A 56458-nucleotide genomic window follows, 5' to 3' on the forward strand; every position below is an offset into this window, starting at 1 on the left:
GTGAACGTCTCCACCCACACCGGCTCAGCCCGCAGCACCCCACCCATACAGCAGAAATGCCCTGTCTCCGCCCTTCTGCAACAAGCTTTAGGGCCGGCCACCTCCACGTCGGCACCCCGTCCCTCGAAGTCTCCGAGGCGCGCCGGCCATGACGGGGGCAGGCCCCGGTCCCGTGGGCACGCCCGCCCCGCCCTGCCGGGGGTCGCACCGCCCGGGGATCCCCCCTCCCCCGGGCGGCGTCGGTGCAACGTCAGCACGGCCTCGGGGCGGCCGCGCCACGGCGTCAGCGCGGCGGGCGCCGGTGGTGGTCGCCGCGCAGCACGAGCGCGGGCGTGTCGGGATCGTAGGCGCCACAGGCGGTGGCTGCCCAGGCGGACCACTGCTGCGGCACCGCGTAGTACGGCACCAGGAGCGGGCCGCCGCCTCGGTCGGCGGCCCCGGCCGGGAGCAGCGCGGGCAGCACGTCCGGGTCCTGGCCCGCCAGGATGGCCCTGCGGCAGGAGCGGCAGGCCGGACGGCGGTCCGCGGCGGCCTCCCGGGCGCCGTGGGTGGGGCGCTGGCGCTGCTTCCTCCCGGGCCGGTCGGGCGCGGCGGCGGGGACGGCCGGGCCGTGCAGCGGGTTGTAGAAGCAGCGGACGGCCGGCGGCCCGGCGCGCCGGCCGGCCAGCAGGGCGTGCGCGGCGGCGAGCCGCTCGACGGCCTGTTCGGCCAGCACGACGGCGGCCGCGAGGTCGGGGAGGTCGGTGTGCGGGTCCTCGGCCTGCTCCAGCAGCCGCCCGGCGGCCTCGAAGGTTTCCAGCGCCCACAGGTACGCGGCGCGGGCGGCGGACTGCGCCGCTCCGGTGGACTCCTCGGCGGGGAGCCGCAGTTCGGCGGCCCGGAAGAGCTCGCCGGCGGCGGTCACCCGCTGCGCGGCGATCCGGGCGAGCCGCTCGCGCAGCACCTCCCACTCGCCCAGCACCAGCTCCCGCCGCTCCCGCTCGGCCCGCTGCCGCTCGGCCCGTCCCCTCCCGGGACGGCGCCCGGCCTGCTCCGGCGGGACGGACAGCAGCCTGACGAACCACCAGCGGCGAAACACCACGCCTCCGACACCACGATTCCGACACCCTGATCAGGACAACGGGATCATTCTGCGCCCGGCCCACCGCGCTCTGGAACACCGGGCCCGCCCGGTGACCCCATCGCCCTGGGCTGACCGACCCGCCACCCGGTGGGCCCCGTCGCCGGGACGGGTGCCCCCTGGGCCTCCTCACCGAATCTTCAGGCACCCCCGGGCAGGCTGGCGCCAAACCCCACCCCGGGAGTCACCCTCATGACCTTCACCACGCCCCGGAACCGCACCGCGCTCGTGCTGTCCCTGGCCGTCCTGGGCGCCGTCGCCCTCGCCGGATGCGGTCCCGACGGACCGGCCGGAGCCGCCCCGCACGGGAGCCACGACTCCGTACCCCGCGCGCTCGGCGCCTTCTACGGGCAGAAGCCGGCCTGGAGCGCCTGCGGCGACCGGGAATGCGCCTCCCTGACCGTGCCGATGGACTACGCCCACCCCGACGACGGCAGGACCTTCACCCTCCCCCTCGCCCGGGCCCGCGCCAAGGACCCCGGCACGCGGATCGGATCCCTCCTGATCAATCCGGGCGGCCCGGGCGCCTCCGGGGTGGCCATGCTGGAGGGCGGCGCGGCGGACTCCTTCGGCACACCCGTCCGCGCCCGGTTCGACATCGTGGGCTTCGACCCGCGCGGAGTCGCCGGAAGCACCCCGGCCATCGACTGCACCGAGGGCGGCACCACCCCGGACACCGGCGGCAGGGCCGACGGCGAAGGCCGCGAGGACACCGGCGGGCTCTACCCCCGGACCGACGAGGAGCGCAAGGCGGCGCTCGCCGACGCCGACCGCACCGCCCGGGCCTGCCAGGCCCGCAGCGGCGCCGTCCTGCCGCACGTCGGGACCTCGGACGCCGCCCGTGACATGGACGTCCTGCGGGCCGTGCTCGGCGACGAGAAGCTCACCTTCCTCGGCTTCTCCTACGGGACCAGCCTGGGCACCGCCTACGCGGAGCTCTTCCCGCAGCGCGTGCGGGCCCTGGTCCTCGACGGCGCCGTCGACCCGTCCAAGGACTGGTACCAGCGCTCCGTGGAGCAGTCGGCGGCCTTCCGCGCCGCCGTGGACGAGTACGCCCGGCGCTGCGCCGAGATCGCCAAGGACACCTGCCCGGCCGCGACGCCCGACGCGATCCGCCGGCTCATCGACGACCTCTACGAGCGGGCCGCCCGGCGCCCGCTGCCCGTCACCGGCACGGCCGACCGCGTCGACCTGCGCACCCTGCACAGCGTGATCACCCTGTCGATGTACACCCCCGAGGACCAGTGGGCGGACCTGTCCGAGGCCTTGAAGGCCGCCCACGGCGGCGACGCCGGCAAGCTCGCGGCGCTCGCCGACGGGGGCCAGGGCGAGCCCGCGGGCCCGGGCGCCTCGGCAGGCGCGGGCAAGGGCGGAGACACCGGCAACGGCACCGGCACCTGGAAGCCCCCGCTACGCGGCTCCCGGCCGACCGGCCCCGAGCACGACGACTCCGACGACGCCTTCACCGCCGTCAACTGCCTCGAAGTGACCCACCCGAGCGACCCGCAGGCCTACTGGGAGGCCCTCGACAAGGCCTACCGGGAAGCCGGCGTCTTCGGGCCCTCCGGCCTGATCGACGAACTGGTGTGCCGCACGTGGCCCGCCACGGCCCGCGCACCCCACACCGTCGACGCCAAGGGCGCTCCCCCCGTCCTCGTCGTCGGCACCACCGGCGACCCCGCCACGCCCTACGCCGACGCCCAGGGCCTCGCCCGCCAGTTCCCCGCCGGCATGCTCCTGACCTACCGCGGCCCGGGTCACACCGCCTACGGGCGCAGCAACGCCTGCGTCGCCGACGCCGTGGACGCCTACCTCACCGACCTCCGCCCGGTCCCCACCGGCACGACCTGCTGAACCCCACCGAAGCCGCCCGGCCCCGCCGGGGACCCGTCACGGGAGGGTCTGCTCGGACCAGATGACCTTGCCGCCCGCCTCGTAGCGGGTGCCCCAGCGGTGGGCCAGCTGGGCGACCAGGAAGATGCCCCGGCCGCCCTCATCGGTGGTGGCGGCCCAGCGCAGGTGGGGGGCGGTGCTGCTGCCGTCGGAGACCTCGCAGACCAACTCCGTGCCGTCCCGCAGCAGCCGGACCCGGACGGGCGGCGCGCCGTAGCGGATGGCGTTGGTGATCAGCTCGCTGAGGATCAGCTCGGCACCGAAGGCGATCTCCTCCAGCCCCCAGGCGTCGAGCTGCTCGACGCAGGCCGAGCGGACCCGCGAGACCGCCGCCGGGTCGATCGGGACGTCCCACTCGGCCACCTGGTCCGGTGCGAGCCGGGCGGTGCCGGCGACCAGCAGGGCGACGTCGTCCGCCGGGTGCGGCGCCAGCACCGCCCGGGTCACGGTTTCGCAGAGCTCGTCCGGGGAGCGGTCCGCGCCGCCGGTCAGGGCGGATCGCAGCCGCTCCAGGCCCTGGTCGAGGTCGTGGCCGCGGTCCGCGATCAGGCCGTCCGTGAAGAGCACCAGCCGGGAGCCCTCCGCGATGGGCAGCTCGACGGTCTCGAAGGGGTGGCCGCCGACGCCGAGCGGCGGGGAGGCCGGGACCTCCGGGTACTCCACCGTGCCGTCGGGGCCGACCAGGGCGGGCCCGAGGTGCCCGGCCCGGGCGAGGGTGCAGATCCCGGACGTCGGATCGTAGACCGCGTACAGGCAGGTGGAGCCGGTGATCGCGGTGGCGCCGGCCTCCTCGTCCAGCTGGGAGACCAGCTCGTCGAGGCGGCCCAGCACCTCGTCCGGGGGGAGGTCGAGGGCCGAGAAGTTCCGGATCGCGGTGCGCAACCGGCCCATGGCCACCGCCGCGGCGATGCCGTGACCGACCACGTCGCCGACCACCAGGGCGGTCCGCAGGCCCGGCAGGGCGATCACGTCGAACCAGTCGCCGCCGACGCCGGCGTGGGCCGGCAGGTAGCGGTAGGCCAGGTCGAGGGCGGTGCGCGGGGGCAGGTGGCGCGGCAGCAGGCTGTGCTGCAGGGCCACCGCCGTGCCGTGCTCGCGGGTGTAGCGGCGGGCGTTGTCGATGGAGACGGCGGCCCGGGCCGCCAGCTCCTCGGCGAGCAGCAGGTCGTCGGGGACGAAGGGCGGGCTGTCGGCGGTGCGGCGGAACTCCGCCAGGCCCAGGGCGTCGGCGCGCACCAGCAGCGGCACGGCGATCACCGAGGGCTCGCCGGCGGAGTCCAGGACGGCGCGGCCGCTCTCCAGGCAGCGCGCCTGCGCGCTGCCCTCCGCGAGGGTGACGCTCCCGCCCGCCGGTGCGCCGTCGGGCACGCCGCGCAGGGCGGCGCGCCGCAGCTCCGGTTCGGCGCCGGCCGGTTCCTCGCCGCGGGTGACGGCCTCCAGGAGGTCGACCGCGACGGTGTCGGCGAACCGTCCGACGGCCACCTCGGCGAGCTCCTCCGAGGTGCGGGTCATGTCCAGGGTCCGGCCGATCCGCATGCCCGCTTCGTAGAGCAGCCGCTGCCGCTGCCCGGCGGCGGCCACCCGGTCGGTGAGCTGGTGCAGTTCGGTGGAGTCCCGCAGCGTCACCACGCTGCCGGGCTGTCCGCCGTACGGGGCGGTCGGGCGCTTGTTGACCGCCAGCGAGCGGTCGCCGGCCTGGTGGACCCCGTCGGTGACCTCCTCGGCGGAGGCGAGCAGCGCGACGGTCTCCGGGTCGAGCCCCAGCTCGGCGACCGGCTGGTGTTCGGCGTCGGGCGGGAGGTCGAGCAGTCGGCGCGCCTCGTCGTTGGCCAGCAGCAGCCGGCCGTCCCCGCTGATGATCAGAACCCCTTCCCGCACGGCGTGCAGCACGGCGTCGTGGTGCTCGTACATCCGGGCCAGCTCGGTCGGGCCCAGCCCGCGGGTCTGGCGCAGCAGCCGGCGCGAGGCCAGCACGGTGGCGACCGCGGACAGCGCCACGGCGGCCGCGGCCCCGCCGAGCAGCACCGGCAGGCTGGCACCGACCACCGAGTTGACCCTGCCGACGGTGATGTTGACCGCCACCACGGCCTCCGGCCTGCCGTCCGGGCCGAAGACCGGCACGGCGGTGGCGATCGAGCGGTAGTCGGGCTGGTCGAGGTCGAAGGTGACGGTCTGCCCGGCGAGCAGCTTGGGGAGGACGTCCCGCGCGACCGACGGCGGCGGCGAGTAGGGCTTGCCGACGTAGTCCGGGTACGGAGAGGTCAGTTGGACGAAGGAGGTGTTGAAGACGACGATCGAGTCCACGCCGGTCGCCCGGCGCACCGCCTCGGCCTGCGGCTGCAGGACGGCCGAGGGGTCGGGGCCGTCGATCGCCTGGACCAGGCCCGGCGCGTGGGCGAAGGACTCGGCGACCCCGCGGGTCACCTGCCGGGCGCTGCCGACGGTGCTGGAGCGGGCCTGGAGCACCATCGCGATGACGGCGGTCGCCACCAGGAGCAGCACGATCACCAACTCCACCGCCAGGACCCGGCCGGCCAGGCTGCGCATGGTCAGCAGCGAGCGCAGCCCACCGGCCTCCCGTAGCCCCGGCGCTCCGGGATCGAGGGGCGACGAGGACGGGCGCCTGCGTCTGAGCACACCCCATCTTTAACGTTCGCGCCCACGCGCGCGCAAGCAGCGCGCACCACAGATCCCGAGGTCAGGACGGGCCGAACGGTGCCGCCCCCGGCCGGAGGCCGGGGGCGGCGGGGTGAACGCGGTCTGCTCGCTTCTCAGCCCTCGATCCGGTGCTGGGTCCAGAAGGAGGTCAGGTCCACCGTGGTGGCGGCCTGGGCCGCGGCCTTGAACTCCGCGGTGGTGGAGACGCCGTACCAGTGCGCCTGCGCGTAGCTCCGCAGCAGCGTGGTCATCGCGCTGTCGCCGATGGTCCGCCGCAGGTCGTGCAGGGCGCACTTGCCGTAGCCGTAGATGACCGTGGAGTAGCGGGAGGAGTTGGCGTCCCAGTACGCCATGGAGTCGGTGATCTTCTCCGCCGAGGAGGCCCAGGAGACGCTGTTCCAGCAGCCGTTGCCGGTCTTGCCGAGGGCGAGGTCGGTGGCGTAGTCGGTGAAGGCCTCGTCCAGCCAGGGGGCGTTGTACTCGTCGTCGCCCACGATGCCGTACCACCACTGGTGGGCGATCTCGTGGGTGAGCGCGGTGGTGCTGACCAGGTCGAGCACGAAGCCCGGGTACTCCATGCCGCCGAACCAGAAGTTGTTGTCGATCACCGCGTCCAGTTCGCCGTACGGGTAGGCCCCGAAGCGCTGGGCGTGGGCGTCGACGGCCGAGGTCGCGGTGGAGAGCATCGACTTGGCGTCCGTGCTGCTGATCCCCGCCACCGAGTAGACGTTGACCTTCACCCCGGCCGCGGAGGTGCCGGAGATCTTGGTGAACGGCCCGGCGCCCCAGGCGAAGTCGCGCACCTTGCTCGCGGTCGCCTTGGTGACGGTCCGGCCGGCCGCGCCGGGGGTGTCGACCGAGGTGCCGGTCGCGGGCACCAGCAGGCCGCTCGGGTGGTCCAGGGTGACGGTGAAGTCCGCCGCCACCGAGTAGAAGGACTCGCCGTTGTTGGTGTACGGGTCGAGGTGCCAGCCGGCCCCGTCGCGTATCGCCAGCACGGGCAGCGCGTTGCCGAGGAAGTTGTACGCGCCGTCGTGGCCGAAGCGGTCGGCGCCGCTGGGGACGGTGATGGCGAGGTCGAAGCCGACCGTGCCGCTCTGCCCCTGGGCGAGCGGCGCCGGCAGGGTGACCTTGAGCGCGGTGCAGTTCACCGTGAGCGGGGAGGGCGTGCCGCCGGTCACGTTGGTCACCGTGATCGGGGTGCTGGGGCAGCTGCCGTGCCAGTTGTCCCACAGCCGCAGGTAGACCTCGTTCAGCGGGCCCGGCGAGGCGTTGCTGAAGGTCACGCTCTCGTGCCCGGTCCAACTGCCGCCGGAGGCGTCGCTGGTGAGGTTGACGGTGTACCCGGGCGCGGCCGGGGTGCGGGTCGGGTCCCCGGGCTGGGGCGGGGTGGTGCCGCCGCCGGAGACGTCCAGGGTGATGTCGTCCAGCACGAAGCTGGTCTGCAGGCTGGAGTCCTCCACGCCGGTGAAGGAGAGCGTTCCGCTCTGGCCGGCGAGGGCGGAGACGTCGAGGGTCTTGTGCACGTACCCCGCCTGGGCGTCCAGGTTGGAGTAGGTGGCCAGGGTGGTGGAGCCCAGCTTGACGGTCAGTTTGTCGTACTGGGTACTGGTGGTCGTCTCGGCGGTGTCGACGTGCAGCCAGAACCCGAGCGTCGCGGTGCCGCACCCGGTGGGGAGGGTGAGGGACTGCGAGAGCGCGTCGGTGTGGGTCGAGCCGTAGCCGTCGAGCCAGGCGTAGGAGCTGCCGGAGTGCGCGCTCTGGCCGCTGTCGGCGGTGATCGCACCGCTCGGCGCCGTCCAGGGCGAACTTCCGGACTCGAAACCGCCGTTGGAGACGACCTGGGCGGGTGTGCAGTCCGCGGCGCTCGCCACATTGGGGGTGGCGAGCGCCGTGAGGCCGGCTGCCGCGAACAGGGCGGCACCGGTCAGGGCATGCAGGATTCTTCTCATCGGAACCTCTCGTGGGGAGCGGGCCGGAAGCAGCAGCGTGACAGCAAACCCGCACCTTTGAAAAGGTCATGACACTAAAGCGGCACCCCGCCGGGCCCGCGCCGACACCCGCGCCGACACCCGCACGGGCATCAGCGCGGGCATCAGCGCGGGTCGACCAGCTCCTGGGCGAAGACCGTGCCGAGCGGCTCCGGACCGATGTACTGCTGGCAGTTGCACGGCCGCGCCTCGTACTGCAGCGGGCGGCGGTCGGCGTCCCAGGCCGTCGGGGCCTCGACCTCCTCGTGGCACCGGCCCTGCTTGTCGTGCTTGGCCAGGTGGTGCGTGCAGCCGCAGATCGGCTCGGGCGGGCGGTTCGCCGCCTCCAGCGCCGCGTGCTGCCGCTCGGTGGCGGCGAGCAGCTCCATCTTCCGCTCGTGCCGCACCTTCAGCGCCTGCCTGGCGTCCTTGACGATCCATCCGCTGCCGTACAGGACGACCGGCAACACCCACCACATGCTGAGGACGTGGTCCACTGAAACTCCCCCCGATCGGGCCGACACCGGCCACCACACCGACCGCTGATCATACTGCTGACCAGCACGTACCGACCCCGCCGGGGCGAGGCCGCGGCGGCCGGACGACCGGCTCGGCCTGCGGCCGGCTCAGCGGATGACCGGGAGCACCGTCGCCGCGCCGCGCCCGGTCGCCGCCTCGATGAAGGCCACCGGGTCGGCGACTTCCGCCAACAGGGCGCTGGTCGCCCGCAGCGCCCCGTCGGCGGGCGGCGGGCCGCCGACGGCCGCGATCAGGTCGAGCAGATGGACCGTCGCCTCCATCAGTGCCACCTCGCCCAGCGCGCCGACCGTCACGCTGCCGAGCAACGGGTGCGCCACCACGGTCCCCGGCGCCAGGTCGCCCGTCGCGGCCAGGCCCGCAGGGCCCTCGACCCCGAACCGCGCGATCAGCTCCGCCGGGCCGGCCTCCTCGGCGGTCCGCCTCGCCGTCTCGGCGATCTCTCCGGCGGCCGTGTGCGCCAGGCCGCCGGGCCGGTTGTAGGCACGCAGGACCGCGGCGCCCGTGGCCAGCTCGGCCGGCCCCACCAGGACGGCTGCGCGCAGCCCGGTGAACATCTCCGGCACCGGCGCCGCGTGCGCGTACAGGTCGCGGACGGTCCACCCGGGCAGCCGGGTCGGCCGCTCCCAGTCCGCGGCGTCCAGCGCCGCGCCGCGCTCCGCCCAGGAGCTCCAGGCCTCGGCCAACAGGGCCCGCACCGGGTCGTTCTGACTGCGCATCGGTCCTCCTCGGGACGGTCACCAGCGGGACGGGCCCACGCTACCCGCCGCCCCGAAAACCACTTGCCGTCCCCGCGCGCGGGCCGCCAGGATCGCCCCCATGACCGACTCCCCCGCCCGCCCGCTGCCCGTGACCGCCGCCGCCCGCCCGGCCCCGGTCCAGCAGCGGCCCGGCCGCCCCCGGAGGCCCGACGCCGCACGCGCGTGAGGGCCGCGCTGGTCGCGGGGCTGCTCGCCGGGTACGGCGTCGCCGTCCCGGTGGGGGCCGTCGGGGCCTACGTCGTCGCGCTCACCGCGCGGACCTCGCTGCGCACCGGCGCCTGCGCCGCCCTCGGCGTGGCCGCCGCGGACGGGCTGTACGCGCTGGTCGCGGCGGCCGGCGGCGGCGGGCTCGCGCCCCTGCTCGAACCGGTCGCCGGACCGCTGCGGATCGGCTCCGCCCTGGTACTGCTCGCCCTGGCCGCCCACACCGCCCACACCGCGCTGCGCCGCCGGGCCGGGGCCGCCGCGCCGCCCGAGCAGACCCCTCCCGCCCCCGGCCGGGCCTTCCTCACCCTGCTCGGGATCACCCTGCTGAACCCGCTCACCGTGCTCTACTTCGCCGCCCTCGTGCTCGGCGGCGGGGGCCAGGACGCCGCGACCTCCGGCACCCTCGCCCGGGCGGTGTTCGTCGCCGCCGCGTTCGCCGCCTCCGCCAGTTGGCAGCTGCTGCTCGCCTCGGGCGGCGCGCTGCTGGGCCGTGCACTGACCGGCCCGCGCGGGCGACTACTCACCGCACTCGGCTCCTCGGCCCTGGTCGCCTGGCTCGCGGTCCGGCTGTTGGTCGCCTGACCAGCGCAGGCGCCGCCGTGACGGATCGGTGGCGGCGCACCCGTTTATGCCCGATTTCTACCTTGTATCCTGGTCTTGTATCCGCTGAGTGACATCCGTCGGGAACACCCGTCGAGAACACCCCCCTGCCAGGCAGCGATCCGGAGGAGTGCGGACATGGTTGAGCGGGACGGCACCGAGAAGCGGGGGCGGCTGAGCCGGCCGCAGGTGCTGGAGGCCGCCGTGGCGCTCGTCGACCGCGAGGGCCTGGGCGCGCTGACCATGCGCAGGCTGGCCACCGAGCTGGGCGTCGAGTCGATGGCCCTGTACCGCTACACCCCGGGCAAGGAGGCCCTGCTCGACGGCCTGACCGAGGCCTACTTCACCGAGGTCAACGCCCGGCTGCGGACCAGCGCCGCGAGCGGCCCGCGGCGGCCCGAGCGGCACCACCCCGAACGGCGCCGGCCCGAACCGCAGCAGCCCGAGTGGCGGCAGGAACTGCGCCGAATCGCCCGGGCGTTCGCCGAAGTCGCGCACGCCCACCCCGAGATCCTGCCGCTGGTCGCGACCCGCCCGCTGACCGTCCCGGTGACGCGGCGGCCGGCGCCGGTGCTCGAACTCACCGAGCACATCCTCGCGGTGCTCGGCCGGGCCGGCTTCGACGACCCGACGGCGCTGACCGTCTACCGCGCCTTCGTCGCCTGGAACCTCGGCTGCCTGCTGGTCGACAAGCGCCAGGTGGTCGACAACCCGGAGGAACCGGACCCGGCCCTGCGGCTGGGCCTGCACCGGCTGTCGGCGGCCGAGTACCCGCGGCTGCGCGCCCTGGTGCCCCGCTTCGCCGACTTCGACGACGACGACGAGATGCTCCGCGGCCTCGACAGCCTGCTGGACGGGATGCCGCAGCCTCCCCTTGACGCCTTCTACGGCGGCGACGCATCCTGAGGATACGAGGTACACGTCGGACATATCCTCTGATAACGGCGCCGCGGAGCGAGCCGCCAGAGACCGCTCCGGTCACGCTCCGTCGGCGCCCGGGAAGAAGTCCCCATGTCCGCCGTTCCGAACGAACCATCCCACGACGACGTCCTGCGACTCCGCGTCACCGCCAAGGACCCGGAGACCCTGCGCGCACTGCTGCACGAAACCCGCTCCGACACCGGCGGACGACCGCACGTCGAGGCGGACGGCAGCATCGGCATCGACGTCTACGCCACGGCCGCCCAGGTGCCCGCCCTCGAACGCGAGGACGTGACGGTCACCCGGATCGGCAACGCCAGCGAGGCCGGGCGCGCCGCCCAGGCCGAGGTCGGCGACGGCGACCTGTTCGCCGCCGACGACGCCGTCCCGCACGGCCTGGCCGCCAAGCTCGCCCGCTGACCCGGGAGGCCCGTCATGCCGTACCTGAACATCACTTCGGTCGAATCCGCCGTGACCAGCCTGGCCACCGCCCACCCCGGCCTCACCCAGCTCATCACCCTGCCCGACACCACGTACGAGGGCCGCACCTCCCACGCGCTGAGGATCAGCACGCCCGCGGTGGCCCCCAAGGACTGCGTGATGATGATCGGCGGCGTGCACGCCCGCGAATGGGGCAGCTGCGAGGTGCTCATCCACTTCGCCGCCGACCTCCTGGAGGCCTTCCAGGACGGCACCGGCCTCGGCTACGGCGGCACCACGTTCACCGCCGACCAGGTCGAGTCGCTGCTCCGCCGACTGGACGTGGTCGTCTACCCGCTGGTCAACCCCGACGGCCGGAACTACAGCCAGACCGTCGCGCCGATGTGGCGCAAGAACCGCAACCCGGCCAACGCCGGCGGCAATCCGCACCCCGCCTGCGTCGGGGTCGACCTCAACCGCAACTACGACTTCCTCTTCGACTTCGCCACCGCCTTCGACCCCAACGCCAACCCCCAGGTGTCGGCCGACCCGTGCCACCCGATGCTCTACTGCGGGCCGAGCGCGTTCTCCGAACCGGAGACCCGCAACGTCCGCTGGCTGCTGGACCAGCACCCGCGGACCAGGTGGTTCGTGGACGTCCACAGCTACGCGCAGGACATGCTCTACAACTGGGGCGACGACGACAACCAGTCGGTCGACCCGAACATGAACTTCCTCAACCACCAGTACGACGGCAGGCGCGGACTGCCGGGCGACCTCGCGTACGCCGAGTACATCCCCAAGGGCGACGAGGACACCGCCCGGCTGCTCGCCGAGGCCTTCTGCCAGGCCGTCGAGGGCGTGCGCGGCGTGCCGTACAAGCCGATGACCGGCTTCCACCTCTACCCGACCAGCGGGACCAGCGACGACTACGTCTACGCCCGCCACTACACCGACCCCCACCGGGGCAAGGTGCTCGGCTTCACCGTCGAGTGGGGCAACGACGCGGCCCACTCGCCCAACCCGTTCCACCCGCCGTGGGCGGAGATGGAGCGGATCGTCCTCGACGTGGACGCCGGGCTGGTCCAGTTCTGCCTGTCCGCCGCCTGACCCACCCCCGAACCACAGTGCCCGACAGCAGGGCGCCCGCCACGGGTCCTCGTGGCGGGCGCCCTGGGGTGTGCGCTCAGGCGGCCCGGTGGAAGAAGAACGGGTCGATGGACGGCGGGACTCTGGTGATGGTGTCCGTGCTGAGCAGTTGGTGGGTGGTGAAGTCGGCGTTGCGCTGGTACGTCACGCCGACCGGGAAGTTGGCCAGGTCGGGGGTGTTGTTGCCGGAGAAGATCCCGTAGAAGTCCCTTCCGACGGTGATCATCCGCAGGTAGTCGCCGAGGTACGGCAGGTTGAACCCGGCGGGCGGGACGTCACCCGGAGCCTGGTGCAGCACGAGACGCTCCTGGGTCTGGAACAGGTCGTCGGTCAGCTCCAGCACGGTCGACCACTGGTTGTGGACCAGTTGCTGGTAGACCAACCCGACCAGGCCGTCGGAGTTGACCGCCAGCGCCGGGTTCTTGCCGTTGACGACGTCCGGGTGCGCCACGGCCCAGCTCGCTCCCCGGTCCGCCGAGTGCCGCACGTGCAGGACGTAGTCGGTGGGGGCGTTGCCTCCCTGGTTGTCGCACCAGGCGATCCATGCGCTGTTGGCATCCGTCTGGTCCACCGCGATCGCCAGGTCCGCACCGGTGCGCTCCTGGCCCAGCGACGGCACCTGCACGTTGAACCGCACCTTCCGGCCGGCCACCACCCGCAGGCCGACCTCGCCGTCGGCCGGGTCCAGCAGGTCCTCGAAGGGGTTCGGTCCGATCCCGCCCTTGTCGTCGCGGGTCACCACGACGTCGAAGGTGACGACGCGGGTCGGGCTGAAGGCGGTCCAGCGCTGGTACGCGGTGTAGACCGTCCCGTCCGGGTGGACCGCGATCCGGATCGGCGGGCCGTCGTGGACCGTGTCCCGGCGCCGGTCGAGCCGGACGGTCGTGAAGTCGGCCTGCCCGGTGGCCGTGCGGCCGTCGCTCGCCACGTCCACGGTGGCGGGCCGGGGCTCCTCGGAGGAGTCGTTGTTGCCGACGTAGACCCGGTCGGCGCCGGTCCCGTTCGCCGCGACGGTGGTGGCGACGACCCAGGGCTGGTCCTCGTCGCTCCGGTCGACGATCTCGTCCATCGGACCGGGCGCGCTGACGTCCGGCATCCGCAGGATCTGCAGGTCGCTGGTCTCACCGTTCAGGATGCCGGTGTAGAGCCGGCCGCCCTGTCCGCCGAAGCCGACGCTGATGTCCCCGGTGCCGCGGCCCCCGTTGCCGGGGACGACGCTGTTCAGCACCCAGGTGTCCCCACCGTCGGTGGAGACGTAGATCGGGGCGAACGGGCCGCCCATCGGATCGGGGGTGAAGGCGCTCGCGACCATCTCCTGAGGGTTCTCCGGGTTGACCGCGAGGCTGGGCTCACTGTCCAGGCTGCGGTCGCCGCTCAGCGCCTTGGGAGTGATGTTGACGACCTTGATGGTGGGCATGTCAGCTCACCTCCGTACCTGACAGCACGGCGAGCTTCTGCACCGGCTGGACGTCGTCGTGGTGGAGCAGCCGGAACGGCGCGTACGCGGCCAGGTGGCTGCCCTCCGTCGAGTGGAGGAGCCACACCGCCTCCTGCCCGGCGTTCGGGTTGGGCACCTGGCGCCAGCGGATGTCCGTACTGCTCGGGTAGACGAACGCGGCCGGTCCGGGCTCGACGGCACCGCGCTCGACGATCGAGACGTTGACGCCGGCGCGCCACCAGTGCGGGGCGTGCTCGGAGAAGTCGGCCAGTCCGAGGTCCTCCAACCCGGTCACCGTGCCGACCACCACGGCGTCCGCCTCGGCCGCGTGCGCGGCGATGTCCTCGTTGCGGATGGTGCGCTGCACGGACGAGAACGGCAGCTCGTCGGCGGAGGCCGCCGCCATCGAGATGTGGCCCAGGACGGCACCGACGGGCAGCCTGGCCACCTCGGTGACGCCCAGGCCCTCGCCGTAGACCATGCCCCGGGTGAAGAACGCGGCCGCTTCGCCGACCGCCATCGGGCCTGCGTCGGCCGCCAGTTGAACGGTGACCTCGTTGCCCGCGAGCTGCCGGAAGGCTTCGGGCGCGTGCAGCACCTGGTCCACCCTGACCACGGCCGTCAGGTCGTTCCGGGCCTCGACCGGGACGGCCGCGAGCGACGTGCCGCCGATCCGGGTCACGGTGCCCGAGAAACTCAGCGGGGCCCGCCGGACGAGATCGACGAGCTCCTCGTGCGTGACGGGTGTCATGTCCGTCATGACGATCCTCCTCCCCACTCACCGCGCGGTGCCGGGGCGGGGTGCGCCCGGCGCCACTCGATCCGGGCGGCGAGCAGGCAGGCGGCGGTGACGGCGGCCGCGAGCGCGACCACCAGCCATTCCGCCGCGCCGCTGCCGGCGTCCGGGTCGGCGCCGAGGAGCGTCTCGATCCACTCCGGCCACACCAGGGTGAGCAGGAACAGCAGTCCGGACAGCCCGCCCAGGGCCGTCTCCAGCCAGAAGCGGGGCCGGACCGGACTCGATTGTCGGAAGGGCATGTCTGCGCCTCCCCTTCTCCGACCGCCCGGGCCGCGCCGGCGGCGCGGCGCGCGCCGTACCCGTGCCGCCGCGCGGTGGCGGCGGCACGACCCGGCCGGTCCGGCCCGGGTCGGGGGTTGCTCCGGGCGGCGCCGCCGGTCGGGGGGCGTGGTCGCCGCCGGGAGGTGAATCGCTTCGATCCGCAGTGTCGGGCTGCGGTGGGAGTGCGCCGGGGAGGGCTCGCGGTGTCACCCTGCGTGCCGGCCCCGGGCGCTGTACGCCTACGAGGCACACGTACTTCGTATACGAGTCTGCGCGCGCCCGAGGGGCTGGTCAAGGGAGGGGGCGGGGGCCGGCCCGGAATCAGATCCGGGCGCCGAGCATCCGCAGCACCAACTCGCCGTAGCGGCGGCCGAGTTCCTCGGGGGTCTCGGTGGAGCGGTCGGTGTACCAGCGGGAGACGTCGATGCCCAGCGAGGTGACCGCGCGGGCCGCCGTGCGCACCTCGGAGACCTGGAACCCGCCGCTCGCCGCGCCCGCCTCGATCAGCGCGCTGACCTCGCGCTCGATGTCCAGCCGCAGCGCCGCGACCACCGCGTAGGCGTCCTCGGGCAGCGCGTGCAGCTCGTAGTTGACCACCCGGCCGACCGTCCGGGCCCGGGCGTGCCAGGCGGTGAACTCCTCGACGAGCCGCCGCATCCGCTCCGCCGGGCCGCCGCCCCCGGCCACGGCCCGCCGGACCAGGGCCAGCGTCGCGGCGTGCCCGGCCTGGCTGATCTCGGCCAGCAGCGCGGCCTTGGACTGGTAGTGGATGTACAGCGCGGCCGGGCTCATCCCGGCGGCGGTGGCGATGTCCCGGGTGGTGGTGGCGTGGAAGCCGCGCTCCGCGAACGACTCGACGGCCGCCTGGAGCAGCCGGTACGCCGCCTCGGGGCGGGTGTCGGCGCCAGGCAGGGTGGGCCAGAGGTCGGCCATCGGGGTGCTGGTCATGGCGCCATCCTCCCAGAGATCGCGAACCGGAATTCGTACAGGCATTCCCGTCGGGCCGTCCGCCTGCCCGTCCGCTGGGCTTCCGCCCACCTCGTGGCGCCCGGCGGGCGGGCTGTTGACAGGCTCCCGCACCGACACCATGCTGAGCAAGCGCTTAGTCAGCGATGGTAGTCGGATCCTCGCACGAAAGGCAGGACGCTCCGTGGTGCACTCCTTCAAGGGCCGGGTGGCCGTCGTCACCGGATCGAGCCGGGGCATCGGTCTCGGCATCGCGCGCGAACTGGTCGACCGCGGCGCCAAGGTCTGCCTCACCGCCCGCAACCCCGAGCCGCTGGCCGAGGCCGTCCAGGACCTGGGCGGCCCGGAGAACGCCATCGCCGTCGCGGGCAAGGCCGACGACCCGGCGCACCAGGAGGAGGCGATCGCCCGCACCCTGGAGGCCTTCGGCCGACTGGACCACCTGGTCAACAACACCGGCATCAACCCGGTCTACGGCCCGGTCCTGGAGACCGACGAAGCCGCCGCCGCCAAGATCATCGCCGTCAACGTGCTCGGCCCGCTGGCCTGGACCCGTCGCGCCCACGCCGCGTGGATGGGCGAGCACGGCGGCTCGATCGTCAACGTCGCCTCGATCGCCGGCATCCGCGCCTCCGCCGGGATCGGCATGTACGGCGTGAGCAAGGCCGCGCTGATCCGGCTCACCACCGAGCTCGGCGCCGAACTCGGCCCGCAGGGCATCCGGGTCAACGCCGTCGCGCCCGCCGTGGTCAAGACCAAGTTCGCCGAGGCCCTGTACGAGGGCCGCGAGGAGCAGGTCGCCGCCGCCTACCCGCTCGGCCGCCTCGGCGTCCCCGAGGACGTCGCGGGCGCGGTCGCCTTCCTGCTCTCCCCGGACGCCGGCTGGATCACCGGCCAGACCCTGGTCGTCGACGGCGGCGTCACCCTCGGCGGTGGCATGTGACGGCCACCGACTCCGCCGGGCACTCCGCCGGGCAGCCCGCCGACCGGGGCGTCGGCCGGCCCGCAGGGCAGTCCACCGGACAGTCCGCCGGGCAGTTCGCCGGCCAGGGCGTCGTGGTCACCGGTGCCGGGCGCGGGATCGGGGCCGCACTGGCCCGGGCCTTCGCCGCCGCCGGGGCCCGGGTCGTGGTCAACGACCTGGACGGTGAGGCGGCCGACACCGTGGCCGCGGAATTCGGCGGCACGGCGCTGCCCGGGGACGCCGCCTCCGCCGAGGGCCTGGCCGAGCTGGTCGGGGGCGCCCGGGAGGCGCTCGGCGAGATCGACCTCTGGTGCGCCAACGCGGGCGTCGCCCCCTCCGGCGGGGCCGACGCGCCGGCCGCCGCCTGGGCGACCGCCTGGGAGGTCAACGTGCTGGCGCACGTGCGGGCCGCCGAACTGCTGCTCCCCCGCTGGCTGGAGCGCGGCGAGGGCCGCTTCCTCGCCACCGTCTCCGCCGCCGGGCTGCTCACCAGCCTCGGCTCCGCCCCGTACGCGGTCAGCAAGCACGGCGCGCTCGCCTTCGCCGAGTGGCTCTCCGCGACCTACCGCCACCGCGGGCTCAAGGTCCACGCGCTCTGCCCGCAGGGCGTGCGGACCGACATGCTCGCCTCGACCGGCGCCCTCGGCGAGCTGATGCTCGCCCCGACCGCCCTGGAGCCCGAGGACGTCGCCGAGGCGACGCTCGCCGCACTGGGCGAGGAGCGCTTCCTGATCCTGCCGCACCCCGAGGTGGCCGAGTACTACCGCGTCCGCGCCACCGAGCCGGAGCGCTGGATCGGCGGGATGAACCGGCTGCAGCGGGAGCTGGAGAAGGGCGGCGCGCTGTGAGGGCCTGGCAGGTCGGCGAACTCGGCGAGCCGAGCGCGGTCATGCGGCTCGTCGCGGAGGTGCCGCCACCGGTGCCCGGCCCGGGGCAGCTGCTGGTCCGGGTGCGGGCCGCCGCCGTCAACTTCCCGGACGCGCTGATGGTGCGCGGGCAGTACCAGGTCCGCCCGCCGCTGCCGTTCACCCCCGGGGTGGAGCTGTGCGGCGAGGTGGCGGACGGCCCCCGGCGCGGTGAGCGGCTGATCGGCAACCCGGTGCTGCCGCACGGCGCCTTCGCCGAGTACGCGCTGCTGGACGCCGCGGCCGCGTTCCCCGCGCCCGAGGCACTGGACGACGCCGAGGCGGCGGCCCTGCACATCGGGTACCAGACCGCCTGGTTCGCCCTGCACCGGCGGGCCCGCCTGCGCGCGGGCGAGACCCTGCTGGTGCACGCGGCGGCCGGCGGGGTCGGCAGCGCGGCGGTCCAGCTCGGCCGGGCCGCCGGCGCGCGGGTGATCGCCGTGGTCGGCGGCGCGGCCAAGGCGGAGGCGGCCCGGGCGCTCGGCGCCGACCTGGTGGTGGACCGGACGGAACGGGACTTCGTCGCCGCCGTGAAGGAGGCCACCGACGGGCGCGGCGCGGACGTGGTCTTCGACCCGGTCGGCGGCGACGCCTACACCGGCTCCACCCGGTGCATCGCCTTCGAGGGCCGGATCGTGGTGGTCGGCTTCGCCGCCGGGCAGATCCCGGCGCCGGCGCTCAACCACGCCCTGGTGAAGAACTACGCGATCCTGGGCCTGCACTGGGGCCTCTACAACACCCACGACCCGCGCGCCGTCCGGGCCGCGCACGACGAGCTGACCAAGCTCGCCGACCAGGGCACCGTCCGGCCGCTGGTGAGCGCCCGGGTGCCGCTGGCCGGGGCGGCGGGCGCCGTCCAACGGGTCGCCGACGGGCTGAGCACCGGGCGGATCGCCGTCCTCGGCGACTGACCGTCACCGGTCCTGCCGAGCCCGGCGAAACCGGGTGCGGCAGGACCGTCGCCCCTGCCACGATGCCCGCATGACATCCGTATCCGCTGCTCGTGACGCGCTGGAGGGCCTGGCCCTCGGCGACGGCTTCGGGGAGCGCTGGTTCCCCCTGTTCCGGTCGCCCCAGGAGGCGTTCCGGCAGATCCGGGCCCGGCGGACGCCTGAGGAAGGGCCCTGGCACTGGACCGACGACACCGCGATGGCGCTGTCGGTGTTCGGGGTCCTGACCGCCTTCGACGCGGTGCACCAGGAGCGGCTGGCCGAGGCCTTCGGGGCCACCTACCGGGCCGACTCGGGCCGCGGCTACGGGCACGGCATGCACCTGCTGCTGCCCGAACTCGCCGCCGATGCCGCGAGTTGGCGCACCAGGGCGCGCGAGCTGTTCGACGGGCAGGGCAGCCTCGGCAACGGCGCGGCGATGCGGGTGGCCCCGCTGGGCGCCTGGTTCTCCGCGGACCTGGCCGAGGCGGCCGAGCAGGCGGCGCTGTCCGCCGAGGTCACCCACGCCCACCCGGAGGGCGTGGCGGGGGCGGTGGCCGTCGCCCTGGCGGCGGCCCTCGCCGCCCGCGGCCGCGCTCCCGTCCGTGCTGCCACGGGTGCCCTCGGTCCGTACTGCCGCGGGTGCTTCCGACCGTCCCTCGGCGGGTGCCGAATTGCTGACCGAGGTGGCCGACCGCACCCCTGCGGGCGAGGTCCGCGAGGGGCTGCGCCGGGCCGCCGAACTGCCCGCGGCCACCCAACCATGGCGCGCCGCCGACCTGTTGGGCAACGGCCAGCGGATCCGGGCGAGCGACACCGTCCCGTTCGCCCTGTGGTCCGCCGCCCACCACCTGGACAGCCTGACCGACGCCCTGTGGACCACCGCCGAGGGGCTGGGCGACGTGGACACCACCTGCGCCATCACCGGCGGCGTGGTCGCGGCCCGCACCGGCCTCGCCGACGTGCCCCCGGCCTGGCTGGCCCGCCGCGAACCGCTCCCGGCCTGGGTCGCCCGCGCCACGGCGGAGGCGGCCTCTTAGGGCGGGCCCTGGCCTTTGCCCGCGCTCTTGGACACCCGGCACTCCCTGGTGCGCGGGTCCCCTGTGGAGCGGCAGTGACTGCTGCGGCGCCCTGAACGGAACCTCGCCTCCCACTTGTGGCGAAGGGATGGCGGTTCGTGCCGCGCCCGGTGAGACTGTCCGGGCCGGGGACGCGCGGGACCCCGCGCACCCGTTGCTCTGCCCGTGACCGGGTGCTACGCCCGGTCGGCCCGGGACCGGACACCGGGCGTCCGGGCCGGGCTCGCGCGCGGAGGTCAGCGCCCGGCGGCGATGACCTCCAGGGCCGGGCGGGGCTCGCGGTCGAGCAGTGCCGCGAGGTCGCCCGGCCCTCCCGGGCCGGCCAGGAAGCCGTGGGCGATCGCCGAGTAGGTGCCCACCACCATCGGCACCTGGAAGTCCAGCGCGTCCGAGGCCGCCACGGCTGCCCGTGCCTCCTCCAGCCGGCCCGGGCGGTACTCCACGCCGAGCGCCTCGGCCACCTCCGCACCGCCCAACGCCCGCTCCCCCACCAGCTCGTACGTCCGGCCCACGTGCTCGGAGGGTGCCAGGGCCACCGTCACCGCGACGTCCGCGAGGTCCGCCCGGGCCACCGCGGCCAACTTGCCGTCGCCGAGCGGCGCGCTGATCACCCCGTCCGGGCCGGGCGCGGCGATCGCGCCCAGCAGCTCGGCGTACAGGCCGTTGCGCAGCACCGTCCACCGCAGGGAGGCCGACGCGCGCAGCCGCCGTTCCGTCCAGCGGTGGGCGAGGGCGTACGGCAGGTGGTCGCCGTCGCCGGAGAGGCTGGTGTAGACGAGGTGCTCGACGCCGGCCCGCTCGGCCGCGGCGACGGCGGCGCCGTGCCGGGCGATCACCACGTCGTCCTCGGCGGCGCCGGCGGAGATCAGCAGCAGCGTCCGCACGCCCCGGAACGCCGTGTCCAGCGTGTCCGGGCGGTCGAAGTCCACCAGCCGGGCGGGCACGTCGGCGGGCACCCGCTCCGGGGTGCGGGAGCCCGCCACGACGCCCTCCCGTCCGGCGAGGCGCTCCAGGACGAGCGCGCCCAGACCTCCGTTGACACCGGTGACGAGCAGCATGGGTTCCTCCGGGGATGATCGGTCGTCGGCGGCCCTCGTGGGCGACCCTCGTGGGCGACGTGACCATCCTCGGTAGCCTGGGCGTCCGGCGTAAGGAGGCACTTCGATGTCAGCAGGGCACACCGCGGTAACCACCCCCCGTCCGGTGGTCTGGTGCGAGGACGGCGTGGACTGCGGGATCCGCGACCTGCTGGACCGGCTCGGCGACAAGTGGTCGGTCCTCACCGTGGTCGAACTCGCCCAGGGCGTACGGCGGTTCCGTGAGCTGCAGCGCGCGCTGCCGGGCATCTCGCAGCGGATGCTCACGCTGACCGTGCGCCGGCTGGAGCGCGACGGCCTGGTGTCGCGGACCGTCCACCCGACCGTCCCGCCGCAGGTGGAGTACGAGCTGACGCCGCTCGGCCACAGCCTGACCCACCTGGTGCGGGCGATGGCGGACTGGTCCTACGAGCACCACGGCGCGATCGTCGACGCCCGGCGCGCGTGGGACGACGCGAACCCGGGCTCGGAGCTCAGGTAGTGGCCGGGCCTCAGCCGGTGACCTCCACGGTGACCTCGTAACCGCGCTGCTCGGGCGGGCAGTTGAGGGCCTCGCCGCAGGAGGTGCGGGTGGCGGTGAGGCGGGCGGTGCCGGCGGCGCGGGCGGTGAAGGCGGCGGTGACGGTGCCGCAGCCGCCGCCGGGGCGGCAGGAGGGGGACGGCGCGGTGCTGGGGGCGCCGGTCGGGGCGAGGACCTCGGGGGCGGAGCTGGTGGCGGCGGACCAGTAGGTGCTGTGGAGCGCGAGCGTCAGCGTCGTGCCGACGGCGACCCGCACGGTGGTGTGGTCGGCGTGCTCGTCCACCGTGACCGCCGCGGGGCTGGGGGCGGCGGGGCTGGTCGCGGCGGGGCTCGTCGCGGCGGGGCTCGTCGCGGTGGAGGCGCAGCCGGTCAGGGCGAGCAGGGTGAGCAGGGCGGCGGCCAGGGCCTGGGGGGCGGGTCTTCTCGGGTTCACGGCGGTTCCTCGGGTACGTGGGTGCCAGCGGTGCTGGTGTGTGCAGGGGTACCGGTTCGACGCACCGGCCCCCGATTCGGATCCCCCCGGGACGAGAAAAGAGCACGACACCGGGGCGGGCCGCTGGGCCCGCCCCGGTGCGTTCGGCGCGGCGATCGTCAGGAGACGGTCACGTCGTCGTAGTAGGTGTAGGTCGGGTCACCCGCGTAGTTGTCGTCGTGGTTGCTCAGGGTGAGGGTGTAGGAGTGGCCCGGGGTGACGGTGGCCGTCTTGTTGGTCCAGGTGCCCGTCGTGGTGCAGGTCTTGGCGAGGACCGTGGTGGTGGTGCCGGTGGTGTTGTCCTTCAGGGTGGCGGTGGCCCAGTCGTAGGTGACGGTGTCGTCACAGGTGTTGCTGTACCAGAAGGACAGCTTGCTGGAGCCGGTCGGCGCGGTGAAGGTCTGGGTGATCGAGGAGTCCCCGGTCGGGTTGGTGGAGCCGACCATGGCACCGAAGCTGCCGCTGTGGGCGGCGGAGGCGGGCGTGGAGGTGGAGCCGGCGGCGGTCCAGCCGGTCAGGTTGCCGGTCTCGAAGGTGCCGTTGGTGACGGCGTTGCCGCCGCCCCCGGTGGTGGACTCGGTCCAGGAGAAGCTGGTGCTGCCGCTGGCGCCGGTGGTGTCGGTCGCGGTGACCGTGACGCTGGAGGTGCCGGAGGCGGTCGGGGTGCCGGAGATCAGGCCGGTCGAGGAGTTGATCGACAGGCCGGCCGGCAGGCCGGTGGCCGAGTAGCTCAGGGTCTGGCCGGAGGCCGAGTCGGTGGCGTTGATCTGCAGGCTGGCCGCGGTGCCGACGGTGCCGGACTGGTTGCCCGGGTTGGTGACGGTGACGGTGTTGCCGTGGGTCAGGATGGCGTGCGAGATCGCGCAGGAGTTGGTGTCGTTGGACCAGCTGGCCTGCTCGGCGTAGCTGCCGAAGGTGCCGAAGGAGACGTTGGCGGCGCCGCCGGTGCTGCCGGGGCGGATCCAGGCGCACTCGTCGGAGTTCTCCTGGCCGTTGTAGCTGCTGCCGGCCACGTGGTTGGTCCAGCCGCCGGCCGGGTTCTGGTCGGACATCATCTCGTGCCACTCGTGGCCGAGGGTCATCGTCCAGCCGTCCAGCGTGCCGGGCGAGTTGACGAAGCCGACGCCGCAGTTGGCGCCCGCGTCGATGTTGTACGGCTGGTTGGAGAACGCGATGTCGCCGTAGGGCGAGGTCGCGGCGCCGCCGGTGAGGGTGGTGTCACCGTTCCAGTCGTGCCAGGCGCAGTACCCGGTGGTCGGGTTCTGGTAGTCGTCCGGGTTGGTGCCGTGCGGCGACAGGATGATGTAGTACGCGTCCCGGTTCGCGGCGGCGGTGGTGTTGCCGAAGTGGCCGGCCGCCTTGACGGCCTCCTGGGCCAGCTGGTTGCCGGTGGCCTTGCTCGGCGAGGCGGCCGCGTTGTCGTACCAGACGCCGGACAGCACGCCGCCGCTCTGGTACGGGATGAAGTTGGCGTTGGCGGGGCAGCTCACCGCGCCGGTGGCGACGTTGGGCCCGTCACACCACTGGGTCAGGTCCGCGGACCAGGTCTCGCCGTTGGTGCCGATGCCCTTGAACATCTGCTGGGTGGCACCGGCGGCGCCCGCCGAGTCGCCCGAGAACTTGGCGTTGCCGTTGGCGTCGGTGGTCTGGGTGCCCCACTGGGTCCCGTAGAACACCAGGTAGACCTTGGAGTGGCCGCTCTGCACGCCGATGCCGTCGACGCCGCCGCCGTAGGACAGCGTCTGCTGCCCGGTGGCCGCGGCCTGGTTGTGGGCGGCGAGCCACTTCTTGTAGTTCTCGTGCTGGGACATGCCCGGCACGGCGCCGTGCCGGTACGGGTGTCCGTTCTGCGGGCTCCAGGGGTTGAACTCGTTGGTGGTGCTGCCCTGCGAGCTGGAGATGTCCTGCGCGGAGGCCGGGCCGGCCGCGCCGGCCAAGCCGGCGGCGGCGAGCGCGAGCGACGCGATGCCGGTGAGCGCCGCGTACTTCGCGCGTCCGATCCTGGGGGAATGACCCATGGGTGAGGGTGCCCTCTCTTCTGCCGATCGTCCGCCGCTTGGGGTGGCCGCGGACGATCCCTTGTGGGGAAGGGGTCGACGGCGAATTCCGGCGGGAGTCGACTCCGTTCGGGTTTTCCGTACACCCGGAATTGACTGCCCGTCGGCTGGTTGCCGCCTGCTGAGCATGAAGGAAAGCAGAGCTGTTGAACACCGGTCAACGAAGAAGGGTAAGGAATGATTAAGAAGCGGGTTCAAGCGGGTCAAGCGCGCCCCGGAAAGGCAAAATCAACGCGTGTAGCGGCATTCACTGAATGCGGATCGACATACTGTTCCGCATTCAGTGAACCGCCATTTCCACCCAGGTTCCGGAGGGGTGAGAAACCGTCAGGAAAGCCGGTTTTCCGTAGGATTCAGCCCTCGTACGCCATCTCCGGGAAGCGCGGCGACGGCCCGTCCAGCAGGTGGTCGTCGTGGCCGCGCAGCCAGCGGTCGAAGAAGGAGGCGACGTACGAGCGGGTGGCGAGCTCGGCCCGACCGGGCCGGATGTCGCCGACGTCCGCGCGCAGCCGGTCCGCCGTGAGCGCGCCCTGCCGGGCGATCTGCGGCAGCAGGGACTGCCCGTCGGTGTACGAGCCGTGGCGCGAACCGGTGAGGGTGAGGTCGGCGTGCCAGCCGGTGCTGTGCTGCCAGAGGGCGTTCCAGCCGGGCTGCCGGCGGTAGTCCCCGGAGTCGTCGCTGCCGGTGCCCATCAGCAGGAAGGGCCGGTCCAGGCCGTCCTCGGCGACGGTGGGCAGGAAGACGCCGTTCCGGCCGTCCGGGCCGGGGAAGTGCAGCTGGCCGTCCAGGTTGATCCCGGCGGCGATCCGCGGGTCGTCGTGCATGGTCTGCAGCGCGGTGAAGCCGCCCGCCGAGTGGCCGACCATGCCGACCCGGTCGAGGTCGAGTGCCCCGGCCAGGCCCGTCGGCAGGCCCGTGCGGCCGCCCAGCCCGGCGAGCTGGTCCAGGACGAAGCGGGTGTCGTCGACCCGGGCCGCCATCGCCTTGCGCAGGACGGCGCCGATGTCCAGGTCGGGCTGCCCGAGCATGCCGGGGAGCACCGAGGCGGCCAGTTCCCCGTCCGTGAAGGCGACTTCGGAGGCCTCGTAGGTGTGGTCGACGGTGACCACGACGTACCCGCGCGAGGCGAGGTCCTCGACCAGGGCCGTCCCCCAGGCCCGCGGATCGCCGAGCCCGGGCGAGTACAGCACCACCGGCCGCCGGCCGCCGGGCAGCGCGGGGGCGTCCGTCCGGGCGTGGGTGCGGATCCCGGACCAGTCCGTACTGCCGGGCTCGGCACCGTAGTTGATCAGGCCGACGCCACTGGGCCCGCCGAAGTGCTCCCCCGCGGCGGGCGTCATGTACGGCGCGCGGTCGGCGGGCCCGGCCGGCCGCGACGTCGGGTACCAGAGGCTGATCATCAGCTCGCGCCGGTGCCCGGGCTGCCAGGGGTCCTCCCGGGCGGTGTCCGTCAGGTGCAGCGCGGTGGTCCCGATCGGGTACGGCCCGGTCGGCTCCGGCAGCCACGCCCGCGCCTGCTGCCCGGCCTTCGCGCCCTCGGGCGCCGCCACCGCCGCCACCGCCGCAGGCGCGCCGACCGCGCCCAGCACCGCCGTCGCCGCCATCAGCACCGCCGCCACGGCCCGTCCCCCACTGCCCATGATCGCTCCTCCGCGCTCGCATCGATCGAACACGCAGGACACTACGGGCGACGGGGGCCGCAGCCGTCATACCAGGGAGCCAACCGGCCCCTGAATACCCGGGTATGACACCCCTAAGGGGGTGCCGCTTCCCGAGGCGGCACTGGTGGCGGTGGATCGACTCTGACACCATCTCAGCCGAGGTGAAGGAAGGGTGTGCCGCCCTTTCACCTCATCTCCATCGGCATGGCCGTGAGAGCTACCGAGAAGATTCGAGGCCGGATATGAAGACCGCAAGGACCCGGATACCCCACCTGGTGACGGTCGTCCTCATGCTCCTGGGCATGATGACGGCCGCGGCCGCGACCGCGCAGGCGGCCCCGCAGCGGCTCACCGGTAGCGCGACCGTCTGCTCCAACTCCCCCATCCCGACCGGGTGGGTCATCACCAGCTCCTACAGCAGCAGCGGCTGTCCCGGCACGGGCATCGCGTACACCATCGCCGACGTGACCGGGCAGACCAACGCCACCGTCTGCTCGATGTCGCCCATCCCGACGGGGTGGGTGATCACCAGTTCCTACAGCAGCGCCGGCTGCCGCGGCACCGGCGTCGCCTACTCCATCGCCAACACCGCCAACCAGACCAACGCCACGGTCTGCTCGATGTCCCCGATCCCCACCGGCTGGGTCATCACCAGCTCCTACAGCAGCGCCGGCTGCGCCGGCACCGGCGTCGCGTACACCATCGCCAACACCGCCAACCAGACCAACGCCACCGTCTGCTCGATGTCCCCGATCCCCACCGGCTGGGTCATCACCAGCTCCTACAGCAGCGCGGGCTGCCGCGGCACCGGCGTCGCGTACACCATCGCCAACACGGCCAACCAGAACTACGCCACCGTCTGCTCGATGTCCCCGATCCCGACCGGCTGGGTCGTCACCAGCTCGTACAGCAGCGCGGGCTGCGCCGGCACGGGCGTGGCGTACACCATCGCCAACACGGCCAACCAGAGCTACGCCACCGTCTGCTCCTTCTCGCCCATCCCGGCGGGCTGGGTCGTCACCAGCTCGTACAGCAGCGCGGGCTGCGTCGGCAGCGGCGTCGTGTACACCATCAGGAAGGCCTGACCACCTGACGCCGGGCCCGGCAGGGCACGGCGGAACGCGTCCGGGCACAGCGGGGCACGGCCGTCAGCCGGCCGCGCCCCGCCACCTGCCGCTACCGGTACCTCTTCAGCTCCCGGCGGGCCAGCGAGCGCTTGTGCACCTCGTCCGGCCCGTCGGCGAGCCGCAGGGTGCGGTTGCCCGCCCAGAGCTGGGCGAGCGGGGTGTCCTGGCTGACGCCGGCGGCGCCGTGGGCCTGGACGGCCTTGTCCAGGATCCACTCGACGGTGCGCGGCGTGGCGATCTTGATCGCCTGGATCTCGGTGTGCGCGCCCCGGTTGCCGACGGTGTCCATCAGCCAGGCGGTCTTCAGCACCAGCAGCCGCAACTGCTCGATCCGGACCCGCGATTCGGCGATCCAGTCCTGGACCACGCCCTGCTCGGCGAGCGGCTTCCCGAAGGCGACCCGCTCGCCCGCCCGGCGGCACATCAGCTCCAGCGCCCGCTCGGCGATGCCGATCGCCCGCATGCAGTGGTGGATCCGGCCCGGGCCGAGCCGGGCCTGGGCGATGGCGAAGCCGGCGCCCTCCTCGCCGATCAGGTTGGCCGCCGGGACGCGGACGTCCTCGAACAGCACCTCGGCATGGCCGCCGTGGTCGGCGTCGTCGTAGCCGAAGACCGTCATGCCGCGCTTGACGGTGACGCCGGGGGTGTCGCGCGGGACGAGCACCATGCTCTGCTGGCGGTGCGGCTCGGCGGTGGGGTCGGTCTTGCCCATCACGATGAGCAGCTTGCAGTCCGGGTTCATCGCGCCGGTGATGTACCACTTGCGGCCGTTGACCACGTACTCGTCGCCGTCCCGATCGATCCGGGTGGCCACGTTGGTGGCGTCCGAGGAGGCCACCTCGGGCTCGGTCATCGCGAAGGCGGAGCGGATCTCGGCCTCCAGCAGCGGACGCAGCCACCGCTCCCGCTGCTCGGCGCTGCCGAACTGGGCGAGCAGCTCCATGTTGCCGGTGTCGGGCGCGGCGCAGTTGAGCGCGGCCGGGGCCAGGTGCGGGCTGCGGCCGGTGATCTCGGCGAGCGGCGCGTACTGCAGGTTGGTCAGACCGGCACCGTGCTCACCGGGGATGAACAAGTTCCACAGGCCCTGCTTGCGGGCCTCGGCCTGCAGCTCGGCGACGACCGGAGGGATGGCCCAGTGCGCGCGGGCCGGATCGGCGAGCTGGGCGGCGAGGACGGCCTCGGCGGGGTGGACGTGCTCGTCCATGAAGGCCAGCAGCTGCTCGCGGAGCGCGTTGGTCCGGGCGTCGTACGCGAAGTCCATCGGTCAGTTCTCCTTGAGGGTGCTCAGGCCGTGCCGGGCGAGGATCGGGGCCATCTCCCCCGCGCGCTCGAAGCCCGCGCCGAGGGTGCGGCCCTGCTGGAAGCGGAAGTAGATGCCCTCCGCGACGGCGGCGAGCTTGAAGGACGCGAAGGCCACGTACCACTCCAGGTCGGCGGCCTCCCGCCCGGTCGCCCCGGCGTACCGGGAGACGATCTCGTCGGGCCGGGGGAAGCCGGGAGCGGTCATGGCGGACGGGATGATGCCGCCGCCGACGCCGGCGAGCTCGGTGTACATCACCAGCAGGCCGACGTCGGTGAGCGGATCGCCGAGGGTGGACATCTCCCAGTCGAGGACGGCGGTGATGCCGTCCTTCTCGTCGACCAGCACGTTGTCCAAGCGGTAGTCGCCGTGCACGAGCGCGGGCGCGGGCGAGACGGGCAGCCGCTCGGCGAGCACGGCGTGCAGGCGCTCCAGCTCCGGCAGCTCACGGCTGCGCGAGGCGGCGAGCTGCTTGGACCAGCGGCGCAGCTGGCGCTCCAGGTAGCCCTCGGGGTGGCCGAAGTCCGCCAGCCCCACCTGGGCCGGGTCGATCCGGTGCAGGTCGGCCAGGGTGTCCACCAGCTGCCGCCCGAGCGTACCCACCCGCTCCTCGCCGATGACGGCCAGGGCGTCGGCGTCCCGGTGCGCGGTGCCGGCGACGTACTCCATGAGGTACCAGGGCGCGCCGAGCACGTCCTCGCCGTGGTCGATCAGCAGCATCCGGGGCACGGGCACCCCGGTGCCGCGCAGGGCCGACATCACCCGGTACTCCCGGCCCATGTCGTGGGCGGTCGCCAGCACGTGCCCGAGCGGCGGCCGCCGCAGCACCCAGCGGGAGACCCCGTCGGAGAGCAGGTAGGTCAGGTTCGACCGGCCCCCCTCGATGAGGTCCGCGCGCAGCGGGCCCCGGACGGCCCCGGGCAGCCCACGCTCCAGATGGGAGCGGAGCCGGGCCAGGTCCAGGCCGGGCGGGTCAGCGGGAGTCTCGGGCATCGGGCGGCTCCTGGGGACGGCGTGAACGATGACTAAGCGCTTGCTTAGCATCGGGCGCCGGCCTTCCCCTGTCAATGGCCACCGGACGGGACGAACCCCCCGGACCGTGGGCTCGGGGGGTTCGCTGGTGGGACCTGGGCCGGCGGCTGCCCCTACCGGTCGGCTTCGGGGGCCGGCCCGGACCCGTCACCACCAGGTCGAGTCCCGTGCGTGCCGGCCTGACGACCTGTCCGGTAGCGGCCCGGGGTCGTTCCGACGATGGTGGTGAACGCCGTGATGAAGCCGCTGGGATTGGCCCAGCCGCACGCGTGGGCGGTCCGGGTGGTGTCGTGGCCGCCGGCCAGCAGCACGAGCGCGTGGTGGACACGCAGCTGGGTGCGCCACTCGTAGAAGGTCATGCCGAGTTCGTCGCGGAACAGCCGGCTGAGGGTGCGGGCGCCGGCTCCGACGGTCCTCCCGAGTTCGGCCAGGGTGGCGTTCTCCGCCGGCGTCTCGTACAGGATCCGGGCGACGGCTCGCAGTCGGTCGTCGCGTGGTTCCGGCAGGTGCAGGGGCTGCTCGGGTGCTTCGTGGAGTTCGTCGACGAGGACGCGCAGGAGACGGGAGCGCTGGGAACGGCTGTAACCGGACTCGGTGTCCTCGTAGTTGCGGGGGCCGGTCAGCGCGAGCAGGACCTCGCGGGCGAGGCCGGAGGTCTGGAACACGGCCGGACGGCCGGGCAGCAGTCCGGCGAGCGACGGCGTGAGGAAGACGATCCGCATGTCGGTGTCGCCGTGGGCGCGGTGGCGGTGCGTGAACTCGGCCGGGGTCCACGCGACCCGGTTGGCGGGCACGATCGACGTGCCGCGCTCGGTCCGGACCGTCAGGACGCCACCGGCCGCGTAGACCAGGTGTCCACGCGGGTGCGACTGCGCGGCGCTCTCCTCGCCCGAGAGGCGGATGTGGCGCCCGCCGGACGGCCACACATGGGACGTCACGTCAGCGGTCCGACGGGGTTGGCGTTGTACGGGCATCGGTTGGCAGCCTATCGGTAGCACGCCACTCCGTGATCCGGTGAGACTTCCTTCGTGCCGAGCCGCAATGGCGAGAGACAGAAGGAGAAGACCATGACGACGTTCATCCTCGTTCCCGGTGCCTGGAAGGGCTCGTGGGCGTTCGAGGCGGTGGTTCCGCTGCTGGAGCGTGCCGGACACACCGTGCACGCCCTGACCCTGACCGGCCTGCGGCCCGACGACGACGACGCGACGGTCGCCACCGCCAACCTCGACACGCACGCCGAGGACGTGTTGCGGCTCCTCGACCGCCACCACGTCACGGGCGCGACGCTGGTCGGCCACAGCTACGGGGGCATGGTGATCGCCGCGGCCGCCGACCGCGCGGGTGGCCGGATCTCACGGCTGGTGCACCTGGACGCGTACGTACCGCGCGACGGCGAGTCCTGCTGGTCGGCGACGAACGACCACTTCCGGCACGTGCTCGCCGCCGGCGCCGCGGCCACGGGGTACTCCGTCCGGCCGCCGGGCGACCGCGATCCGCGCCGCCGGCCGCATCCGCTCGCCTCGTTCCTGCAGACGGTGAGGCTCACGGGCGCGGTGGACCGCATTCCCCGTCGGGAGTTCATCTACTGCTCGGGGTGGGAGGACCAGACGCCGTTCGCCGAGCTGCGCACCCGGCTGGAGGCCGACCCCGACTGGCAGGTCCACGAACTCCCGACCGGCCACGACGCGATGCACGAGGCACCGGAGGCGGTCGCCGCGCTGCTGACGGGCTGAAGCCACCGCCGAGCCAGAGCGCGGCCCGGCGGAGGTACTCCTCCAACAGCGCGGCGCGCGAGTAGGCCGTTTCATAAGCCTCGCCGGGCGACTTCCAGTTGACGGCCTTGAGGCGGACGACCATCGACTGCACGGCGTCGGAGCTCACGGTGATCACGTGTGTCGGTCAGCTCTTGTCGGTCGAGGGCGTGGCGCGGGCGGCCAGGGCCCGGAATTCGGCCCAGCTCCGTTCGTCGAGGGCGTCGAGGGTGTCCTCGTCGAGCTCGATGACCGGGTCGGAGGAGAGGTGCGAGCGCCACGTGCCGCGTTTGACCATCAGCATGCCGAAGTCGAGGAAGCCATTGGCGTAGGAGAAGCCGGCGCCGCCGCGTTCGTAGAGTCGGATCAGGGGCTCGAAGGGCTCGGGCAGCGGGGGCAGAAGGAGGCCGGAGGTGTCACGCAGGGCGGCCCACTGGACGGCGGCCGCCGAGCACTCGACGGCGTGCCAGGAAGCGGAGGCCTCCTCGACGAAGTCCTCGGTGTCCGAGACCACCGCCGGGTCGGCCCGGACGGCCGGCGCCACCACGGCCGCCAGGTCGAAGAAGGGCCACTCGTCGGTGTCCCCGTAGGCGTCGAGCCAGAGTGCGGCCCGCCGGAGGTATTCCCTCATGAGTGCCGCGCGGGAGAAGGCCTTGTCCTGCCCTTCCTGGTAGGCCGACCACTCGATGGCCTTGAGGCGGTCGACCATCAACTGAACGGAATTCTCGTTCACTTGACAACCCCTCTCGCGCGGAGTCGGGGGATGAGGGCGTCGACTACGATATCAAGGTTCGAGAGGTCTGCGGCGACGCGTTCCGTGGGTGCGGTGGACCGAAGAGTTCCCAGTGCTTGAGGGATCCGTCCGCCGACACCTCTCCCGGGTGGAAGCTCTTCGGCACGAGACTGTGCGCACCGAAGTGCTCGGGGTGGATTCTCGGTTCGTTCCCGTTCCAGGCATCCGGGTGGCTGCTGGGATAGGGGAGGCCGAGTTCGAAGAGCTTCGCCTCGATGTGGACGTCCCTCAGGATGTCTCCTCGCCCGGCCCCACCGGGCCGTCGTGCCGCTTGACCATGAGGTTGTCCTTGGCGACCTCGACGATTCGCGGATCGACGCCGGTCTCCTTGGCGGCCTCGATCACGTCGTCCGTCCCGGTCTTGTCCTCCTCGTAGACCTTCACGGCCCTCTTGTTCGGCGTGCCGGTCGGGTCGATGGCGTACGAGCTGATCATCTCCGCCAAGAGAGCGACAAGAGGCGTGACAGGGTTTCACTCTGGCCACGTGATGTCGATCACGCAGCCAGGCCCGGAGGCGGTCGGGCGCCGCGCCGAGAGCGCAGGGAATTCCTCCGCGTTCCGGGCCGATCCGGGCGGATCGGACGCTTCGACACCGTCGCGGCCGCCGCGGCCTTCCGGGACGACTGCCACCTGCATCATCTCCGCTGACCCACACGGGAGTTGCAGACGTTTCAACGCGGCGAATCCGCCCGCTCCCCACGCCTCGACAGACATTGATCACCAGTGATCGACCGCCGCATCCCCGACCGACCGTCAGAATGGCGCCATGAGGTTGATCCACACCGTGCTCGGTGCGCTGCTGCTCCTGCTGGTCGTCGGCAGCATCCTGCGCACGCTGGTCGTCCCGCGCGGGCTCTACTCGTCCCTGGTGAACCGGCTCTGGGTGGTGCTGCGGACGGTGCTGCGGCTCTCCGCCGCGCCGGTCGGCGGCTACCGCGCGCAGGACCGGGCGCTCACCTGGCTGGCGCCGCTGGTGCTGCTGGGCATGCTCACGGTGTGGCTCAGCGGGATGCTCCTCGCGTACACGCTGCTGCTGCACGGCACCTCGGAGTTCAGCTGGACGATCGCCATCCGGGAGGCCGGCTCCAGCCTGTTCACCCTGGGCTTCGCGAGCGGCGAGCGGCTGCAGCTGTCCGCGATCGACTTCATGGCGGCCGCCAGCGGCCCGCTGGTGATCGCCCTGCAGATCTCCTACCTGCCGACCCTCTACGCCGCCTACCAGCGCCGCGAGACCGAGGTGACGCTGCTGCAGTCCCGGGCCGGCGAGCCCGCCTGGGGGCCGGAGCTGCTGGCCCGGCAGTCCCTCGTCGACACCGAGACCGCGCTCCCGCAGCTCTACCGGGACTGGGAGCGGCTGGCCGCCGACATCGGGGAGAGCCACTCCAACTACCCGGTGCTGCTCTCCTTCCGCTCCCCGCAGCCCAACCGCAGCTGGGTGGTCGGCCTGATCGCCGTGATGGACGCCGCCGCCCTGCACCTCGCCCTGTGCCCGCGCTCGGCCCCGCCCGAGGCCCGGCTGGTCCTGCGCGCCGGGTTCACCGCGATGCGCGACATCGCCCGCTCGCTGCGCATCCCGTTCGACCCGGACCCGGACCCGGACGTCCCGATCCGGCTGACCTACGCCGAGTACCTGGGCGCCGTCGCGATGATCACGGCGGCCGGCTTCCCGCGGGAGCGCCCGGTCGAGGACGCCTGGGCGCACTTCCACGGCTGGCGGGTCAACTACGAGGCCCTGGCGTACGAACTGGCCCGCCGCAGCGACGCCGTCCCCGCGCTGTGGACCGGCCCGCGCGACTTCCGCGCCCCCGTCATCCCGCCGGCCCGCCCCACCGACCGCCGCCCGGGTACCTCCCGGCCGCCCCTGCCGCCGGTCTGAGCGGGGGCGGGGCGCGGGCGACGGTACAAACCCACCCCGGCCCGTTCGGCTCCGGTACACTCCATCGGAGTACGTGCCGTTCAGGAGCAGAGAAGCAGAGGGAGGTGAGGTTGATGACCGCGCGCACGGCCGCCGAGCGCAGCGTCCGGGTCTCCCTCACGTCCCGGGCCGCGGCCTGACCTCCTCCTGTCCCGCCCCGCCGGGAGCGTGAGCTCGCGGGGCCCCGTACTTCTCGTGGAACGGATCCTCATCCACCATGCGCACCTGGACCACCCGCGCCGAGACCGGCGCCGACGTCCCGACCGTCCGCACCGTCAACACCGCCGCCTTCGGGTCACCGGCCGAGGCCGACCTGGTCGACGCGCTGCGCGTCGACCCCGCCTGGATCGACGGACTGTCCCTCGTCGCTACCGACGCGCACGACCGGCCCGTCGGCCACGCCCTGCTGACCCGCTGCCACATCGGCGACGTCCCCGCTCTGTGCCTCGCCCCGTGCGCCGTCCTCCCGGAGTACCAGCGCACCGGCGCCGGCTCCGCGGCCGTCCGCGCCGCCCTGGCCGCGGCGACGGAACTCGGCGAGCGCCACGTCGTCGTCCTGGGACACCCGGAGTACTACCCCCGGTTCGGCTTCACCCGGGCGTCCGCGTACGGCATCGGCCTCTCCGTCGAGGTCCCGGACGAGGCGCTGATGGCCCTCGCCCTGGACGCCGGGCACCCGTTGCCGGCCGGCACGGTCCGCTACGCGGCGCCGTTCGGCATCTGAAACGGCTGACGGCGGGCGGGGCACCCGAGATGCCCCGCCCGCCGTCCCGAGCCCGGCCCGTCAGCCCCTCGAATCCTCGGAGACGTCCGAGACCTCGGAACCCCAGAGACCTCGGAACCCCAGAGGCCGGCCCCCGGAGGCCGGCCCCCGGAGGCCTCAGACGTCCACCGGCCCGCCGACCGCGAGGGAGCGCTCGGCGCCGGCCAGGATCTCCACCACCCGGAGCCCGAAGTCCGCCCCGCAGGGGTGCGGCTCGCCGGTGGCCGCGGCGGACTGCAGCGCGTCCAGCGCCCGGTGCAGGGCGGCGAGCGGGCCCTCGCCGCGCTCCGGCAGCCGGACCACCCCGTGCTCGCCGCGCAGCTCCATGCCCGTCCCGCCCGCCGCGACCGGCGCGGTCAGGCTGAGCGCGAGCGTGCTGGACGCGCCGCCGGCGTGCCGCAGCACCAGGTGCACGGTGTCCAGCGGGCCGGCCACCGCCGTCACCTGCGTCACGTCGCCCAGCACCGGCAGCAGCAGGGACACCGCGTGCGGGCCGACGTCCCACAGCGAGCCCTTCTCCTCGCGCCACGGCGAGGCCGCGTACGGGCTGGAGCTGCCCGGCGCGAACACCGAGCCGAGCCAGTCGGAGCGGCCGGTGAACCAGCCGCCCTTCGCCGCCTGCTCCTCGATCCACGGGATCTGCGGGCCGCCGAAGCGCACCGTGAAGAACACCACCGAGGCGAGCTTGTGCGCACGCACCGCCTCCGCCACCGCCCGGGCGTCCGGCACGGTCAGCGCGACCGGCTTGTCCAGCAGCAGGTGGCAGCCGGCCTCGGCGGCCCGTAGCGCCAGGCCGGGCTGCACGGACGGCGGCAGCGCGATGGAGACCGCGTCCACGTCGGCCAGCAGCCGGTCGAGGTCCGCGTACCCGGGCACGCCGTGCGCCGCGCCCAGCGCCTCGGCGGCCTCCGGCCGGCGGCCCCAGACGCCGGTGAACTCCAGCCCGGGGTGCTCCGCCAGTACGGGCGCGTGCACCCGCTCCGCCCAGGGGCCGGTGCCCAGCAGTCCGATCCGCACGTTCTCTCCGCTCCTTCTTTCCGTACTCGCCGCACGCGCTCGCGCGACGAAGGCTCAGCCCTGGACGCGGGCGAGCGTGAAGCCGTCGTAGCCCTTGCTGCCGACCGTCTGCACCGAGGTCGCGGTGACCTTCGACTCGGCCGCGATCAGCTCGTGCAGGGCCCGGGTGCCGACCACCGCCGGGTCGGTGCTGTCCGCGTCCGCGACGGCGCCGCCGCGCACCACGTTGTCGACGATGATCAGCGAGCCCGGCCGGGTCAGCTGGAGCGCGCGGCGGAAGTACTCGGGGTTGCTCGGCTTGTCCGCGTCGATGAACACCAGGTCGAAGGGCTCCACGCCCTGCTCCACCAGCTCCGCCAGGGAGTCCGCACCCCGGCCCACCCGCACCTCGGCGACCTTCTCCAGGCCGGCGGCGGCCAGGTTGGCCCGGGCCACCTCGGCGTGCCGGGGGTCGATCTCCAGGGTGATCAGGGTGCCGTCCGCGGGCAGCGCCCGGGCCAGCCAGATCGCGCTGTAGCCGCCGAGCGTGCCGACCTCCAGGATCCGCTTCGCGCCCTGGGTCAGCGCCAGCAGGTGCAGCAGCTTGCCCTGGTTGGGGGCCACCGCGATCTTCGGCAGCCCGGCCGCGTCGGCGGCGGCCTCCGCGCGCTCCAGCACCGGATCGTGCCCGACGAGCTGCTCGGAGAAGTACGCGTCCACGGCGTCCCAGGTCGGCTGCAACGTCATCGGGCCCTCCAGAGTGCAAGATCGGCAGGTACTCCGCCGATGCTACTCCGAGGGCCCGATGGCTCCGGGACGGCCGCCGGTCACGGTCCGTCGCCGGTTGCCGTCACTCCGAGACGGCCGCCTTGGCCGCGGCGGCCGCGGCCGCCTCCTCCGCCTCGATCCTGGCGTGCGTCTTCGCGGCCCGGCGCTTCATGATCCAGGCCGACAGGCCGCCGATCACGATCGCCGCGGCCAGGCCCGCCCAGGAGAACCGCGCCAGCCACGGTTCGATGCTCTTCCCCACCTTGTAGACCAGCAGCGTCGTACCGCCGGCCCAGACCACGCCGCCCAGCACGTTGGCGATCAGGAACTTCCAGTACGGCATCTTCAGCGCGCCCGCCAGCGGACCGGCGAAGATGCGCAGCAGCGCGATGAAGCGGCCGAAGAAGACCGCCCACATGCCCCACTTCTGGAACGAGCGCTCCGCGGTGGCCAGGTGCGAGGGCCCGAAGTGCTTGGGGAACTTGCGTCCCAGCTTCTCGAAGAGCGGCTTGCCCCCCTTGCGGCCGATCGAGTAGCCGATCGAGTCGCCGATGATCGCGCCGGCGATCGCGACACCCGCCACGCCCCAGGGGCTCACCACGCCCTTGACCGACATCAGGGCCGCCGTGACCAGGGCGATCTCGCCGGGCAACGGAATGCCGAGCGACTCGATCCCGATGATCAGACCGACCACGGCGTACACCGCGGTCGGTGGAATGCCCTCGATCCAGGCGTCGATGTGCAAGGCCAGTACCTCCGTGGCAGGTCGGGGCCGGCCGCGCTCCCCGTGGAGCCGCACGCCCGTCCCGGCGGTTGTCCGATGGCGGCACGACGCCGCTCCCCCTCAAGGCAGCGTAACGTGCCGGGCGGCCTGTCCCCCCGGCCTTCACCCGTCGGTACGACGTGCGGCCGCACACCATGGTTCCAGGCCGACCGGCATTTCTTCAAGATTCGGCAAAGTGCCCCTGACCTCGGCCGGAACCGGCGGTACGGCCCGATCCGGGAGGTCCGGGGGTCAGGTGTGACGGCACGCCGCGAGTCGGCGCTGTACAGGTACGACCGCGGCACCGCGCCGCCCACCGGTGCCGGTGGGTCGGCGGTCCGGGTCGCCCCCTGAACCGACAACGCTTGGACCCGACACCGTGCCCGTCACGTCGTACGGCCCGTGGCCGACCGCCGGAGAGCAGTCCCACCCTCCGCTGGTACCGAGGTACTTCCCCGGTGCCCCCGTCGTCGGAGCGGACGGGCCGCCGACCGAGCCCCTCGCCCCCGTGGACGATCCCGCCGGCCACCTCCCGTGGCCCGAGGACGCGCTGGAGCCGTCCACCGCCGCCCTTCCCGGCGCCGTCGCCCTCCCCGGCGCCGTCGCCCTCCCCGCCATCACCGACGCCCTGGAGCAGCCGGCCGCCACCCCCGCCGAGGACCAGCCGGCCGCGCCGGTGCCCCCGCCCGTCTTCGTCGACGGCTCCGGCCGCCGTCAGCGCCGGATCCGTCGGCTCGGTGCGGTGCTGGCCGTACCGGCGGGCGGCTACCTCGCGTTGCTGGGCAGCACCCTGCTCGGCGGCCCCACCGTGGACGCGCCGTTCCTCCCGCTGCCCCAGCCACCCGCACCGAGCGCGCCCGCACCGGCGGCCACGGTTCCCGACGCGCCGTCCGACGCACCGGAAGCGGCGGCCCGGCCCGGTGCGCCGTCCACGGCCGTGCCCACCCGCCCGGCCGGCACCCCACCGGTGGGCGTCCACCGCCCCTCGGCGACCGACCGGCCCACCGAACCCGCCGACCTGCCGACCTCCCCGGCGGCCCCCGCTCCGCCGACCCCCGTCACCACCGCCTCGGCACCGCCGAAGACCCCGCCCACCGCCACGCCCACACCCGGGCACGGCCGCCCGACCACCCCGCCCGGGAACTCGGGCAACAAGCCCGTCAAGCCCTGACGCCCCGCCACGCCCCGCGGCACACTCCCCGCCCCACGAAAGCAGCGCCATGAGCACAACCCGTCGACGACGAGCCCCCGTCCCCGCGCGCGTCCGCCGAGGCCGGCGCGGAGTCGTCCGGCAGGGCCCGCTGCGCACCCACTGGTGGCTGCTCACGGCCCTGCTCCTCACGCTCTCCGGCGCCCTGCTGCTCCAGGGGTACACCCAGCACAGCTTCGACGACCGCCCCGACCAGTCGGCCGCGCACACGGGCGCCACCACCGTGCCGGCGTCGATCCGCGACGGCGGTCCGGTCATCGACGCCGCCGGACCCCAGCCGCGCAGCGCCGTCCCGAAGCCCGGGACCGTCGCCCTCACCTTCGACGACGGCCCCGATCCGACCTGGACCCCGCGGATCCTCGACGTACTGCGCCAGGAGGGGGTGCACGCCACCTTCTTCGTCGTCGGCGCCCAGGCGGCCGCCCACCCGGACCTGATCCGCCGGATCGTCGCCGAGGGGCACCAGATCGGCGTGCACACCTTCACCCACACCGACCTCGGCCCGGCGCCGGGCTGGCGCCGCTCGCTGGAGCTGCGCGAGACCCAGCTCGCCCTGGCCGGCTCGGCCGGGGTGACCAGTTCCCTGCTGCGACCGCCGTACTCCTCCGAACCGGACGCCCTGGACGACCGCGAGTGGGACGCCGTGCGGCAGGCCGGGCAGGCCGGGTACCTGACCGTGCTCACCACCCGGGACAGCGAGGACTGGCGCCGCCCGGGGACCGCGCAGATCGTGAAGACCCTCGACGACGCCCCGGGCGGCCCGGGCCGGATCGTGCTCCTGCACGACGCCGGCGGCGACCGCTCGCAGACCGTGGCCGCGCTCGCCGACCTGCTGCCCCGGCTGAAGGCCCGCGGCCTGCACTTCGCCACCGTCAGCGACTCGGTCGGCCTCGCCGACCCCGTGCACCCGGCCGGGACCGCGGACCGGCTCCAGGGGACCGCGTTCCTCTGGCTCCTCCGCGGCGGCGACTGGACGCTCACCGCCCTCGGCTGGCTGCTGTGGGCGGCGGGCGCGATCAGCCTGCTGCGCGCCGTCGCCGTCCTCGTGGCCGCCCGCCGGCACAAGCGACTGCGCCGCCGCCCCTGGGGGCCGCCGGTCACCCAGCCGGTCAGCGTGATCGTGCCCGCGTACAACGAGTCCGCCGGGATCGAGGCCGCGCTGCGCTCCCTGCTCGCCTCCGACCACCCGGTGGAACTGATCGTGGTCGACGACGGCTCCACCGACGGCACCGCCGAGCTCGTCGAGTCGCTGGCCCTGCCGTACACCCGGGTGATCCGGCAGGAGAACGCGGGGAAGCCGGCCGCCCTCAACACCGGCATCGCGGCCGCCCGCGCGGAGCTGCTGGTGATGGTCGACGGTGACACCGTGTTCGAGCCGGACGCCGTCCGCCGGCTCGTCCAGCCCTTCGCCGATCCCTCGGTCGGCGCGGTCTCCGGCAACGCCAAGGTGATCAACCGCGGTGGTCTGCTGGGCCGTTGGCAGCACATCGAGTACGTGGTCGGATTCAACCTGGACCGCCGGCTGTTCGACCTCGCCGAGTGCATGCCCACCGTGCCGGGCGCCGTCGGTGCCTTCCGCCGCTCCGCACTGCTGGCCGTCGGCGGTGTGGGCGAGGAGACCCTCGCCGAGGACACCGACCTCACCATGGCGTTCTGCCGGGCCGGTTGGCGAGTGGTCTACGAGGAGCGGGCCAAGGCCTGGACCGAGGCCCCCGCCTCGCTGGGCGCCCTGTGGCGACAGCGCTACCGCTGGTGCTACGGCACCCTGCAGGCCATGTGGAAGCACCGCGGCGCCCTGGTCCAGGGCGGCCAGGCCGGCAAGCTGGGCCGGCGCGGGCTGCTCTACCTGCTGATGTTCCAGGTCCTGCTGCCCCTGCTCGCGCCGGTGGTCGACGTGTTCGCGCTGTACGGACTGGTGTTCCTCGACCCGGTGCGGATCACCGGACTGTGGGCGGCCTTCCTGCTCGTCCAGATGCTGATGGGCGCCTACGCGTTCCGGCTGGACGGGGAACGGCTCGGACCGCTGTGGAGCCTGCCGCTGCAGCAGTTCGTCTACCGGCAGCTGATGTACCTGGTGGTGATCCAGTCGGTCTTCACCGCGCTCGCGGGATCCCGGCTGCGCTGGCAGCGGATGCAGCGCTACGGCTCCCTCCGGGTCCCCGCGGGCGGCTGAGCCGGCCCGGGGCGGGCGGCGACGGGCGGCGGCGGGCGGCGGCGGCGCACGGGGTTGTCGAGATGGTGTGCAGGGCGTGTCCGGGGCCTTGTGCCGTTCCTCGGGCCTCCCCATACTTCCCGTCAGCGCCTGTCAGGAGCAGATCACCCGCCGAGGCACCCCCATGGGCACCGACGGGTGCCTGCGCACTCCCTGACCGCGCCTCACGGCCCCCACACCCTCGGGGGCCTCTCACTCCCAGGAGGAGACCAGTGAGGACCACGCGCACCACCCCCCACACCGGCACCGCGAGGACCACCCGCCTGCTCGCCGCCGTCGTCGGCCTGCTGTCCGCCACCGCGGTCGCCGCACCGAGTGCGACCGCCGCACCGTCCACCGCGCCCGCACCGTCCACCGGCGCGGCCCGGCTCGCGGCGGTGAGCGACGCCGTGCAGCGGACCGACGTCAACGGCATCGCCTGGTACACCGACCAGGCGAGCGGCCGCGTCGTCGTCACGGCGGACAGCACCGTCTCCCCCACCGCGATCGCCAGGATCGAGCAGGCCGCCGGCCCCGGCGCCGCCCTGCGGATCCAGCGCTCCCCCGGCGTCTTCCGCCCGCTGCTCGCCGCCGGCAGTGCCGTCTACGGCGGCCAGTACCGGTGTTCGCTCGGCTTCAACGTGGTGAGCGGCAGCACCTACTACTTCCTCACCGCAGGGCACTGCGGGAACGTCGCGAACACCTGGTACACCAACTCCGGCCACACCACCCTGATCGGAGCGACCGTCGGCTCCAGCTTCCCGGGGAACGACTACGCGCTGGTCCGCTACGACAACGGCGCCCTGAGCCACACCGGCGGATTCTCCTCCGCCCCGAACGCGTTCGTCGGCGAGGCGGTCAAGCGCACCGGGTCGACCAGCGGCACCCACGGAGGGAAGGTCACCGGGCTCAACGCCACCGTCCGCTACTCCGACGGGGGCACCGTCCGCGGCATGATCCAGACCAACGTCTGCGCCGAACCCGGCGACTCCGGCGGCCCGCTGTACGACGGCACCAAGGCCCTCGGCATCACCTCAGGCGGCAGCGGCGACTGCACCGCCGGCGGCACGACCTTCTTCCAGCCGGTCAACGAGGCGCTCGCCGCGTACGGCGTCAGCGTCTACTGACCCGCTCCGACCGCCCTGCCGGTTCCCCCACCGCGTGCGGCGGCCGGGGGAACCGGCGACGGCGCGCGTGGTGATCGCTTCGGGTGCCATGCCGTCGTCTTCGCCGCCTCACGGGGTGTGAGTCGGGTTCTCACGCCTCTTGGTCACCGGTACGTCCCGAGAGAGGTGATCGAGATGGCAACCCCGAACGACACGGTGGCCCTGAACGACGCGGTGACCCCGGACGACACCGCGGCCCTGGACGGCGAGCGGCTCGAAGCGGCGATGGGCCACGTCTTCGGCGAGCTGGGCGTCGGCTGCACCGCACCGCTGATCGTGCTCGGCGACCGACTGGGCCTGTTCCGGGCGCTGGCCGGTGCGGGGCCGCTCACGTCCGCCGAGCTGGCCGCCCGGACCGGGCTGGTCGAGCGGTACGTGCGGGAGTGGCTGCGCGGCGTGGCGGTGGCCGGCTACCTGGAGCACGACCCGGCCGCGGACCGCTTCACCCTCACCGGCGAGTACGCCGCCGTCCTCGCCGACGACGAGGCCCCGACCTCGCTGATCGGCGTCTTCCCCGGGTTCCAGGCGCTGTGGGCGGACCTCGACCGGGTCGAGGGGTTCTTCCGGACCGGCGGCGGGATGGGCTGGGGCGAGCACCACCCGGCTCTCGGCCGGGCGCAGGAGCGCTTCACCCGCCCCGCCTACGTGCACGGCCTGATCGCCGAGTGGATCCCCGCCGTCGAGGGCATCGTGCCGAAGCTCGAAGCCGGCGCCGCCGTCGCGGACCTCGGCTGCGGCCACGGCCTGTCCTCGATCCTGATCGCCGAGCGCTGGCCGCGCAGCACCGTGACCGGCTTCGACCCCGACGACGCCTCGATCGCCCACGCCCGTGCGGCCGCCGCGGAGGCCGGGCTGGACGGGCGGGCCGTGTTCGAGGTCGCCGACGCGGCCGGCTTCCCCGGTGACGGCTACGACCTCATCACCTTCACCGACTCGCTGCACGACATGGGCGACCCGGTCGCCGCCGCCGCGCACGCCCGCTCCGCCCTCGCCGAGGACGGCGTCGTCCTGGTCGTCGAACCGCTCGCCGCCGACCGCTTCGCCGACGACTTCGCCAACCCCTACGCCCGGATCGGCTACGCGATCTCCACCCTGGTCTGCACGCCGTCCTCGCTCGCCCAGACCGGTGCCGCCGCGCTCGGCGCGATGGCCGGCGAGGCCAAGCTGCGCGAGGTCCTCGCCGCGGGCGGACTCACCCGGGTACGGCGCATCGCGCAGGAGAGCGCGCCCGTCAACATCGTCCTGGAGGCCCGGCCGTGACCACCACGCTCACCCCCGGGGACGTCGACCGGCTCGCCGCCCTCGACGCCACCGGGCAGGCCGCACTCGTCCGCAGCGGGGAGGTCGGCGCGCAGGAGCTGGTCACCGCCGCGATCACCCGCACCGAACGCCTCGACCCGCGGCTCAACGCCGTCGTCACCCCCGCCTTCGAGCGGGCCCTGGACCAGGTCCGCGCCGGGCTGCCGGACGGCCCGTTCACCGGCGTTCCGTACCTGGTCAAGGACCTCGCCACCGAGCAGGAGGGCGTCCGCTTCACCGAGGGCTCGGCCTTCCTGCGGCACCACGTCTCGCGCCACGACCAGGAACTCGTCCGGCGGCTGCGCGCCGCCGGGCTGGTCCTCCTCGGCAAGACGAACACCCCGGAGTTCGGCATGGCCCCGACCTGCGAACCGCTCCTGCACGGCCCCACCCGCAACCCCTGGGACCCGACCCGCACCACCGGCGGCTCCTCGGGCGGCTCGGCCGCGGCCGTCGCCGCCCGCCTCGTCCCGGCCGCGCACGCCAATGACGCCGGCGGCTCCATCCGCTTCCCCGCCTCCTGCTGCGGACTGTTCGGCCTCAAGCCCACCCGGGCCAGGGTGCCGCTCGGTCCCGCGTACGGCGACGCCTTCGGCGGCTGGGCCGTCGAGCACGCCGTCACCCGGACCGTCCGGGACTCCGCCGCGCTGCTCGACGCCGTCGCGGGACCGGCCGCCGGCGACCCGTACCCGGCCCCGCCCGCCGCCGGGCCGTTCGCCGCCGAGGTGGACCGGGACCCGGGACGGCTGCGGATCGCCTACAGCCCGCGCCCGGCGGGACCGCACCCCGTCCACCCCGACTGCGTCGCCGCGCTGCGGGACGCGGTGACGCTGTGCGAGGCGCTGGGGCACGACCTGGAGGAGCGCGACCTGCCGACGATCACCGAACCGGTCGGCGCCGCGATCGGCACCGTCTACGGCGCGGCGATGGCCTGGATCCTCGCCTACTGGGTCCGGGAACTCGGCCGCGAACCACGGCCGGAGGAGCTGGAGCCGTACACCCGCGCCTACGCGGAGCACGGCCGTCGGGTCGGCGGCGGCGACTACCTCCTCGCCGTCACCACCCTGCAGGAGTACGCCCGGGCCGTCGCCCGCTTCTTCGAGCGCTACGACCTCTGGCTGACCCCCACCCTCGCCCAACCACCGCTCCCCCTCGGGGAGATGACCTCCACCGAGGACGACCCCTGGCGGACGGCCCGGCACAGCGCCCCCTTCGTCGCCTTCCCGGCCGTCGTCGCCAACCTCACCGGCGCACCCGCGATGTCCGTCCCGCTGTACTGGTCGGGCACAGCGCCGGACCCAGGGTCGGACACGGCAGCGGCCACGCGGACGGCCACAGCGGCGGACACGGCGGCGGACACGGCGTCGGGCGCCGGCCTGCCGATCGGGGTCCACTTCCTCGGCCGGGTCGGCGGCGAGGCCACCCTGCTGCGGCTCGCCGGGCAGCTGGAACGCGCCCGCCCCTGGTCCCACCGGGTGCCGGCCCTCGCCGGCCCGCTCCCGCCCGTGATGTGAGACGGCGTTGCGAGACGGAGCGTCAGCACAGCACGATGGTGCCCATGGATCGCCACGCCCACCTGAGCCGTCGACTCGACGTCGACCTGGCCCGTGCGTGCTCCGCGATCTGTCACCGCGCCCGGTAAGTGCGGTGGCCCGCCCGGCTGTTGCCGGGTTTCCGACTCCCTCCCGCGTCGCGGGGCCGGGCGGTGCGCACCGCTGTCCGCCTCCCTCCGACCACGGGACACCTCCATGCGCCTCAAGCCGCTCCTGCGCGCGGCCGCCCTCTCGGCAGCCGCCCTGCTGGCCCTCGCCGCCCCCGCCCAGACCTCGGCCGCGTCCGGGGCCGCGCCCTCGTACGGTCCGCTGCCGCCGCACAATCCGTACGCGGGCCCGGACGGCACGGCCACCATGCACGGCGACACCGGCTCCTCCGACGCCACGTCGCTGCCCGGCCCCGGCCCCGGCGAGCTCACCTCGCACCGCACCGCGCTGGCATCCGCCTGCCCCACCGTCCTGGCCGGCTCGGACGGCTACCTCGTCACGCTCTGCACCACGATCTTCGGCCAGGTCCCGACGGTCCACCTGCTCGATCCCGAGTCGGGCGACTCGCTCGCCGAACTCCCGCTCACCAAGGGGACGTTGCTCGGCGGCGTCTACGCCTACCTGGACCACCGCGACCGGCTGGTCGTCATCGACGGCACCCGCACCCTGCTACGGATCGCCCACCGGCGTACGGCCGCGGGCGACTGGCAACTGTCCGTCGACAGCTCGCTCCCGCTCGCCACGGCCATACCCGACGGCGACGGCTCGGTCGGCATCGCCCCGGACTGGCAGGGCCGGGTCTGGTTCGCCACCGCCGGCGGCGTGGTGGGCACGGCCGACGACCGGACCGGGACGGTCCGCACCCTCGCCCTCCCCGCGGGCGAGAAGACCGCCAACTCGATCTCCACCGCGCCCGGCGGCACCGCGGTGGCCACCACCCACGCCCTCTACCTCCTCACCGCCGACCCCGACGGCACCCCGCGCACCCTCTGGCGCCAGGCCTACGACCGGGGCCCGGGCCGCAAGCCCGGCCAGCTCAGCTGGGGCACCGGCTCGACCCCGGTGTTCTTCGGCCCGCGCACCGGCACCGACTACCTCGCCATCGTCGACAACGCCGCACCCACCGCCGACCTGCTGGTCTACCGGGCCGACAGCGGCGAGCGCGTCTGCTCCGTCCCCGTGCTCAAGGCCGGCGGCAGCGGCAGCGAGAACGCACCGATCGGCGCGGGCAACGCCGTGTTCATCGCCGGCACCTACGGCTACCCCTACCCGAAGCTGCCCGCGGACGCCGGGCCGAGCGTCCCGGCGTCCGGCGGCGGCTTCCGGGGCGGGCTCTCCCGGGTGGACGTCCGCCCCGACGGCTCGGGCTGCGACCTCGCGTGGGACGTCCGGGCACGCTCCTCGGCGGTGCCCTTCCTCTCCACCGCCGACGGGCTGATCCACACCGTGCTGCGCGAGCCGCTCATCCCCGGCACCGGCACCACCACGCTCCTCGACCCGTACGACTACGCCGAGATCGACCCGGAGACCGGGACGGTCGTCCGCGCCCACCGGCTGGGCATCGGGGCCCTCTACGACACCCTGCAGATGGCTGGCACCATCGCACCGGGCGGGGTGGTGTTCCAGGGAACGGTGACCGGCGTCGTCCGGGTCGCCGCCGGATAGGCCCTCACCGGGCCCGTCGTCCTGACGCCGACGGGGCGTCACGCCGCGCTGACCGGCCGGGCCCGTCGGGCCTGCCGGTCCCGTCCTGCCGGGCCGGTCAGTCCTGCATGCGCAGGTAGTCGTCCGAGGAGACCTCGCTGATGCTCTCCGTGACGACGGGCCTCAGCAGGACGGCGGTCGCTCCGGCGAGCGCTCCCACGGGGGCCAGGAGGGAACGGTCGACTCCCGCCAGTTGACCGGTGCAGAGGTAGGCAGCGGAGATGGCGCTGGTCAGGACCTCCCTGGGGTCGACCGAGAAGAACCCGGAGCCTTCCTGGGTCGGAACGACCGAGGCGAGGGCGACGGCCAGCGGGCTCGCGTCGGGCCGTCCCGTGATCTTGGCGGCCACATCCGCCGCGCCGCCGTCCCCCAGGAAGACGAGCCGGGCGAATTCTCCGAGTTCGTCGACTTCTTGCTCGCTGAGCGGGGCCATGGCCCCGAGCCGGAGCAGGTGGTAGCGAATCCTGTGGAGGCGCGCGTCCTCCGTGAAGAAATCCCTGGCCTCGCCTACGGCCTGCTCGGCATCCCTGAAATCAGCCATCGCTTCGCACTCGCATGTCGAGCTGCGGAGATCGGAGATCGGAGATCGGAAGTCCGCAGCATGTCTCACGTACATCTGCAGGATCCCGGACGCGATCGGGTCCCAGAGGATTCGAACCCGTGGGGGATCGCCCTGATGGTGGCGTCTGACACCACAGTAGTCCCGGGTCTCGCTGCCCCGCCACTGGCCTGACGCCCCCGGGAGAACCCCTGAGAATCACTGGGAGTCCCTGGATCCCGGCTCTGATGACGGTCCGTGATGACGTTCCGTGATCACGGACTTTGATGACGGTCCGTGACGAGTGCGGCTGCGACGACGGCTACGCCTGCTGCGGCCGGTCGGCGAAGTCCAGGACGGTGACGGAGGGGTGGCGGGCGGCCAGGGGCGGGGTGGCCAGGGCGAGGGGCAGCAGGGAGCCGAGGAGCCCGCGCCCACCGGTCGGCGTGACCTCCCGGACCGCCGTCACCGCCGGACTCGCGGTGCGGAGCTTGTCCCGCTCGCCCGCGTCCATCGCCCACGGCATCGGCGGCACCTGGTAGCCGTGGGCACGCATCTTCCCGCTCACCGTGAGACGGCTGAACCACCGCGGCACGGCGTCCAGCACCAGCGAGCCGCCCGGGAAGCGCTCCGCACAGCCCGCGATCAGGGACTTCACCCGGTCCGGCGGCAGGTACATCAACAGCCCCTGCGCGCTGACCAGCACCGCGCGGTCGCGGTCCACCTCCTCGGCCCAGCCGAGTTCGGTGGCGTCGGCGGCCAGGTAGCGCTGGCGCGGGCCCGGCGGCAGCAGCTTCCCGCGCAGCGCCACCATGTCCGGCAGGTCCACGCTCAGCCAGTGGGCCCGCCCGTTGTCGACCCGCCAGTACTGGGTCTCCAGGCCCTCGCCCAGGCAAACCACGGTGCCGCGCGGCTCCCGGGCGAGGAAGTCCGCCACCTCGCGGTCGAAGCAGGCCACGCGCAGGGCCTGGAGCTGGGCCTGGAGGCCGTTGGTGCCGAAGCGCTGGGCGAACGGGAAGTCGATCCGCTCCACCAGCTCGACGGCCTTGGGGTCGTGGAGCACGGTGTCCGGCCGCCGGGCCTCCAGCGCCCGGTGCCACAGCGTCCACAGCGCCGTCTCCGGCACCGCCTCAAGCTCGGGCCGCTCCGCGCCGCCAGTCATCGCTCGCTCCTTCGACGTGCCGCGCGCCGGTACGGCGCTCGTCAGGGACCCGCCGATTCTCACACCCGGGCCGCACCGGCCGATCCGCCGACGCGCCGTTCGGGTCCACCGACGCGCCGTGGGGACGGCCCGCACCGGAGGTCGGCCGGGCCGACGTCCGGTGCGGTGAACCCGCCGGCCCTCCCGCCCGCTCAGCCGACGCTGAAGGCGCCGTCCGGCGGGGGCGGGGAGTCGGTCGCATCGGCGTCCGCGACCGGAGCGGTCCGGCCCACCAGGGCCGCCAGGTCCTCCCCCGCCACCAGCCGGGCCGGGAAGATGTCGCCCGCGAACAGCCGCGCCAACTCCGCCTCCGGCAGCGGCGCGGTGGACCCGGCCAGCAGCACGTTGCCGTACCTCCGGCCGCGCAGCACCGACGCCTCCGCCACCAGGCAGACGTACGGGAACACCGCCCGCACCGTCGCCGCCTGCGCCCGGGCGAAGGCCAGCGGCGGGCCGTCCGCCAGGTTGGCCGCGTAGCAGCCGCCCTCGCGCAGCGCGGCCGCCGCGAGCCGCAGGAACTCCACCGAGGTGAGGTGCGCCGGGGTACGGGACCCGCGGAACACGTCCGCGATCACCAGGTCCTGCGAGCCCGCCGGGACCTCGGCCAGCGCCGCCCGGGCGTCGCCGACCGTCGCGGAGACGTCCGTGCCGGGGCCGCGCCAGGGCAGGTGCTCCTCGACCAGCGCCAGCAGCGGCCCGTCCACCTCCACCACCCGTTGCCGCGAACCGGGCCGGGTGGCGGCCAGGTAGCGCGGCAGGGTCAGCGCGCCGCCGCCCAGGTGCAGCACGGCCAGCGGCTGCCCGGCGGGGGCGAGCGCGTCGGCGAGGTGGCCGAGGCGCCGGGTGTACTCGAACTCCAGGTGGGTCGGATCGGCGAGGTCGACGTACGACTGCGGGGTGCCGTCCAGGGTGAGCAGCCAGCCGCCGTCCCGGTCGATGTCGGGCATCAGCTTGGCGAAGCCGAGGTCGGTCTGCCGCCCGACCGGGACGGGGTCGTCGTGCTCGTCGTGCTCGTCGTGCTCGTCCTGCTCGTCGTGCTGGTCGTACTCGTCCTGCTCGTCGTACGCGTCGTGCTCGTCCTGCTCGTCGTACGCGTCCTGCTCGTCGTACGCGTCCGCGCGGTCCTGCTCGGAGGTCACGCGGGCTCTCCGGCCGGCTCCACGTCCAGGTGGGCGGTCAGCCAGCGGTCCAGCTCGGCGAACACCTGGGTCCGGGCCGCCTCACCGGACAGCACCAGGTCGTGCATGCCGCCCTCGATCCGCACGATCGTGACGTGCCGGCCCAGCTTCGGCCCCTGCGCGGCGATGTCGTCGGCGCGCAGCACGGCGTCGGCGTGGTGCAGGGCGTTGTGCCACTTGGTGGTGGCGATGGACCTGGTGGAGGCCATCAGCAGCACCGGCACGTCGATGCCCAGGCCGTGCCGCAGCCGCCGGTGCCCCTGGTGGATCGCCGACAGCCAGCCCGCGAACAGCGGGAAGCTCTCGGCGGGCTTCAGCGTGAGGTCGAAGTCCCACTCGCCCTTGTGGTCCTTGTGCAGGCTGTGCGTGTAGTGCGGGTTCAGCGTGGAGGGCAGCACGCGCGTCGGCGCCAGCCGCCCGATCGCCGTCACGGCCGGCCCGCCGACGGTCCGCACGGCCGGCGAGGTCGGCATCGACAGGAACGGCGAGTTGAGGAACAGCCCGTCCACCAGCCCCCGCCCCGCCCGGCGCCCGGCCCACAGCGCGGCCACCAGACCCCCGGTGGAGTGCCCGTTCACCAGCAGCTGCCGGTGCCCGTCCACCTCCCGGATGATGCGCACGGCCTCGTCGATCTCCTCGTCGTACTCGACGAGGCTCCGGACGAAGTTCGGCGACTGGTGCGGGCGCAGCGAGCGGCCGTACTTGCGCAGGTCGAGCGCGTAGAAGGAGAACCCCAGCGCGCTGTAGTGGTCGGCCAGGTTGGTCTGGAAGAAGTAGTCGTTGTACCCGTGGATGTAGAGCACCGCCCGCTCCGCCCCGGGCACCGGCCGGCGCACCAGGGTCGCGCACACCGGGCCCTCGGCATCCGGCCGGAGCTCCAGCTCCGTCGCCTCGTAGGGGGCACCCAGGATGTCTTCCCGAAACTCCATCGCCGCCGCACCGATCCTTCGCTCCGCCTGCCGGTAGTGGCAGGTGACCACCCGTTCCGGCCCACGACGATACCGGCCGGTAGGGTCGGGCCGCTCGGTGGCCGGTCACTCCACCGGGACGCCCGGCCGGGACCACGGCCCCGGCCCTGGCCCTGGCCCCGGCACTGACTCCGGCCCCGGCCCCGGCCCTGACTCCATCTCCGGCTCCACCTCCGGTTCCATCTCCGGCTCCGGCTCCAGCTCGGCGAGGATCGCCCGCTCCCGCCCGTACGCCTCCTCCGCCCCCGCCTCGGCGCCCGCGGCGCGCAGGGCGTCACCGAGGACGCTCCAGGCCGCCGCCTCCCCGTCGCGGCCGCCCGTCCGCCGGAAGACGGCGACGGCCCGACGGGCCGCCCCGGCCGCCTCGTCGGGCCGGCCCACCTCGGTGAGGAGGTGCCCCAGGTACGTCTGGACCAGGGCCACGCCCTCGTCGTTGCCGGACTCGCCGTGGAGGTCCGTGGCGCGGTGGAGGGCCTCGATCCCCTGCTCCTCCTGTCCCAGGCCGGCGTGGGCGGCCGCCGTCCGGTAGAGGATCATCGCCGCGCGATCCACGGCGTCCGGATCGCCGTCGATCGCGAGAGCCGTCCGGTAGACACCGAGCGCCTCCTCGAAGCGGCCCGCGGCACCCAGGCAGTTGCCGAGGTTGGTCAGGACGATCGCCTCGGACACCCGGTCCCCGGCCTCCCGGCAGGCCGTCAGTGCCTCCCGGTGGGCGGCTTCGGCCTCGTCGTGGCGCCCCAGCTCCTGCAACAGGTTCGCGAGCCGGGTCCCGGACTCGGCCCGGCCGCGGGGATCGCCGAGCTCCCGGTGGATCGTCAGTTCCCGACGGTGCGACGCCAGTGCCTCCTCCGACCGTCCGAGTGCGGTCAGTGCCGAACCGAGGGCCCAGCGGGTCAGGGCCTCGTCGTGCGGATCGTCGAGCTCCCGGAAGACGGCGCAGGCCGTCCCGGCGGCCTCGACCGCCTCCTCGTACCTCCGGGCGCCGACGAGGGCCGTGCCGAGACCGCCGAGAGCCTTCGCCTCGCTGTGCCGGTCACCGACGTCCCGGAAGGCGTCGAGGGCCCTCCGGTGGGCGTCGATCGACTCCTCGAAGCTGCCCAGTTGGTCCAGGACCGTGCCGGCGCTCGCCCAGGCGGTCGCCTCACCGTGGCGGTCGCCGAGCTCCGCGAAGATCTCCTGGCCGGCCCGCAGCAGCTCGACTGCTTCGTCGAGCCTCCTGACCTCGGTCAGCAGACCGCCGAGGTTGATCAGCGCCCGCGCCTGCGCCGACGGGCCGCCCAGTCGCCTGACGATGTCGAGTGCCCGGCGCTGGGCCTCGATCGCGGCGTCGAAGTCCCGAGTCCCCCGCAGGGCGTTGCCCAGGTTCATGAGGGCGTCCGCCTCCGCGAGCGGGTCGCCGAGGTCCTGGTGGATCGCGGCGACCAGGCGGTGTGCCTCGGCCGCCTCCACGAACCGCCGCGCGCGTTCGAGTGACACCCCGTGACTGCCGAGCGCCCGGGCGTGCACCTCGGTGTCCCCGAGCAGGACGGCGGCCGCCAGGGCGGCACTGGTGACGGTCAGCGCGTCGTCGGTCCGGAACCCGCGGACCAGCTGGGGTGCCACCACTGAGGACAGGTGCACCGCCAGTTCGGGGAGTCCCGCGTCGGCCGCGCCCTGGACGACGGCGATCAGGTTGAGGCGCTCGCGCTCCAGCCACAGCAGCGCCTCGGTCCGGTCCCCGAAGCCGTCCTCGTCGGTACGGAACGGCAGGTCCCGCACCCGCGCGTCGGCGAGGCGCGCCATGCGCGTGTAGTGGTCGAGCAGGCGGCCGAGGGCCGCCCCCACGCCGTCCGGGTGCTGCTCGAGCATGTCCGCCGCGTAGTCGCGGACCAGGTCGTAGAGGTACCACCGGCCGCCCTCCGCGCTCTGTTCGATGAGGGCGGTGCCGGCCAGCCGGGCGAGCAGGGAGCGGGCCTCGCGGGGCTTGCGGCCGAGGAGTTCGGCGGCCGCCTCGGTGGCGAGGTCGGGCCCGGGGTTGAGGGCCAGCAGGCGGAAGAGCTCGGCCAGGTCGGGCGTGAGGCGGCGGTAGGAGCGGTCCAGGGTGAGCCGCATGCCGGTCTCGCCGTCGTGCAGGAGGTCGAGGCGGTCCGCGCCGTCGGCCAGGTCGTCGGCGAGTTCCTCCGGCCGCAGGTGCGGGTCGAGGACGAGCTGGGCGGCGGCCAGGCGCAGCGCCAGGGGGAGGCTGCCGCAGAGTTCGGCGATCCGGCGGGCCTGGTCCGGATCGGCGGCGACGCGGTCGTCATCCGGCCGGGCGGCCCGGACGGACGTGTCGAGGAGGGCCACCGCCTCGTCGGGCGCGAGGACGCCGAGGCGGTGGATGCGGGCCTCGAGGCTGGGGAGGGTCTCGCGGGTGGTGACCAGCAGGCGGTGGCGGCCGGAGGGGGGCCGGAGGAGGCGCACCTGTTCGGCGGCGGAGGCGTTGTCCGCGATGACGAGGACGCCGCGTCCGTGCCGCTCCAGCTGGTCGCGGTAGAGGGCGGCCCTGGTCTCCGGGTCCGGGGGGATGTGTTCGGCCGGGACGCCGAGGGCGCGCAGCAGCGTGTCGAGTGCCTGGCCGGCTTCGACCGGGGTCTCGTCGTAGCCGCGCAGGTCGACGAGGAGGGCGAGGGCGCAGTGGCCCGCGGCCAGCAGCGCGTGTCCGGCCGCGACGGCCAGGGTGGTCTTGCCGATGCCGCCGAGGCCGGTGACCGCCACCACCGGCGGGCCCTCCGGGGCGAGCAGGGTGGCGAGGTCCGTCAGGTCCTGCCGCCGGCCGGTGAACACGGACGACAGCGGCGGCAGCCCGCCGATCGTCGGCGGTGTGGCGCTCACCGTGACGTGGGCCGTGTCGGCCTGGACGACCGGGCCGTGGAAGGTTCCCCCGCGAATGCTGTTCTGCACCGGCACACAGTACTCTCCGCGCCTCCCTGCCCCTCCTCGTGCGCCTGCTGTGCGCCGGTGGTCCTGTGGAACGCTTCCCGCACGGACCAGGCGAGTTGGGGAGTTTGCATGCAGCACGGGCACACCGATCCGTCGCTCTACCGGTCGGCCTCCGAGGCCATCGCCGCGCCGCCCGAGAAGCTCGCGTACGTCGCCGGGTTCGACCGGGCGGGCGAGCGGCCGGACGCCTTGCTCACGGTGGACACGGATCCCGCGTCGGAGACCTACGGCCAGGTGCTGAACTTCGCCGAACTCCCCACCCTCGGCGACGAGTTGCACCACTTCGGGTGGAACGCCTGCTCCAGCGCGCTGGCGCACGCCTGCCACGAGAACCCGGAGCGGCGCTTCCTGCTGCTGCCCGGGCTGCGCTCCTCCCGGCTGCACGTGATGGACACCCGGCCGGATCCGGTGCGCCCGCGGCTGGTGAAGACCGTCGAGGCGAAGGAGCTGGCGGCCGAGGCGGGCTACTCGCGCCCGCACACCCTGCACTGCGGCCCCGACGGGGTCTTCCTGTCCTGCCTGGGCGCCGGCGAGGGCGCCGACGGGCCGGGCGGGGTGGCGATCCTGGACCACACCACCTTCGAGGTGCTGCGCGCCTGGGAGACCGAGCGCGGGCCGCAGCACTTCGCGTACGACGTCTGGTGGCACCTGGGCACCAACGTGGGCGTCACCAGCGAGTGGGGCACCCCGTGGATGGTCGAGGACGGGGTCGTCCCGGAGCTGCTGCTGGGCCGCAAGTACGGGCACGCGCTGCACTTCTGGGAGCTGGACTCCGGGCGGCACCTGCAGCGGATCGACCTCGGCGACCAGTACCAGATGGTGCTGGAGCTGCGCCCGGCGCACGATCCGCAGGCGGAGTGGGGCTTCGCCGGGGTGGTGGCGAACGTCGAGGACCTCTCCTCCTCGATCTGGCTCTGGCACCGGGACGGCGCGGCCTTCACCGCGCGGAAGGTGATCGACATCCCGGCCGAGCCGGCCAAGGCGGAGGACCTGCCGCCCGCGCTGCAGCCGTTCGGCGCGGTGCCGCCGCTGGTCACCGACATCAACCTCTCGGTGGACGACCGCTGGCTGTACGTGTCGGCCTGGGGCACCGGCGAGTTGTTCCAGTTCGACGTCTCGGACCCGTTCCACCCCCGACTGGCCTCCTCCGTCCGGCTCGGCGGGGTCGTCGCCCGCACCCCGCACCCGGCCGAGCCGGGGCGGCCGCTGAGCGGGGCGCCGCAGATGGTGGAGATCAGCCGGGACGGCCGGCGGCTGTACGTCACCAACTCCCTCTACGGCTCCTGGGACGACCAGATCTACCCGGCGGGCATCGAGCCCTGGATCGTCAAGCTGGACGCCGACCCGGAGGCGGGCGGACTGAGCGTCGACGAGCGCTTCTTCCCGCACGGCGCGGACTTCCGGGGTCTGCGCGTCCACCAGACCCACCTCGCGGGCGGCGACGCCTCCTCGGACTCGTACTGCTTCCGCTGACCGGCGGGAGGCTGACGGCCGGCGGGCGTCGGTCGGCAGCCGACGGCCAGTGCGGCAGCCGACGGCCAGTGCGGCAGCCGATGGCTAGTGCGGCAGCGCCTGGTCGTGGCGCAGTCTGGCCGGGGGCAGCCCGGTCGCCACGAGTCGGCCCCGGACGGAGGCGACCATGCCCGCCGGCCCGCTGACGCAGGCCAGGTGCTCGCGCCAGTCACCCGCCGACGCGACGGCGTCGGCGAGGCGGCCGGAGGTCACCGGGGTGATACTCAACCATGGTTTGTGCAGGCCGAGTTCGGCGAGCGCCTGCCAGTCGTAGAGGTCGGCTCGGTCCCGGGCGCCGATGAACAGGTGGACCCGGCGGCCGGGCGGCCGGTGGGCGGCCTGCTGCTCGACGATCGCCTTCATCGGGGCGAGGCCGGTGCCTCCCGCGACCAGCAGCAGGTCGCGGGCGTCACCCTCGGGCAGCAGGCTGCCGCGCGGTGGGCCGAGGCGCAGCCGGTCGCCGACGTCGGTGTGGTCGACCAGCGCGGCGCTGACCCCGCCGGGGCCGGTCCGCCGGACGTGGAACTCCACGGCGTTGTCGGCGCGCGGGGCGCAGCCCATCGAGTACTGCCGCCAGGTGTGCGGCAGCGCGGGGTGCTCGACGGTGCCGTACTGTCCGGCGCGGTACGGGTACGGTTCGCCGGTGCGCACCCGCAGCACCGCGAGGTCGGGGCGGCGGCGCTCATGGCCGGTCACCACGGCGTGCCAGTACGGGGGTTCGGTGAGCGCGGAGTCGGCCCCGGCGACCATGGCGCCGACGGCGAAGCGCAGCATCCGCACCCAGGCGGCTTCCAGTTCCCCGGTCCAGTCCCGGCCGGCCCGGTGCCGGAGGGCCGCGCACAGGGCCTCCTCGAAGGCCTCGTAGTGGACCGGCCGCACGCCCAGTTTCCGGTGGTCACGCCCGAGTTGACGGAGCGTCCGCGCCAGCTCGGCGGGTTGGTGGAGGTGGTCGACGAGGTGCCGGAAGATCCGTTCCAGGTGGGCCTGCTGGAACTCCATCGAGGCGGGGAAGAGCGGGCGCAGGTACGGGCGTCGCCGGAACATGACGGCGTAGAGGTGGTCGATCAGCTCGGCGAGCGGGGCGACCAGGTCGAGGTCCCGCCGGATCAGCTGCTGGTCGGCGGCGCCGTCGTCGCCACCGTAGCGGGCGTGGTCGCCGTGGCCGCCGGGGTCGCCGTACCCGGGGTCGCCGCCCGAGGAGGCCGGCGGGGCCAGGAGGGTGCGACGCAGGCGCATCGCGTGGTGGCGGGCGATCAGCCGGTCGTACTCGGCGGTGGCGGGGGCGGTGCCCTCGGCGGGGTGGGTGCTGCTGCTGTGGTCCATGTCCCGTCCAGTCAACTGCCCGGCCGCCGAAGGCGAGAAGGGCCGATCGCCCCGGGCGGACCCGGGACCATCGACCCCTTGCCGAGTGCCGTGCGGACCAGTCGCCGTGCGGACCGAGTGCCGTGCCGACCGGGCGCCGTGCGGACCGGGCGCCGCTACCGGGCCTGCTCGGCCTCCTCGGCCCCGGACGTCCGCTCGGTGCCCCGCCCGACGGAGCCCGCCTGGCGCTCGGTGGCCGCCCAACTCGCCAGCAGGCGCAGTGACTCGGCCGAGGGCGAGCCCGGCTCGGCGTGGTAGGTGACCAGCACCTGGTCGGTGTCCCCGGCCGGGCGCAGGGTCTCGTACTGCAGACTGAGGTCGCCGACCACCGCATGGTGCAGGTGCTTGGTGCCGTGACCCTTGTCCTGGATGTTGTGGGTGGCCCACAGTCGGCGGAAGTCCTCGCTCTTGACGGAGAGTTCGCCGATCAGCGAGGCCAACCGGGGGTCGTCCGGGTCGCGTCCGGCGTCCAGCCGCAGCATGCCGACCAGGTCGTTGGCCTTGCCCTCCCAGTCCTGGTAGAGCTCCCGCGCGGCCGGGTCCAGGAAGACCTGCCAGGCCATGTTGCGCTGCTCGGGCGGCATCGCGTCGAAGTCGCCGAGCAGGGCGGTGCCGAACCGGTTCCAGGCGATGATGTCGAGGCGCCGCCCGAGCACGTACGCGGGCACGCCTTCCATGGCGTCCAGCAGCTGCTGCAGTTCGGGCCGCACCCGCTGCACCCGTGCGGCGGCCCGGCCGGAGCGGCGGCGGGCGGGCTTGGTGAGCCGGCCGAGGTGCTCGCGCTCGGCGGCGCTGAGCCGCAGCACCCGGGCGATGGCGTCCAGCACGGCGGCGGAGACGTTCTCGCCGTGGCCCTGTTCGAGCCGGGTGTAGTAGGCGGTGCTCACTCCGGCGAGCTGGGCCAGCTCCTCGCGGCGCAGCCCGGGCACCCGACGCCGGGTGGTGGTGTCCCGTAGGCCCACGTCCTCGGGCCGCAGCCGGGCGCGGCGGGATCGGAGGAACTCGCTGAGTTCGGTGCGCTGGTCCATGTCTGCAGTA

The 56458-nt window shown here is 74.1% G+C and carries 48 protein-coding genes and 1 pseudogene; 21 read left to right on the forward strand and 28 right to left on the reverse strand.

Going from position 1 to position 56458, the window contains the following annotated elements:
- Positions 1-283: 283 nt before the first annotated feature.
- Positions 284-1081 (reverse strand): hypothetical protein, encoded by a 798-nt coding sequence (locus ACIRD3_RS09115; RefSeq protein ID WP_402213493.1) that lies wholly within the window; start codon positions 1079-1081, stop codon positions 284-286.
- 231 nt (positions 1082-1312) lie between these two features.
- On the opposite strand from ACIRD3_RS09115, the gene ACIRD3_RS09120 reads away from it, so the two are divergent.
- The gene (locus ACIRD3_RS09120; RefSeq protein WP_402213495.1) at positions 1313-2974 is read left to right on the forward strand and encodes an alpha/beta hydrolase; all 1662 of its coding nucleotides are present in this window, start codon (positions 1313-1315) and stop codon (positions 2972-2974) included.
- A 36-nt stretch (positions 2975-3010) separates the two neighbouring features.
- Here the strand turns inward: ACIRD3_RS09120 and ACIRD3_RS09125 are convergent, their stop codons facing one another.
- From ACIRD3_RS09125 to ACIRD3_RS09140, 4 genes are all read right to left on the reverse strand, one after another.
- Positions 3011-5560, reverse strand: a complete 2550-nt coding sequence (locus ACIRD3_RS09125; protein ID WP_402214020.1) for a SpoIIE family protein phosphatase — start codon at positions 5558-5560, stop codon at positions 3011-3013.
- A 224-nt stretch (positions 5561-5784) separates the two neighbouring features.
- On the reverse strand, positions 5785-7623 hold the full coding sequence (locus ACIRD3_RS09130; protein ID WP_402213496.1) for a M1 family aminopeptidase: 1839 nt from the start codon (positions 7621-7623) through the stop codon (positions 5785-5787).
- A 143-nt stretch (positions 7624-7766) separates the two neighbouring features.
- Entirely contained in the window at positions 7767-8120 is a 354-nt protein-coding gene (locus tag ACIRD3_RS09135) for a hypothetical protein (protein ID WP_402214022.1), read from the reverse strand.
- A gap of 147 nt (positions 8121-8267) precedes the next feature.
- Positions 8268-8897: a maleylpyruvate isomerase N-terminal domain-containing protein gene (locus tag ACIRD3_RS09140; RefSeq protein WP_402213498.1), complete on the reverse strand. Its 630-nt coding sequence runs from the start codon at positions 8895-8897 to the stop codon at positions 8268-8270.
- A 204-nt stretch (positions 8898-9101) separates the two neighbouring features.
- Between ACIRD3_RS09140 and ACIRD3_RS09145 the strand changes: the two genes are divergently transcribed.
- From ACIRD3_RS09145 to ACIRD3_RS09160, 4 genes are all read left to right on the forward strand, one after another.
- The gene (locus ACIRD3_RS09145) at positions 9102-9728 is read left to right on the forward strand and encodes a LysE family transporter (protein ID WP_402213499.1); all 627 of its coding nucleotides are present in this window, start codon (positions 9102-9104) and stop codon (positions 9726-9728) included.
- A 156-nt stretch (positions 9729-9884) separates the two neighbouring features.
- Entirely contained in the window at positions 9885-10652 is a 768-nt protein-coding gene (locus ACIRD3_RS09150; RefSeq protein ID WP_402213501.1) for a TetR/AcrR family transcriptional regulator, read from the forward strand.
- A 105-nt stretch (positions 10653-10757) separates the two neighbouring features.
- Positions 10758-11087: a hypothetical protein gene (locus ACIRD3_RS09155; protein ID WP_402213502.1), complete on the forward strand. Its 330-nt coding sequence runs from the start codon at positions 10758-10760 to the stop codon at positions 11085-11087.
- Positions 11088-11102: 15 nt separating this feature from the next.
- Positions 11103-12197 carry a M14 family metallopeptidase gene (locus tag ACIRD3_RS09160; protein ID WP_402213503.1) on the forward strand — a complete coding sequence of 365 codons (1095 nt, stop codon included), beginning with the start codon at positions 11103-11105 and terminating at the stop codon, positions 12195-12197.
- A gap of 76 nt (positions 12198-12273) precedes the next feature.
- On the opposite strand, the gene ACIRD3_RS09165 is transcribed toward ACIRD3_RS09160, so the two are convergent.
- From ACIRD3_RS09165 to ACIRD3_RS09180, 4 genes are all read right to left on the reverse strand, one after another.
- Positions 12274-13653, reverse strand: a complete 1380-nt coding sequence (locus ACIRD3_RS09165; protein ID WP_402213505.1) for a hypothetical protein — start codon at positions 13651-13653, stop codon at positions 12274-12276.
- 1 nt (position 13654) lies between these two features.
- Entirely contained in the window at positions 13655-14434 is a 780-nt protein-coding gene (locus tag ACIRD3_RS09170; protein ID WP_402213507.1) for a hypothetical protein, read from the reverse strand.
- Positions 14431-14712: an ABC transporter permease gene (locus tag ACIRD3_RS09175; RefSeq protein WP_402213509.1), complete on the reverse strand. Its 282-nt coding sequence runs from the start codon at positions 14710-14712 to the stop codon at positions 14431-14433. The genes ACIRD3_RS09170 and ACIRD3_RS09175 overlap by 4 nt, the downstream gene beginning before the upstream one ends.
- A gap of 343 nt (positions 14713-15055) precedes the next feature.
- A complete protein-coding gene (locus ACIRD3_RS09180) occupies positions 15056-15682 on the reverse strand; it encodes a TetR/AcrR family transcriptional regulator (protein ID WP_402213511.1) in 627 nt (208 codons plus the stop codon).
- A gap of 202 nt (positions 15683-15884) precedes the next feature.
- On the opposite strand from ACIRD3_RS09180, the gene ACIRD3_RS09185 reads away from it, so the two are divergent.
- The 4 genes and pseudogenes from ACIRD3_RS09185 (at position 15885) to ACIRD3_RS09200 (ending at position 19538) form a co-directional block, all read left to right on the forward strand.
- Entirely contained in the window at positions 15885-16643 is a 759-nt protein-coding gene (locus ACIRD3_RS09185) for an SDR family oxidoreductase (protein WP_402213513.1), read from the forward strand.
- 113 nt (positions 16644-16756) lie between these two features.
- Positions 16757-17512: an SDR family oxidoreductase gene (locus tag ACIRD3_RS09190; protein ID WP_402214024.1), complete on the forward strand. Its 756-nt coding sequence runs from the start codon at positions 16757-16759 to the stop codon at positions 17510-17512.
- Positions 17509-18480, forward strand: coding sequence for an NADPH:quinone oxidoreductase family protein (locus ACIRD3_RS09195; protein WP_402213514.1), 972 nt, complete (start codon positions 17509-17511; stop codon positions 18478-18480). Before ACIRD3_RS09190 ends, ACIRD3_RS09195 begins: the two co-directional genes overlap by 4 nt.
- 70 nt (positions 18481-18550) lie before the next feature.
- A pseudogene (locus ACIRD3_RS09200) lies at positions 18551-19538 on the forward strand (ADP-ribosylglycohydrolase family protein).
- Positions 19539-19813: 275 nt separating this feature from the next.
- Here ACIRD3_RS09200 and ACIRD3_RS09205 read toward each other — a convergent pair.
- Positions 19814-20635 (reverse strand): NAD(P)H-binding protein, encoded by an 822-nt coding sequence (locus tag ACIRD3_RS09205; RefSeq protein ID WP_402213516.1) that lies wholly within the window; start codon positions 20633-20635, stop codon positions 19814-19816.
- A gap of 106 nt (positions 20636-20741) precedes the next feature.
- Between ACIRD3_RS09205 and ACIRD3_RS09210 the strand changes: the two genes are divergently transcribed.
- Positions 20742-21155: a winged helix-turn-helix transcriptional regulator gene (locus tag ACIRD3_RS09210; protein ID WP_402213518.1), complete on the forward strand. Its 414-nt coding sequence runs from the start codon at positions 20742-20744 to the stop codon at positions 21153-21155.
- 10 nt (positions 21156-21165) lie between these two features.
- Here the strand turns inward: ACIRD3_RS09210 and ACIRD3_RS09215 are convergent, their stop codons facing one another.
- The 3 genes from ACIRD3_RS09215 to ACIRD3_RS09225 form a co-directional block, all read right to left on the reverse strand.
- A complete protein-coding gene (locus tag ACIRD3_RS09215) occupies positions 21166-21627 on the reverse strand; it encodes a hypothetical protein (RefSeq protein ID WP_402213520.1) in 462 nt (153 codons plus the stop codon).
- Between the two features lie 158 nt (positions 21628-21785).
- Positions 21786-23684 (reverse strand): putative Ig domain-containing protein, encoded by a 1899-nt coding sequence (locus tag ACIRD3_RS09220; protein WP_402213521.1) that lies wholly within the window; start codon positions 23682-23684, stop codon positions 21786-21788.
- 392 nt (positions 23685-24076) lie between these two features.
- Positions 24077-25363 (reverse strand): alpha/beta hydrolase family protein, encoded by a 1287-nt coding sequence (locus tag ACIRD3_RS09225; protein WP_402213523.1) that lies wholly within the window; start codon positions 25361-25363, stop codon positions 24077-24079.
- 263 nt (positions 25364-25626) lie between these two features.
- On the opposite strand from ACIRD3_RS09225, the gene ACIRD3_RS09230 reads away from it, so the two are divergent.
- Positions 25627-26469 carry a hypothetical protein gene (locus ACIRD3_RS09230; RefSeq protein ID WP_402213525.1) on the forward strand — a complete coding sequence of 281 codons (843 nt, stop codon included), beginning with the start codon at positions 25627-25629 and terminating at the stop codon, positions 26467-26469.
- 91 nt (positions 26470-26560) lie between these two features.
- Here the strand turns inward: ACIRD3_RS09230 and ACIRD3_RS09235 are convergent, their stop codons facing one another.
- From ACIRD3_RS09235 to ACIRD3_RS09245, 3 genes are all read right to left on the reverse strand, one after another.
- Complete coding sequence (locus ACIRD3_RS09235; RefSeq protein ID WP_402213527.1) at positions 26561-27772, reverse strand: acyl-CoA dehydrogenase family protein; 1212 nt, start codon at positions 27770-27772, stop codon at positions 26561-26563.
- Between the two features lie 3 nt (positions 27773-27775).
- Entirely contained in the window at positions 27776-28804 is a 1029-nt protein-coding gene (locus tag ACIRD3_RS09240; protein ID WP_402213529.1) for a phosphotransferase family protein, read from the reverse strand.
- A gap of 152 nt (positions 28805-28956) precedes the next feature.
- On the reverse strand, positions 28957-29781 hold the full coding sequence (locus ACIRD3_RS09245; RefSeq protein WP_402213531.1) for an AraC family transcriptional regulator: 825 nt from the start codon (positions 29779-29781) through the stop codon (positions 28957-28959).
- A 129-nt stretch (positions 29782-29910) separates the two neighbouring features.
- Here ACIRD3_RS09245 and ACIRD3_RS09250 point away from each other — a divergent pair, with 129 nt between their 5' ends.
- Positions 29911-30576, forward strand: coding sequence for an alpha/beta fold hydrolase (locus ACIRD3_RS09250; protein WP_402213532.1), 666 nt, complete (start codon positions 29911-29913; stop codon positions 30574-30576).
- A gap of 166 nt (positions 30577-30742) precedes the next feature.
- Here the strand turns inward: ACIRD3_RS09250 and ACIRD3_RS09255 are convergent, their stop codons facing one another.
- The gene (locus tag ACIRD3_RS09255) at positions 30743-31327 is read right to left on the reverse strand and encodes a hypothetical protein (protein ID WP_402213534.1); all 585 of its coding nucleotides are present in this window, start codon (positions 31325-31327) and stop codon (positions 30743-30745) included.
- A 288-nt stretch (positions 31328-31615) separates the two neighbouring features.
- Positions 31616-31831 (reverse strand): hypothetical protein, encoded by a 216-nt coding sequence (locus tag ACIRD3_RS09260; RefSeq protein WP_402213535.1) that lies wholly within the window; start codon positions 31829-31831, stop codon positions 31616-31618.
- A 322-nt stretch (positions 31832-32153) separates the two neighbouring features.
- Between ACIRD3_RS09260 and ACIRD3_RS09265 the strand changes: the two genes are divergently transcribed.
- Both ACIRD3_RS09265 and ACIRD3_RS09270 read left to right on the forward strand, forming a co-directional pair.
- Complete coding sequence (locus ACIRD3_RS09265; RefSeq protein WP_402213537.1) at positions 32154-33263, forward strand: hypothetical protein; 1110 nt, start codon at positions 32154-32156, stop codon at positions 33261-33263.
- A gap of 256 nt (positions 33264-33519) precedes the next feature.
- Positions 33520-34026: a GNAT family N-acetyltransferase gene (locus ACIRD3_RS09270; RefSeq protein WP_402213539.1), complete on the forward strand. Its 507-nt coding sequence runs from the start codon at positions 33520-33522 to the stop codon at positions 34024-34026.
- 156 nt (positions 34027-34182) lie between these two features.
- Here the strand turns inward: ACIRD3_RS09270 and ACIRD3_RS09275 are convergent, their stop codons facing one another.
- The 3 genes from ACIRD3_RS09275 to ACIRD3_RS09285 all read right to left on the reverse strand — a co-directional run bounded on the left by ACIRD3_RS09275 (position 34183) and on the right by ACIRD3_RS09285 (position 36574).
- Complete coding sequence (locus tag ACIRD3_RS09275; RefSeq protein WP_402213540.1) at positions 34183-35082, reverse strand: Gfo/Idh/MocA family protein; 900 nt, start codon at positions 35080-35082, stop codon at positions 34183-34185.
- Positions 35083-35136: 54 nt separating this feature from the next.
- Positions 35137-35808 (reverse strand): O-methyltransferase, encoded by a 672-nt coding sequence (locus ACIRD3_RS09280; RefSeq protein WP_402213542.1) that lies wholly within the window; start codon positions 35806-35808, stop codon positions 35137-35139.
- Positions 35809-35911: 103 nt separating this feature from the next.
- Positions 35912-36574 carry a DedA family protein gene (locus ACIRD3_RS09285; protein ID WP_402213544.1) on the reverse strand — a complete coding sequence of 221 codons (663 nt, stop codon included), beginning with the start codon at positions 36572-36574 and terminating at the stop codon, positions 35912-35914.
- A 526-nt stretch (positions 36575-37100) separates the two neighbouring features.
- On the opposite strand from ACIRD3_RS09285, the gene ACIRD3_RS09290 reads away from it, so the two are divergent.
- From ACIRD3_RS09290 to ACIRD3_RS09315, 6 genes are all read left to right on the forward strand, one after another.
- On the forward strand, positions 37101-37763 hold the full coding sequence (locus ACIRD3_RS09290) for a hypothetical protein (RefSeq protein WP_402213546.1): 663 nt from the start codon (positions 37101-37103) through the stop codon (positions 37761-37763).
- A 49-nt stretch (positions 37764-37812) separates the two neighbouring features.
- Complete coding sequence (locus ACIRD3_RS09295; protein WP_402213548.1) at positions 37813-39975, forward strand: bifunctional polysaccharide deacetylase/glycosyltransferase family 2 protein; 2163 nt, start codon at positions 37813-37815, stop codon at positions 39973-39975.
- A 251-nt stretch (positions 39976-40226) separates the two neighbouring features.
- On the forward strand, positions 40227-41120 hold the full coding sequence (locus ACIRD3_RS09300) for a S1 family peptidase (protein ID WP_402213550.1): 894 nt from the start codon (positions 40227-40229) through the stop codon (positions 41118-41120).
- Positions 41121-41294: 174 nt separating this feature from the next.
- On the forward strand, positions 41295-42419 hold the full coding sequence (locus ACIRD3_RS09305) for a methyltransferase domain-containing protein (RefSeq protein ID WP_402213552.1): 1125 nt from the start codon (positions 41295-41297) through the stop codon (positions 42417-42419).
- The gene (locus tag ACIRD3_RS09310) at positions 42416-43972 is read left to right on the forward strand and encodes an amidase (protein ID WP_402213553.1); all 1557 of its coding nucleotides are present in this window, start codon (positions 42416-42418) and stop codon (positions 43970-43972) included. Before ACIRD3_RS09305 ends, ACIRD3_RS09310 begins: the two co-directional genes overlap by 4 nt.
- 234 nt (positions 43973-44206) lie before the next feature.
- The gene (locus tag ACIRD3_RS09315) at positions 44207-45664 is read left to right on the forward strand and encodes a hypothetical protein (RefSeq protein ID WP_402213555.1); all 1458 of its coding nucleotides are present in this window, start codon (positions 44207-44209) and stop codon (positions 45662-45664) included.
- 97 nt (positions 45665-45761) lie between these two features.
- Here ACIRD3_RS09315 and ACIRD3_RS09320 read toward each other — a convergent pair whose 3' ends face one another.
- The 5 genes from ACIRD3_RS09320 to ACIRD3_RS09340 all read right to left on the reverse strand — a co-directional run bounded on the left by ACIRD3_RS09320 (position 45762) and on the right by ACIRD3_RS09340 (position 52507).
- Complete coding sequence (locus ACIRD3_RS09320; RefSeq protein WP_402213557.1) at positions 45762-46244, reverse strand: hypothetical protein; 483 nt, start codon at positions 46242-46244, stop codon at positions 45762-45764.
- Positions 46245-46563: 319 nt separating this feature from the next.
- Complete coding sequence (locus tag ACIRD3_RS09325; RefSeq protein ID WP_402213559.1) at positions 46564-47403, reverse strand: class I SAM-dependent methyltransferase; 840 nt, start codon at positions 47401-47403, stop codon at positions 46564-46566.
- 191 nt (positions 47404-47594) lie between these two features.
- Positions 47595-48389, reverse strand: coding sequence for a spermidine synthase (locus tag ACIRD3_RS09330; protein WP_402214026.1), 795 nt, complete (start codon positions 48387-48389; stop codon positions 47595-47597).
- A gap of 188 nt (positions 48390-48577) precedes the next feature.
- Complete coding sequence (locus ACIRD3_RS09335; protein ID WP_402213561.1) at positions 48578-49549, reverse strand: alpha/beta hydrolase; 972 nt, start codon at positions 49547-49549, stop codon at positions 48578-48580.
- 105 nt (positions 49550-49654) lie between these two features.
- Positions 49655-52507: a tetratricopeptide repeat protein gene (locus tag ACIRD3_RS09340; RefSeq protein WP_402213562.1), complete on the reverse strand. Its 2853-nt coding sequence runs from the start codon at positions 52505-52507 to the stop codon at positions 49655-49657.
- A gap of 108 nt (positions 52508-52615) precedes the next feature.
- Between ACIRD3_RS09340 and ACIRD3_RS09345 the strand changes: the two genes are divergently transcribed.
- Entirely contained in the window at positions 52616-54019 is a 1404-nt protein-coding gene (locus ACIRD3_RS09345) for a selenium-binding protein SBP56-related protein (protein WP_402213564.1), read from the forward strand.
- Between the two features lie 84 nt (positions 54020-54103).
- Here the strand turns inward: ACIRD3_RS09345 and ACIRD3_RS09350 are convergent, their stop codons facing one another.
- Both ACIRD3_RS09350 and ACIRD3_RS09355 read right to left on the reverse strand, forming a co-directional pair.
- Positions 54104-55381 (reverse strand): globin domain-containing protein, encoded by a 1278-nt coding sequence (locus ACIRD3_RS09350; RefSeq protein ID WP_402213566.1) that lies wholly within the window; start codon positions 55379-55381, stop codon positions 54104-54106.
- A 155-nt stretch (positions 55382-55536) separates the two neighbouring features.
- Positions 55537-56448: a helix-turn-helix domain-containing protein gene (locus ACIRD3_RS09355; RefSeq protein ID WP_402213568.1), complete on the reverse strand. Its 912-nt coding sequence runs from the start codon at positions 56446-56448 to the stop codon at positions 55537-55539.
- Between the last annotated feature and the right edge of the window lie 10 nt (positions 56449-56458).

Source organism: Kitasatospora sp. NPDC093550, assembly GCF_044764985.1.
Taxonomy (GTDB): domain Bacteria; phylum Actinomycetota; class Actinomycetes; order Streptomycetales; family Streptomycetaceae; genus Kitasatospora.

What these genes read in the sequence shown, in the direction of transcription:
- ACIRD3_RS09120 (WP_402213495.1), top strand. Translation starts at nt 1,313, where the DNA reads ATGACCTTCACCACGCCCCGGAACCGCACCGCGCTCGTGCTGTCCCTG.
- ACIRD3_RS09125 (WP_402214020.1), bottom strand. Translation starts at nt 5,560, where the DNA reads ATGCGCAGCCTGGCCGGCCGGGTCCTGGCGGTGGAGTTGGTGATCGTG.
- ACIRD3_RS09130 (WP_402213496.1), bottom strand. Translation starts at nt 7,623, where the DNA reads ATGAGAAGAATCCTGCATGCCCTGACCGGTGCCGCCCTGTTCGCGGCA.
- ACIRD3_RS09135 (WP_402214022.1), bottom strand. Translation starts at nt 8,120, where the DNA reads ATGTGGTGGGTGTTGCCGGTCGTCCTGTACGGCAGCGGATGGATCGTC.
- ACIRD3_RS09140 (WP_402213498.1), bottom strand. Translation starts at nt 8,897, where the DNA reads ATGCGCAGTCAGAACGACCCGGTGCGGGCCCTGTTGGCCGAGGCCTGG.
- ACIRD3_RS09150 (WP_402213501.1), top strand. Translation starts at nt 9,885, where the DNA reads ATGGTTGAGCGGGACGGCACCGAGAAGCGGGGGCGGCTGAGCCGGCCG.
- ACIRD3_RS09155 (WP_402213502.1), top strand. Translation starts at nt 10,758, where the DNA reads ATGTCCGCCGTTCCGAACGAACCATCCCACGACGACGTCCTGCGACTC.
- ACIRD3_RS09160 (WP_402213503.1), top strand. Translation starts at nt 11,103, where the DNA reads ATGCCGTACCTGAACATCACTTCGGTCGAATCCGCCGTGACCAGCCTG.
- ACIRD3_RS09165 (WP_402213505.1), bottom strand. Translation starts at nt 13,653, where the DNA reads ATGCCCACCATCAAGGTCGTCAACATCACTCCCAAGGCGCTGAGCGGC.
- ACIRD3_RS09170 (WP_402213507.1), bottom strand. Translation starts at nt 14,434, where the DNA reads ATGACGGACATGACACCCGTCACGCACGAGGAGCTCGTCGATCTCGTC.
- ACIRD3_RS09175 (WP_402213509.1), bottom strand. Translation starts at nt 14,712, where the DNA reads ATGCCCTTCCGACAATCGAGTCCGGTCCGGCCCCGCTTCTGGCTGGAG.
- ACIRD3_RS09180 (WP_402213511.1), bottom strand. Translation starts at nt 15,682, where the DNA reads ATGACCAGCACCCCGATGGCCGACCTCTGGCCCACCCTGCCTGGCGCC.
- ACIRD3_RS09205 (WP_402213516.1), bottom strand. Translation starts at nt 20,635, where the DNA reads ATGCTGCTCGTCACCGGTGTCAACGGAGGTCTGGGCGCGCTCGTCCTG.
- ACIRD3_RS09210 (WP_402213518.1), top strand. Translation starts at nt 20,742, where the DNA reads ATGTCAGCAGGGCACACCGCGGTAACCACCCCCCGTCCGGTGGTCTGG.
- ACIRD3_RS09220 (WP_402213521.1), bottom strand. Translation starts at nt 23,684, where the DNA reads ATGGGTCATTCCCCCAGGATCGGACGCGCGAAGTACGCGGCGCTCACC.
- ACIRD3_RS09225 (WP_402213523.1), bottom strand. Translation starts at nt 25,363, where the DNA reads ATGGGCAGTGGGGGACGGGCCGTGGCGGCGGTGCTGATGGCGGCGACG.
- ACIRD3_RS09230 (WP_402213525.1), top strand. Translation starts at nt 25,627, where the DNA reads ATGAAGACCGCAAGGACCCGGATACCCCACCTGGTGACGGTCGTCCTC.
- ACIRD3_RS09235 (WP_402213527.1), bottom strand. Translation starts at nt 27,772, where the DNA reads ATGGACTTCGCGTACGACGCCCGGACCAACGCGCTCCGCGAGCAGCTG.
- ACIRD3_RS09240 (WP_402213529.1), bottom strand. Translation starts at nt 28,804, where the DNA reads ATGCCCGAGACTCCCGCTGACCCGCCCGGCCTGGACCTGGCCCGGCTC.
- ACIRD3_RS09250 (WP_402213532.1), top strand. Translation starts at nt 29,911, where the DNA reads ATGACGACGTTCATCCTCGTTCCCGGTGCCTGGAAGGGCTCGTGGGCG.
- ACIRD3_RS09265 (WP_402213537.1), top strand. Translation starts at nt 32,154, where the DNA reads ATGAGGTTGATCCACACCGTGCTCGGTGCGCTGCTGCTCCTGCTGGTC.
- ACIRD3_RS09270 (WP_402213539.1), top strand. Translation starts at nt 33,520, where the DNA reads ATGCGCACCTGGACCACCCGCGCCGAGACCGGCGCCGACGTCCCGACC.
- ACIRD3_RS09280 (WP_402213542.1), bottom strand. Translation starts at nt 35,808, where the DNA reads ATGACGTTGCAGCCGACCTGGGACGCCGTGGACGCGTACTTCTCCGAG.
- ACIRD3_RS09295 (WP_402213548.1), top strand. Translation starts at nt 37,813, where the DNA reads ATGAGCACAACCCGTCGACGACGAGCCCCCGTCCCCGCGCGCGTCCGC.
- ACIRD3_RS09305 (WP_402213552.1), top strand. Translation starts at nt 41,295, where the DNA reads ATGGCAACCCCGAACGACACGGTGGCCCTGAACGACGCGGTGACCCCG.
- ACIRD3_RS09315 (WP_402213555.1), top strand. Translation starts at nt 44,207, where the DNA reads ATGCGCCTCAAGCCGCTCCTGCGCGCGGCCGCCCTCTCGGCAGCCGCC.
- ACIRD3_RS09320 (WP_402213557.1), bottom strand. Translation starts at nt 46,244, where the DNA reads ATGGCTGATTTCAGGGATGCCGAGCAGGCCGTAGGCGAGGCCAGGGAT.
- ACIRD3_RS09325 (WP_402213559.1), bottom strand. Translation starts at nt 47,403, where the DNA reads ATGACTGGCGGCGCGGAGCGGCCCGAGCTTGAGGCGGTGCCGGAGACG.
- ACIRD3_RS09330 (WP_402214026.1), bottom strand. Translation starts at nt 48,389, where the DNA reads ATGCCCGACATCGACCGGGACGGCGGCTGGCTGCTCACCCTGGACGGC.
- ACIRD3_RS09335 (WP_402213561.1), bottom strand. Translation starts at nt 49,549, where the DNA reads ATGGAGTTTCGGGAAGACATCCTGGGTGCCCCCTACGAGGCGACGGAG.
- ACIRD3_RS09345 (WP_402213564.1), top strand. Translation starts at nt 52,616, where the DNA reads ATGCAGCACGGGCACACCGATCCGTCGCTCTACCGGTCGGCCTCCGAG.
- ACIRD3_RS09350 (WP_402213566.1), bottom strand. Translation starts at nt 55,381, where the DNA reads ATGGACCACAGCAGCAGCACCCACCCCGCCGAGGGCACCGCCCCCGCC.
- ACIRD3_RS09355 (WP_402213568.1), bottom strand. Translation starts at nt 56,448, where the DNA reads ATGGACCAGCGCACCGAACTCAGCGAGTTCCTCCGATCCCGCCGCGCC.